At 60.3% G+C, this 57,276-nt stretch carries 52 protein-coding genes (1 of these 52 only partly in view); 26 read left to right on the top strand and 26 right to left on the bottom strand.

The features are described from left to right. Both LG661_RS13160 and LG661_RS13155 read right to left on the bottom strand, forming a co-directional pair. On the bottom strand, positions 1-645 hold the 5' end (the start) of the coding sequence (locus LG661_RS13160) for a beta strand repeat-containing protein (protein ID WP_230532360.1). The gene continues 1,860 nt to the left of window position 1, outside the view; 645 of the gene's 2,505 nt are visible here — the first part of the coding sequence; its start codon is at positions 643-645; its stop codon lies off the left edge, out of view. Between the two features lie 340 nt (positions 646-985). Then, positions 986-1,282: a hypothetical protein gene (locus LG661_RS13155; protein ID WP_230532359.1), complete on the bottom strand. Its 297-nt coding sequence runs from the start codon at positions 1,280-1,282 to the stop codon at positions 986-988. Positions 1,283-1,627: 345 nt separating this feature from the next. Here LG661_RS13155 and LG661_RS13150 point away from each other — a divergent pair, with 345 nt between their 5' ends. Further along, positions 1,628-2,368, top strand: coding sequence for a hypothetical protein (locus tag LG661_RS13150; RefSeq protein WP_230532358.1), 741 nt, complete (start codon positions 1,628-1,630; stop codon positions 2,366-2,368). Positions 2,369-2,423: 55 nt separating this feature from the next. Here LG661_RS13150 and LG661_RS13145 read toward each other — a convergent pair whose 3' ends face one another. From LG661_RS13145 to LG661_RS13125, 5 genes are all read right to left on the bottom strand, one after another. Then, on the bottom strand, positions 2,424-2,894 hold the full coding sequence (locus tag LG661_RS13145; RefSeq protein WP_230532357.1) for a DUF494 domain-containing protein: 471 nt from the start codon (positions 2,892-2,894) through the stop codon (positions 2,424-2,426). Positions 2,895-2,969: 75 nt separating this feature from the next. Next, positions 2,970-3,809 carry a response regulator transcription factor gene (locus LG661_RS13140; protein WP_230532356.1) on the bottom strand — a complete coding sequence of 280 codons (840 nt, stop codon included), beginning with the start codon at positions 3,807-3,809 and terminating at the stop codon, positions 2,970-2,972. 314 nt (positions 3,810-4,123) lie between these two features. Further along, on the bottom strand, positions 4,124-4,645 hold the full coding sequence (locus tag LG661_RS13135; protein ID WP_230532355.1) for a response regulator: 522 nt from the start codon (positions 4,643-4,645) through the stop codon (positions 4,124-4,126). A 433-nt stretch (positions 4,646-5,078) separates the two neighbouring features. Continuing rightward, positions 5,079-6,557 carry a calcium-binding protein gene (locus LG661_RS13130; RefSeq protein WP_230532354.1) on the bottom strand — a complete coding sequence of 493 codons (1,479 nt, stop codon included), beginning with the start codon at positions 6,555-6,557 and terminating at the stop codon, positions 5,079-5,081. Between the two features lie 312 nt (positions 6,558-6,869). Next, a complete protein-coding gene (locus LG661_RS13125; RefSeq protein WP_230532353.1) occupies positions 6,870-7,079 on the bottom strand; it encodes a hypothetical protein in 210 nt (69 codons plus the stop codon). Positions 7,080-7,659: 580 nt separating this feature from the next. On the opposite strand from LG661_RS13125, the gene LG661_RS13120 reads away from it, so the two are divergent. Then, positions 7,660-8,394, top strand: a complete 735-nt coding sequence (locus tag LG661_RS13120; protein ID WP_230532352.1) for a TerC family protein — start codon at positions 7,660-7,662, stop codon at positions 8,392-8,394. A gap of 57 nt (positions 8,395-8,451) precedes the next feature. Here the strand turns inward: LG661_RS13120 and LG661_RS13115 are convergent, their stop codons facing one another. Continuing rightward, the gene (locus tag LG661_RS13115) at positions 8,452-9,036 is read right to left on the bottom strand and encodes a hypothetical protein (RefSeq protein WP_230532351.1); all 585 of its coding nucleotides are present in this window, start codon (positions 9,034-9,036) and stop codon (positions 8,452-8,454) included. A gap of 927 nt (positions 9,037-9,963) precedes the next feature. Here LG661_RS13115 and LG661_RS13110 point away from each other — a divergent pair. From LG661_RS13110 to LG661_RS13050, 13 genes are all read left to right on the top strand, one after another. Continuing rightward, entirely contained in the window at positions 9,964-10,881 is a 918-nt protein-coding gene (locus LG661_RS13110; protein ID WP_230532350.1) for an MSCRAMM family adhesin SdrC, read from the top strand. A 96-nt stretch (positions 10,882-10,977) separates the two neighbouring features. Next, positions 10,978-12,981 (top strand): hypothetical protein, encoded by a 2,004-nt coding sequence (locus LG661_RS13105; RefSeq protein ID WP_230532349.1) that lies wholly within the window; start codon positions 10,978-10,980, stop codon positions 12,979-12,981. Positions 12,982-13,248: 267 nt separating this feature from the next. Further along, positions 13,249-15,054: a type I secretion system permease/ATPase gene (locus LG661_RS13100; RefSeq protein WP_407666708.1), complete on the top strand. Its 1,806-nt coding sequence runs from the start codon at positions 13,249-13,251 to the stop codon at positions 15,052-15,054. 14 nt (positions 15,055-15,068) lie between these two features. Next, the gene (locus tag LG661_RS13095) at positions 15,069-16,421 is read left to right on the top strand and encodes an HlyD family type I secretion periplasmic adaptor subunit (protein ID WP_230532347.1); all 1,353 of its coding nucleotides are present in this window, start codon (positions 15,069-15,071) and stop codon (positions 16,419-16,421) included. 246 nt (positions 16,422-16,667) lie between these two features. After that, the gene (locus tag LG661_RS13090; protein WP_230532346.1) at positions 16,668-17,657 is read left to right on the top strand and encodes an NAD-dependent epimerase/dehydratase family protein; all 990 of its coding nucleotides are present in this window, start codon (positions 16,668-16,670) and stop codon (positions 17,655-17,657) included. A 92-nt stretch (positions 17,658-17,749) separates the two neighbouring features. Continuing rightward, positions 17,750-19,210: a phosphomannomutase gene (locus LG661_RS13085; protein ID WP_230532345.1), complete on the top strand. Its 1,461-nt coding sequence runs from the start codon at positions 17,750-17,752 to the stop codon at positions 19,208-19,210. Between the two features lie 149 nt (positions 19,211-19,359). After that, complete coding sequence (locus LG661_RS13080) at positions 19,360-20,652, top strand: glycosyltransferase family protein (protein ID WP_230532344.1); 1,293 nt, start codon at positions 19,360-19,362, stop codon at positions 20,650-20,652. Between the two features lie 118 nt (positions 20,653-20,770). Next, positions 20,771-21,424, top strand: coding sequence for a D-sedoheptulose-7-phosphate isomerase (locus LG661_RS13075; protein WP_230532343.1), 654 nt, complete (start codon positions 20,771-20,773; stop codon positions 21,422-21,424). Beyond that, the gene (locus tag LG661_RS13070) at positions 21,421-22,668 is read left to right on the top strand and encodes an HAD-IIIA family hydrolase (protein ID WP_230532342.1); all 1,248 of its coding nucleotides are present in this window, start codon (positions 21,421-21,423) and stop codon (positions 22,666-22,668) included. The genes LG661_RS13075 and LG661_RS13070 overlap by 4 nt, the downstream gene beginning before the upstream one ends. Positions 22,669-22,672: 4 nt before the next feature. Then, the gene (locus tag LG661_RS13065; RefSeq protein ID WP_230532341.1) at positions 22,673-23,752 is read left to right on the top strand and encodes an NAD-dependent epimerase/dehydratase family protein; all 1,080 of its coding nucleotides are present in this window, start codon (positions 22,673-22,675) and stop codon (positions 23,750-23,752) included. 5 nt (positions 23,753-23,757) lie between these two features. Then, on the top strand, positions 23,758-24,804 hold the full coding sequence (locus LG661_RS13060; protein WP_230532340.1) for a GHMP family kinase ATP-binding protein: 1,047 nt from the start codon (positions 23,758-23,760) through the stop codon (positions 24,802-24,804). Between the two features lie 76 nt (positions 24,805-24,880). After that, positions 24,881-25,414, top strand: coding sequence for a dTDP-4-dehydrorhamnose 3,5-epimerase (gene rfbC / locus LG661_RS13055; protein WP_230532339.1), 534 nt, complete (start codon positions 24,881-24,883; stop codon positions 25,412-25,414). Between the two features lie 46 nt (positions 25,415-25,460). Continuing rightward, positions 25,461-26,804, top strand: a complete 1,344-nt coding sequence (locus tag LG661_RS13050) for an NAD(P)H-dependent oxidoreductase (protein WP_230532338.1) — start codon at positions 25,461-25,463, stop codon at positions 26,802-26,804. Positions 26,805-26,946: 142 nt separating this feature from the next. Here LG661_RS13050 and LG661_RS13045 read toward each other — a convergent pair whose 3' ends face one another. From LG661_RS13045 to LG661_RS13030, 4 genes are all read right to left on the bottom strand, one after another. Continuing rightward, the gene (locus tag LG661_RS13045; RefSeq protein WP_230532337.1) at positions 26,947-28,365 is read right to left on the bottom strand and encodes a mannose-1-phosphate guanylyltransferase/mannose-6-phosphate isomerase; all 1,419 of its coding nucleotides are present in this window, start codon (positions 28,363-28,365) and stop codon (positions 26,947-26,949) included. A gap of 199 nt (positions 28,366-28,564) precedes the next feature. Next, a complete protein-coding gene (locus LG661_RS13040) occupies positions 28,565-28,762 on the bottom strand; it encodes a hypothetical protein (protein ID WP_230532336.1) in 198 nt (65 codons plus the stop codon). A 16-nt stretch (positions 28,763-28,778) separates the two neighbouring features. Then, complete coding sequence (locus tag LG661_RS13035) at positions 28,779-29,003, bottom strand: hypothetical protein (protein ID WP_230532335.1); 225 nt, start codon at positions 29,001-29,003, stop codon at positions 28,779-28,781. Between the two features lie 48 nt (positions 29,004-29,051). Further along, on the bottom strand, positions 29,052-29,723 hold the full coding sequence (locus LG661_RS13030; RefSeq protein WP_268995458.1) for an exopolysaccharide biosynthesis polyprenyl glycosylphosphotransferase: 672 nt from the start codon (positions 29,721-29,723) through the stop codon (positions 29,052-29,054). 516 nt (positions 29,724-30,239) lie between these two features. On the opposite strand from LG661_RS13030, the gene LG661_RS13025 reads away from it, so the two are divergent. From LG661_RS13025 to LG661_RS13015, 3 genes are all read left to right on the top strand, one after another. Then, positions 30,240-31,181, top strand: a complete 942-nt coding sequence (locus LG661_RS13025) for a right-handed parallel beta-helix repeat-containing protein (protein WP_230532333.1) — start codon at positions 30,240-30,242, stop codon at positions 31,179-31,181. 193 nt (positions 31,182-31,374) lie between these two features. Further along, the gene (locus tag LG661_RS13020) at positions 31,375-32,199 is read left to right on the top strand and encodes a WecB/TagA/CpsF family glycosyltransferase (RefSeq protein WP_230532332.1); all 825 of its coding nucleotides are present in this window, start codon (positions 31,375-31,377) and stop codon (positions 32,197-32,199) included. Positions 32,200-32,450: 251 nt separating this feature from the next. Then, a complete protein-coding gene (locus LG661_RS13015) occupies positions 32,451-34,151 on the top strand; it encodes a Wzz/FepE/Etk N-terminal domain-containing protein (RefSeq protein WP_230532331.1) in 1,701 nt (566 codons plus the stop codon). 158 nt (positions 34,152-34,309) lie between these two features. On the opposite strand, the gene LG661_RS13010 is transcribed toward LG661_RS13015, so the two are convergent. Both LG661_RS13010 and LG661_RS13005 read right to left on the bottom strand, forming a co-directional pair. After that, positions 34,310-35,542, bottom strand: a complete 1,233-nt coding sequence (locus tag LG661_RS13010; RefSeq protein ID WP_230532330.1) for a polysaccharide biosynthesis/export family protein — start codon at positions 35,540-35,542, stop codon at positions 34,310-34,312. 181 nt (positions 35,543-35,723) lie between these two features. Beyond that, positions 35,724-37,058, bottom strand: coding sequence for a hypothetical protein (locus tag LG661_RS13005; protein ID WP_230532329.1), 1,335 nt, complete (start codon positions 37,056-37,058; stop codon positions 35,724-35,726). Positions 37,059-37,424: 366 nt separating this feature from the next. On the opposite strand from LG661_RS13005, the gene LG661_RS13000 reads away from it, so the two are divergent. The 3 genes from LG661_RS13000 to LG661_RS12980 all read left to right on the top strand — a co-directional run bounded on the left by LG661_RS13000 (position 37,425) and on the right by LG661_RS12980 (position 41,334). Next, positions 37,425-37,661, top strand: a complete 237-nt coding sequence (locus LG661_RS13000; RefSeq protein ID WP_230532328.1) for a hypothetical protein — start codon at positions 37,425-37,427, stop codon at positions 37,659-37,661. A gap of 684 nt (positions 37,662-38,345) precedes the next feature. Then, the gene (locus tag LG661_RS25095) at positions 38,346-40,331 is read left to right on the top strand and encodes a carbohydrate-binding domain-containing protein (protein WP_268995457.1); all 1,986 of its coding nucleotides are present in this window, start codon (positions 38,346-38,348) and stop codon (positions 40,329-40,331) included. A gap of 259 nt (positions 40,332-40,590) precedes the next feature. Further along, positions 40,591-41,334, top strand: coding sequence for a LuxR C-terminal-related transcriptional regulator (locus LG661_RS12980; RefSeq protein WP_230532327.1), 744 nt, complete (start codon positions 40,591-40,593; stop codon positions 41,332-41,334). A 44-nt stretch (positions 41,335-41,378) separates the two neighbouring features. On the opposite strand, the gene LG661_RS12975 is transcribed toward LG661_RS12980, so the two are convergent. After that, a complete protein-coding gene (locus tag LG661_RS12975) occupies positions 41,379-41,606 on the bottom strand; it encodes a DUF6894 family protein (RefSeq protein ID WP_230532326.1) in 228 nt (75 codons plus the stop codon). A gap of 411 nt (positions 41,607-42,017) precedes the next feature. Here LG661_RS12975 and LG661_RS12970 point away from each other — a divergent pair, with 411 nt between their 5' ends. Beyond that, a complete protein-coding gene (locus LG661_RS12970; protein WP_230532325.1) occupies positions 42,018-42,845 on the top strand; it encodes a LuxR C-terminal-related transcriptional regulator in 828 nt (275 codons plus the stop codon). A gap of 78 nt (positions 42,846-42,923) precedes the next feature. On the opposite strand, the gene LG661_RS12965 is transcribed toward LG661_RS12970, so the two are convergent. The 7 genes from LG661_RS12965 to LG661_RS12935 all read right to left on the bottom strand — a co-directional run bounded on the left by LG661_RS12965 (position 42,924) and on the right by LG661_RS12935 (position 50,326). After that, on the bottom strand, positions 42,924-44,564 hold the full coding sequence (locus tag LG661_RS12965) for a GMC family oxidoreductase (protein ID WP_230532324.1): 1,641 nt from the start codon (positions 44,562-44,564) through the stop codon (positions 42,924-42,926). 66 nt (positions 44,565-44,630) lie between these two features. Then, positions 44,631-45,605 (bottom strand): branched-chain amino acid ABC transporter permease, encoded by a 975-nt coding sequence (locus tag LG661_RS12960; RefSeq protein ID WP_230532323.1) that lies wholly within the window; start codon positions 45,603-45,605, stop codon positions 44,631-44,633. Positions 45,606-45,609: 4 nt separating this feature from the next. Beyond that, a complete protein-coding gene (locus LG661_RS12955; protein WP_230532322.1) occupies positions 45,610-46,497 on the bottom strand; it encodes a branched-chain amino acid ABC transporter permease in 888 nt (295 codons plus the stop codon). Between the two features lie 9 nt (positions 46,498-46,506). Beyond that, complete coding sequence (locus LG661_RS12950; RefSeq protein ID WP_230532321.1) at positions 46,507-47,214, bottom strand: ABC transporter ATP-binding protein; 708 nt, start codon at positions 47,212-47,214, stop codon at positions 46,507-46,509. Beyond that, positions 47,207-47,965, bottom strand: coding sequence for an ABC transporter ATP-binding protein (locus LG661_RS12945; protein ID WP_230532320.1), 759 nt, complete (start codon positions 47,963-47,965; stop codon positions 47,207-47,209). The genes LG661_RS12950 and LG661_RS12945 overlap by 8 nt, the downstream gene beginning before the upstream one ends. 136 nt (positions 47,966-48,101) lie before the next feature. Next, positions 48,102-49,310 carry an ABC transporter substrate-binding protein gene (locus tag LG661_RS12940; RefSeq protein WP_407666707.1) on the bottom strand — a complete coding sequence of 403 codons (1,209 nt, stop codon included), beginning with the start codon at positions 49,308-49,310 and terminating at the stop codon, positions 48,102-48,104. A gap of 218 nt (positions 49,311-49,528) precedes the next feature. Further along, complete coding sequence (locus tag LG661_RS12935) at positions 49,529-50,326, bottom strand: HAD family hydrolase (protein ID WP_230532319.1); 798 nt, start codon at positions 50,324-50,326, stop codon at positions 49,529-49,531. Positions 50,327-50,596: 270 nt separating this feature from the next. Between LG661_RS12935 and LG661_RS12930 the strand changes: the two genes are divergently transcribed. Together LG661_RS12930 and LG661_RS12925 are read left to right on the top strand one after the other, a co-directional pair. Further along, complete coding sequence (locus LG661_RS12930; RefSeq protein WP_230532318.1) at positions 50,597-51,643, top strand: aldose epimerase family protein; 1,047 nt, start codon at positions 50,597-50,599, stop codon at positions 51,641-51,643. A 36-nt stretch (positions 51,644-51,679) separates the two neighbouring features. Further along, positions 51,680-52,933 (top strand): glycerate kinase type-2 family protein, encoded by a 1,254-nt coding sequence (locus tag LG661_RS12925; RefSeq protein ID WP_230532317.1) that lies wholly within the window; start codon positions 51,680-51,682, stop codon positions 52,931-52,933. 140 nt (positions 52,934-53,073) lie between these two features. On the opposite strand, the gene LG661_RS12920 is transcribed toward LG661_RS12925, so the two are convergent. Then, positions 53,074-53,739, bottom strand: coding sequence for a sensor histidine kinase (locus LG661_RS12920; protein ID WP_230532316.1), 666 nt, complete (start codon positions 53,737-53,739; stop codon positions 53,074-53,076). 350 nt (positions 53,740-54,089) lie between these two features. Between LG661_RS12920 and LG661_RS12915 the strand changes: the two genes are divergently transcribed. Beyond that, complete coding sequence (locus LG661_RS12915; RefSeq protein WP_230532315.1) at positions 54,090-54,263, top strand: CsbD family protein; 174 nt, start codon at positions 54,090-54,092, stop codon at positions 54,261-54,263. A gap of 43 nt (positions 54,264-54,306) precedes the next feature. Here the strand turns inward: LG661_RS12915 and LG661_RS12910 are convergent, their stop codons facing one another. From LG661_RS12910 to LG661_RS12900, 3 genes are read right to left on the bottom strand one after another with little or no spacing between them, the layout of a single operon-like run. Beyond that, positions 54,307-54,534 (bottom strand): sulfurtransferase TusA family protein, encoded by a 228-nt coding sequence (locus LG661_RS12910; protein WP_230532314.1) that lies wholly within the window; start codon positions 54,532-54,534, stop codon positions 54,307-54,309. Positions 54,535-54,569: 35 nt separating this feature from the next. Further along, on the bottom strand, positions 54,570-55,202 hold the full coding sequence (mobA, locus tag LG661_RS12905) for a molybdenum cofactor guanylyltransferase MobA (RefSeq protein WP_230532313.1): 633 nt from the start codon (positions 55,200-55,202) through the stop codon (positions 54,570-54,572). Positions 55,203-55,212: 10 nt separating this feature from the next. Further along, the gene (locus LG661_RS12900) at positions 55,213-56,340 is read right to left on the bottom strand and encodes an Mrp/NBP35 family ATP-binding protein (protein ID WP_230532312.1); all 1,128 of its coding nucleotides are present in this window, start codon (positions 56,338-56,340) and stop codon (positions 55,213-55,215) included. Positions 56,341-56,690: 350 nt separating this feature from the next. On the opposite strand from LG661_RS12900, the gene LG661_RS12895 reads away from it, so the two are divergent. Continuing rightward, complete coding sequence (locus LG661_RS12895) at positions 56,691-57,194, top strand: pyridoxamine 5'-phosphate oxidase family protein (RefSeq protein ID WP_230532311.1); 504 nt, start codon at positions 56,691-56,693, stop codon at positions 57,192-57,194. Positions 57,195-57,276: the final 82 nt, after the last annotated feature.

Here is a 57,276-nt window from a genome sequence, read left to right as displayed (position 1 = left end):
TCCGTCAAGACCGCGCACGACATCGTTGCCGATGCCGCCGATCAAGAGATTGCTTAGGCTGTTGCCGGTCAGATTGTCATTGTAGCTTGAGCCGGTGATATTCTCTATGCCGCTGAGAACATCGCCGGTAGCGTGGCCACCGCTACCACGTGCAGTGAAACTTGGGTTCGAGGGAAGAGTGATGAAGACTGCAGCGTTGGAGGCAGAATAGTCTGCCGTATCGATGCCATCGCCGCCAATGAGAGAATCGGCGCCTGCACCGCCAATCAGCGTGTCGTTCCCTGCACCGCCATTGAGCGTGTCAGCTCCATTGCCTCCATCGAGTTGGTCGTCAGTTGCTGCGGCCGTCAGCCGGTCGTTGCCATCACCTCCGTCGAGAAAGTCTGACCCCGATGTATTTGCACGAACACTGAGGGTATCATTCCCGCCCAGGCCCTTTATATGAAAAGACCCATTCGTTGTGACCTCATAGGTATCGTTGCCACTTGTTTGCTCGGCAACCTGGTAATTTATTGGGGCGGCCAGCAGGGAAGGGGAGAGTGAGGGAGCCACCTGGTCCTCACTGCCCGTCGTGCTCTGGCTGCCGGAGCTGTTGCTAGGCGCCATTTTCGACGTGAAGCTGCGGATGAAGGTTCTCTTTGCCATCGCATGATCTCCTGGCTTCCTGCAGGCTTGAGCAGGTAATTTAGGCTATTCTAGAACCTGGCCGGTGCTACGATCTACGACGCTATCGGTGAGCCTTCTTTGGGTGTAGATGATCCACATCAAACCTACACCTTCCATCACCAAAAGGCGGGGCTTCTATGCTGAGAGCCGAACTGCACGTGCAATGCATCTCTTGAAACTAGTGGAATTCGCCAACCCGAGTAGATCGCTCAGGGAGTACCGGCTTGCGGCTGCGGCTTGAATACCTAGCCAATGAGAAAAGCCCCGGGGCAAGCCCCGAGGCTTCAACGAACGCCCGTTAGATGGGCGACGATGCTTATCAATCAACGGCCGAGTAGCCGGTGACCGCGATGCTCGAGTATTCGTCCGTGGTCACAACGGCAAGGTTGACTTCCGTTGCGCCATCGTCGCCCACAGCCTGGACGTCGATATTAAATGCCGCGAGATTACCGTCGATATCGACATCGACGCAGATATCGGCTTCGACATCCAGTTCACTGTCGTAGGTCACCTCGGTGTCGAAGTCCACGTCGACATAGGATTCAAAGTCATAGGTAACGTCGAGATCCCAGTTGAAGTCGTCATTACCGCCGTACGGGGGCCAAGGAAGGGTCATTGTGTCCTCCAAATGCTGTGTTGGGTCGTTCCAACACCCACAATGTAGATCTTTCGCTTCGATGGCCCAAAGGTTCACAAGATCTAATCGCCTATCGAAGTATGCCTCCTGCTCAAACAGCTCTCGGGATGAACCTGCACTCGCATCTACGTCTTATGGTTTTATTCCAGGGCACATATGCTGCTTCTGGCGAGGTGCGAAGAAGCATCTCAAGCGGCGAAGGGTGTAGGATAGGCCTACACATTGCGCTCAAACTTCAGAGCGTTGTCGCACTGCTTCTGCGCTGCAGATCGAAAAGTCTCAACTGTTACACTCCAATTATCATTTAGCTGAAGGTTAGCGGCCATGACTATCAATCGCGGATTCAACCTGAGTGCGAGCGTCATCGAGACAGAAACCGACATTATGACAGGAGAAGCGACATCCCTTGCCGATACTTATGATATCTTCGCCAATGTATCGACCGGGTCTATCGAAGGCAGCACGGATGAGCTGGCACTGGCTCTCAACGCGGATGCTACTGCTGTGGGGGACGATACGGTCGCAGCTCTGTCGGCAGAAGGCAGCCTTACAACCAGCGCAACGACGAACTCGGCACAGGGCTCGATCACGGCAAGCGCAGCGAGTACTTCGCCAGATCAGGCCTATGCGTCCGCAACGAGTTCGACTGACCTGATCGGAGGGGCCGAGTACAGCGTATCGTTGAACTATGGCTCGACGCTTGTGAATCAGGACGAAGCAGGGACCTCTGCCACCTCCACCTCTACATCGAGCATGTTTGCGTTAACGGTCGAGGAGCCGACGTTCTCCACTGTGGCAGTTGAGGACTTGCAGATTCCCATTGCGGAGAGCTCTGGTGGCCCCGAGGAAGACATGTTGGTGCTTGAGGCAAGCACCGCCTCCGTCGACGGTTCATGTGATTTCAGCGAAGACTGCGAGGACGACTGGGATGGAAATATTGCTATTTTCGAGACTGATTTGACCGTCTACGCACAGGACAGCTACGTTGCTCTCGATCTGTATGCTTTTACAGTCGAAGACCAGATCTCGAGCATCAACATGAGCGCATTACTGGCCGCCGGCTGAAACAGGCCCGGCTTAGAGGAAAACGCGAGTGCCGCTTCAGTGACATTCTCACCTCTTATGCGCTCGTGCGGGTTTCAGGCTGGCCGTGGCCAGCATTCTGAGCAGGGGGGCTGGAGTCGTTGGCCGCCAGTCTGTCGATGACCAGCGTGCGCTGGTCCAGAGCATTGAGGAAAGCTCGTATTTCCTCGCGTAGCCGATCCTGCTCCTGGCGCTGGCTTAAAGTATCTCTTGCTCTTTGCGCTTCGAGGTAGCTGCCCAGCGCCACCAGAACGGCGCCGCAATAGGCGATCATCGCTAAGCTGTAATCCTGGTTCCCGGTGCTTGCCTGAGCCATGAGCACAAGCGACAGCAGGCTCATGATTGCCGCGGCGAAGGTGTGAAGTCGTGATCGCGAGAGTGCTGCTAAAGCCGGCGGCAGGCCGAAAAGAGCTACCATCAGCGGCCATGGGGCGGTGATCAGGAATTGTGCCGTGCCGGGAACTATCCCCGCCGCGCTTGCCAGTAAATTGCTGCCTGCGTCTATCATGGCGCTCATCCGTTCTGTAGAACGGCCTTTCTTTTGCAGGGGAGGGTGCCGCCTGCAGCACTCATCGCCCTGAGTTCATCTCGAGGGGTTGGGAGACAATACGCCTGGTGCGGACGGCCCGGGTGAAACACTTCTCGGACTAAGGGGCGATCCTTGCGGAGGTGGTTCCGGCAAGGTCGCCGGGCTTCCCTCTATGGTGTCGGCGGCTTCGGACATCTCAGCTGCCCGCAGTGCAGCCTGGGTACGGTTTGCCGCGCCGAGCTTTCTCATGATCTGCCGAATGTGGACTTTGACTGTTGCCTCCTGCATGTGAAGCTCACGCGCGATCAGCTTGTTCGACTTGCCGAGACGTAGACAGGCTAAAACCTCTTTCTGTCGGACGGTGAGGTTTCCGGAAGCAATCAAGGCGCCATGAGGGCCAGGTGACGCATGTGCCTGTACCCCGGTGGGCGTATCGGAGAGCTGAGGCAGGCCTGCAAGTGCATGAGGCGGGAAGAATGTTCCTCCACAAAGAATGAAGCTCAAGGCACGAAGGGCAACATTGGGATCGGTTCCTGTGGCGATGAAACCCTGAGCTCCTGCTTTGAATGCAGAGACAACCTGCCTCGGCTCCTTGGTGTCGGAAAGAATGACCAAGCTCGCATCGGGAACCGCTGTTCGAATCTGTTCAAGCGCATGGCTGATATTGGAATCCCCAACATAAGCTGCCCCGATGCTCAGGATCGCCATCCTGCATTGCCTCGGAGGCCGAATTTCTGCGAGACTTGAGGGCGAATCAAGTGATGCTATGGAGATGCCGCTGGCTTCTGCCCATTCCTCCAGCAGGCGCGCTATGCCCGCACGGCGGAACTCAAGGGCGTCGATGAGAGCAATGACAAGGCTCTCAGCCTCATGGCTGCTGAAATGAGTTGGCATAATCCCCCCGGTCAATGCGTTGTAGCCAGCCGAACACGCGAGACGCGAATTGTAATTGAGCTGAGGAGAAGCTTTTTGCTTTTGCGCCGGGATCTACAACCGGCGCATGTAAGGATAGTAGTATAAACTGATTTCGCAACCTAGACTGAAGGCGCAAGGTTTTTTATCATAGGAGTTAGGCGACCATCCGGCGAAGGTATGTCCAGTGACATCATCTGCCCCAAAGGTGAGACATAATCCTTTTGGTAAGCCTATAGACCGGGACACAAGATGAGTGGAAGAGCCAGCAGGGTTGAGCAGCGGATAGTGCTGGGCTACGTCAGTGTATTGGAATGAGGTGGCGGCAGAGACGCTTTTCTGAAGCTCTGGTCCGACTTCTTGGCAGGGATTTCCGCGTCGCGGGCGAACGAAAGGAGCGCAGTCGGTGGAAAGAATGATCCTCCACCCAGGATAAAGGTCAAAGCTTGGAGGGCGAGCTCGGGCCTCGTGCTTGTAGGTATGAAGCCATGAGCCCCCGCATCGAACACTCGTAGCATCTCCTCCGGCTCCTCCCGGTCGGAGATGACGACGAATGGCACACCTGATTTCTGCTCGCGAACGGTGCTGAGCCATTGGATGTGATCGGGCTCACAAATAAGCTGGCCTCCAATATTCAGTATGAACATCCTGCTCGAGAGGGAAGCCTGAAAGTCCAAGACGTCCATTGGGAGGAGCGTCAGTCCCAGGGACGCTGCCCAAGGATCGAGAACTGCTATCAGTCCAGCCCGCCTGAAGCTCATGGCGTCAACGACTGCGACTGCCGATTCTCTGCTAGCCTCGGGCTCAGACGCGTACATTGCTATCACCCTTCCATCCGTAGAGCGCTGCGATGATCATCGAAAAACAGGAATTGCAAGGATTCTAAGGGAAGTCAGGGTTCTCTCCAATTGTATCGAGCGGTGCTGGAGGGCTGAAAAAAGACGTATGCTCAGCCTACAGATCTGTCCGCCTATCAACCGTTAGGTGAATGGATGCGCCAAGCGCGCATGAGGGCTTAGCTCTCTCTCTGCCGCTTGTGGTTACGATTGCGAGTTGTAGCCTGATAAATAATGCCGCCGTACAACAGGTACGGGCGCCGCTTTGACTGGGCGCAATCAGGCAGTCCGCTACCCGCCATTGTGGTGCGCAATGCCGAACCGGGAGCGCGTCTACCACGCTCCGAAAGCTAATCCGACGTCGTAAAGAGTTGAGAGCGGATTCGGCGGCAACCGTGCCGCCGAGCAAGCAAATCTAGCCTAGAAGGCTCAGGTAGTCGCTTATTGCGAAATAGTCGACGCGAGCCGAGACCGTGTGGGCCGAATCTCCCTCAAGGAAGATGTCTTGAGCGATGGCAGAGGCTTGAGCCTCGGTGAGAGGTGTACGCCATGCCGCTTTCCCATACTGGGAATTGGTTTGGAAAAAATTGTCGAAGGTCAGTACGGAGTTGCCTGCTTCACTATAGAACGTGATGGTCAGGTCCCGCGGGTCGAACTTCGCGCGCGAGAGGGAAATGATGCCCTGGTCGAGCGCCTCCAGTGCGTCCTCAATGTTCCAGGAGCCGCCATGTGCAACGAGACGGTCGCCCTGGCTCACGCTGAAGCCATTGAGGGTGTCACGCCCGAAGTTGCCGTGCAGGACGAACAGGTCATCGCCGCCTCCTGCTGTTATGATGTCGTTGCCGTCGCTATACGGAGAGCCTGTCCCCAGTTGTATGGAGTTCCGACCTCCTCCGGCATGAACCACGTCGTTCCCGAGCCCCCCGCTGATGACATCATTCCCGGCTTCACAGGTGATTACATCGTTTCCGTTGCCGCCATTGACAATGTTATTCCCCGATCCTGCGCCGATAACGTCTCTGCCATCACCTCCGAAGATCCAGTCATCGCCACTCATCCCCGTGACGGCATCATCGCTCTTCCCGGCAAAGACCGTGTTGTTGCCATATCCGGTAAAGATGATGTCGTTGCCGTCACCTCCAAAAATCCAATCGTCGCCCTTTCCGGCCATGATGAAGTCGTTGCCGCCCCCTGCATGAACGAAGGTATCGGCATTGGTGGTGAAGATCATATCGCTGCGGAAACCCCGCAGGATAGGGACTGCTCCGCTGCCGCTGCTGTCCACGGCAGCTGTGACGGTGGTGGCGCTGGTTGAGAAGTCGTCGGTCGCCAGTGACATCTGGTCGACGTTGACGTAGGAATTGTCGCCATATGCTCTGGCGTCGATGGCAAAGGTGGAGAGATTGCCTTGAATTGTAGGCGCATATTGCGGCCCGTTCAGCTCTACGGTGTCATAGGTCTCCTTGGATCCGAGCGGAACGTTCCAGCCGACGATGTTGAGTGCCAAGAACGACGTGTGCGATACTTCGGTCGCCCAGGATTGGCCGTTATACTCACCGCTCCCCGACCATTTCGTTGTCGACGACAGCGAGAGATCGGCTCCGGCAATGCCCACATGGCTGCTGGCGGATGCGTAAGCGACTTCACCAGGCTGCGACTGGGCAGCGGCGGTAAGCCATGCCGATCCGAAGGCGACCTGAACGGCGCCACGGTCGAACGTGCGGCAGTATATATTCGAGTCGGCGAGAGTATTGTCGCCGACTGCGCTAGCCTCTCCACTCAGGGTCGCGGCTAGACCGCTTGAGGAACTAGCCGTGCGTGAGTGGCCCGTATCGTTTCCAAAAGACGGGTGCCCGATTTTCTGAAAGCCGGATACGGATATACTCCGGGTCATGTTCTACTCCTCAAGTGCTCTTTGTTGATAGAGCTAGCAGATCTGAGGAGGCTCTGAACGCGCGCAATAGGATATAATGCCGATGAGGAGTATCGGCGTAAACATGCCTAAGCCTTACGTCGTCGAGCAGTATAGACCTACAGGTGTACGCGTCCTTCGACTTAGCTCAAGATGCCTACTATTGGTCGATGTTCACCTGCGCCGTCAGCCCGGACAAACCCGTTGCCGAGCGAATATGCGGCAGAGCTTGACCGCTCAGCTGGCTTTCGCGGTTCGATACTTATGCGCCGAACCCAAGCAACAGTAAGTCTCTCAGCGGCCCATCAACTCCGAAACCACTTCCGGGTCAGGCCTCACCAGGACCTGGATGCGTCGGCCGTCCGGGAGCTGGATGGTTCGCAGGGTCATGAGGCGCAGACCGGATTCGAGGCCGTCCTGGATCCGCTCGGAGCGCGTAACTCTCGTACGCCGTTCGGCTGCTCTGCGCTTTTCCTTGCGGGAGACCTTCCGCTCTCTGCTCACCTTTTCGCGTTGTGTTTTGGCTGCAACTGCGTTGCGGCGGGACGAACGCTTTTTCTGGCGCTCGACTGCAGCCTTGTCACGCTTCTCCTCGACGGCTGGCTTTCGCGATTCTGCAACGGCTGAGGCCTCCGCCCCGTCGGAACGCCCGCTGGGCGCGTCAGCCTTCTCGGCAGTTTCGGAAGAAGGTGTGCTTTCAGAACTGGCGAGAGGTTCGGGATCTGGCGCCCTCGGCGCCGATGGAGCCTCACCCGGCCGGGAAACGGAAGGCTGAGCCTGTGCCCCGGCCGCCGGTGGATCAACCCAGGGGCGCCGGGTTTGGGCGAGGCTGGCGGAGGAGCCAACAGCCAGGCTCGATAGCGAAGCCGCCGCCAGGAAAAGCCGAAGGTGTCCAATCATCGCGATTCTCTCAGGGTCATCCGAAAGAGAACGCTTCCTTTGCCTCCTCCGGTTCCATCTTGTCTCTGTCGTAGGGGGCATTGGCTTCGTGCGATACTACATTTCAATCGCCGGGTGCCGATAGCCCCTTGCCGATAGGGACTTCGGAGGGGATATAAGGAACCGATTCACACGGGAATGTTTCATGGACCAGATCTCTGTCTTGATGGCTGATCCTGCCGCGTGGGCTGCCTTGGCGACCCTGGTCGTCATGGAAGTGGTCCTCGGGATCGATAATCTTATCTTCATTTCAATCCTGACGAACAAGCTTCCTGCTGATCAGCAGGCCCGTGCGCGCCGGATCGGCATCGCCCTGGCCCTGATCCTAAGGCTAGGCCTCCTCGGCACGATTGCCATCATCGTTCAATTGACGGAGCCGCTCTTCACGGCTTTCGGACATGCCTTCTCCTGGAGGGACCTCATCCTGATTGCCGGAGGCCTGTTCCTGGTCTGGAAGGCCACGAAGGAGATCCACCATAATGTGGATCCCGATCCGGGCCCTGATCTCTTTGAAGGCCCGCGGGCTCATCTGAGTTTTTCATCGGCCATCGTCCAGATCCTCATTCTCGACCTGGTGTTCTCGATCGACAGCATTATCACGGCCGTCGGTATGACCGACCATGTGCCGATCATGGTCGTCGCCGTCGTGGCTGCAGTGACGGTCATGCTCGTGGCGGCTGACCCCCTCGCGCGCTTTATCCAAGCCAACCCGACAGTGGTCATGCTCGCCCTCGGATTCCTGTTGATGATCGGCATGACGCTGATTGCGGAGGGCTTCGGAGCTCACGTTCCGAAAGGCTATATCTATGCAGCGATGGCCTTCTCGGCTCTGATCGAAGGGTTGAACATGCTCTCGAGGCGGGCGCAGAAAAGGCACTGAGGCAAACAGCAGGCCTGCGGTCCAGCCGACGTTAAGCCGTCGGCTGGATTTTTTACGTCACGGTGACGGCGCTTGGGCCCGGTTGCGTTCCGCCGAGCCAATGGCGGTTTGCAGGCGCGGCAGGTAGTCCCAAAGCTCGCGATTGAGCTTCTTCAATTCGTTGACGGTCCTTGCCAGTTCCTTGATGCGGGCCTCATCCATGGGACGCACCTCGCCCAGCACCAGGCGCCCCGCGCTTTCTCTGATCCTCATGGCATGGGTATGCGTAATCTCACCGCGCTCGCTGACTGCATACATGCAGTGATTGAGCTCATTGCGCACACGGGTGCATTCGTTGAACCTGTCGATCAGCCGTTCGAGCGACTTCATCGTGTCACGATCTCTGACCTTCGCCTTCCCCAGACGCTGGACGAGCTCCAGCCGCGCCCGGGTCGTATTCAGCGTTGCGAAGACGATGGCGGCTGAAACCTCGTCCGTTTCCAGGAGGATCATGAGAACATAGATGAACATGCTCTCATTGTTGGACCAGCTGAAGACAAGATTGCCGATCAGGGCGAGGACCATGGTCCGGTGATCCGCCGAATCGATCGCTGCCGCTTCGATGGCCTCGAAATCGGGTTTGCTTGGCAAGCGGGCTGGCATGCAGCAGGTGCTCCTCTTCAGCCGCAGATTATAGTGCAGTCTTCCCTTGTGACGATTGCCTCGGAAGGGCGCTTTTTCCGCACCGCAATGACCGGCAGGCTGGTGCGCGGGAGATCCCGAGTGGCATCTCCGTCTTTCATCCATGCAGAGCGGCTGAGCTATCTTCGCGCCCGTCTCTGAATGCAGGAAGTCTTGTCCCGCCTCATCTGAAGCGGCTCGCCTTGTCCTGTGCTTTCAACTCCCGAACCCGGGTTACCCGATGGAGTTAGATGGCGCGGTCGACAAACTTTTCTCCGTCGCTTCGTCAGCCGTGCATCCCCTTCAGTTCATGAGCATATTTGCCTCTACTAGGCTTCGTTTCGGGCGGGCTACCACTTTTGCTCGACTGGACCGACTCGGGGGAAGTGCCTTTTACTAGTCTGGCTTTCGGCGAGAAGAAGAAAAAATCTTGGCGAAAGTGTGCCGGGCGCAACCAGTAGCGGCGCTGCCCGGTTCAAATGCTTCCTGAAGAGATCATTGCCTCCAAAGCAGTAGATCTACTCCTAGGGGCTAAGTCGAGTACGCCATCGAGAAGTGGGCCATCTGGTCCAGGAGCGACCTGCAAAATCTGAGGCCGTTCGAACGGGGAAATGGAGAGCATTTCCCTCAACGACAACACGCATCCTGTCCCGAGAAGCGGGACTGGGACTGTTCGCGGAAAGCAGCGAGCCGCAACGGCGGATGCTGCAAAGAAGGGGAGGTGCCAACAATACTTCACCCAGATCTCTGAAGATGGCCGGAAATCTGTGTCTTGCAGAACATGGCCCTACTGGAACTTCCAACCACTTGAAACCCAGATAGCATCATTAGCTTTGAGGCCGCACACGTAGAAGATGAGCGGTTCATGGCGACATCGATGCTTCTCTTACCGAGAAAGAGGACAATATCATGTCGGACAACAACAACCCCGTTCTTGCTGCCGCCCTCCTGGGTGGAGCAGCTGCCGCCGGCGACGACATCAACAACGACAGCTTCAACCATGTGGACACGGATGTTGACACCGATCTCGAGAACATCGGCAACGACAACAGCGTCGACGACAGCCACAACGACAGCAGCACGGACGTAGATGTCGATGCTGAACTCGAGAACATCGGCAACGACAACAGCGTCGAGAACAGCCACAACGACAACAGCACCAACCTCGACGCCAATCTCGAGAACATCGGCAACGACAACAGCGTCGAAGACAGCCACAACGACAACAGCACAAACATCGATGCCGACCTCGAGAACATCGGCAACGACAACAGCGATGACGATGTGGCGATCGGCAACGACAGCATCGGCAACGACACGCTCAGCAACGTCGGCAATACCGATCTGGACGTCGCTCTCGAGAACGTCGGCAACGACAACAGCGACGACGACGTGTCGATCGGCAACGACACCTTCGAGAACATCGGCAACACCAACGTCGATGTTGGGATCGATGTCGATGTATCGGACTCGTTCAACACGTTTGACTCCGATTGGATGGACCTTGAGAACGTGGAATTCGATGTTGCCTCGCTCGTCAGCTCCTGCGGCGACGCTTTCAGCCTGACGCAGGTCAGCGAGATGGTCGATAACGACGTCGCGACCGGCAATGACGTCGGCTCCGGTGCCTGGTCTCAGGGTGTCACGCAGGAAGTCGAAGTTGAGGGCGAGGATGCGCATGACGACATCGATGTCGGCGCAGACGCTCAGGCAGACGCAGCGCTGGACGCCGCCTTCAACCAGACCATCTCGATGGGCGCCAACATCCAGTACCACGTCATGAACCTGAACGTGACCGGCGGCGGCGACATCGACAGCGAGGCCTAAGTCTAGAATCTTCCGAAAGGCTCGCGCGGTCATCCGCGCGGGCCACTTTTCCTTAGCCCGACGATTTCAAGACAACTACACCAGCGGGAGCCATCGATGAACTCGGAAGCAGTCTCTGAACTAATCTGGCACTTTGCTGGACATCTGCATCTGACGGAGGATTATACAGCCTCCCGGCTGACCTACAGCGAGGTCGGATACCAGGTTCGGTCCCAGGTCTATGATGGCGAGGACGCTCCGGAGGAGATACCGCAGGTCGATCCGGTGGAGCTGAAAGGCATTGAGATCCGTGTCACATACTCGCCTCGCTATGAGAACCATGAGGTCATGGGGCATATCGATGCTGCGAAGTATCAGATCGGCAGTTCCATTGCCGCGGGCCATGCAGATATCCTGACGCTGAAACTACCGGAAGCGAACATAGACCTGCCGGACCGGGAGGCTATCATCGTTTCAAACGAGTTTCTTGGCTCGCCGCCATCCGGCGATGACCTGAAGCCGGTTCTAGATCCGGAACCGACGACGCAGCAGCCTGATCGTGAGCCGGTCTATACGATCCAGTATGCCGATGACGCCATGGGGAAGGTGGCTGCGCTCACACAGCAGAACATCGCCTCGGATCGGGATTTCTTCTCCAACGGCGGTGAGGACTTCGACGGGCTGCATCATGTCGGCACCGGGAGCAGCGTCTCCGACATGATGGATGCAGCGGCTGAGTTCATCCCGGATCTTCATCAGCAGCAGGGAATGGGCTCCCAGTTCTGGACGGATGCCGTGATTGCCCATGACGATGCTATCGGCTCGGGTGAAATCACCGGTGAGGTCCTCGCACCCGGTCGGTACGTGAATGGCGAGCTTCAGGCTGACAATTCATCCGACGACGAAACAGGACAGCAGAGGCCGAGCGTCCCGGAGCGCACAGAAGGCGATACGGATCCGGGCCAGGTCGCAGAGCTCGGAGCCAACAAGGCGCAGAACGCTGCTATCATCGGGGACCTGAATGAGGCTCCTGCGACCCTGATCGTCCTGGGGGACTACTACGAAACAAACAGCATCTATCAGGCCAACATCCTGCAGGATAAGGACAAGATCTTCGACGGGGGAGCATTTCCGATTGATCTCGCAAGCGGCGAGAACCGTACGGATAACATCGCCAATCTTGCGATAGAGGAGATCGTGGCGCAGACCTATGCCAACAGAGGGATTGGTGATCTGAACGTCAACGTCGACTTTGTCGACGGTGACTTTTTCGACGTCAAGGCCCTGAGCCAGAGAAACTACATCGATGACGGCGATGTTACGATCCAAACCCAGTACGATTCTTATTCCAAGGTTCTGACGGGCGGAAATGGGCAGTACAACGCCGCCAAGTTCGTGGACTGGGGCAAGGACTACGATGTCATCATCGTGCTCGGGGACTATCACTCCGCCAATATCATCTCGCAGGTGAACCTGCTCCTGGACAACGATGTCGTAGGGTACGGGTCCGGTGGAGGAGGTTACTATGGCGCCGCCGCCGGGGACGGTCAGGCCGCCTATACGGGCCAGAATGCCCTTCAGAACGAAGCCTCCATTACGAAACATGGTGCAACGACGTTTGCCGGCATCACGGGTGAGTTGCAGAGCCTCATCGATGCCATCGGCAATCAGGACAGCCTCAATGCCAACGCCTGGTCCAGCTTCTACGGAGCCGCCTCCGGGAATCTGGATGTTCTGTTCGTGACGGGCAACTACTACGACTTTAACGTCATCTCGCAGGTCAACATGATCGCCGACGCTGACCTGGGCGTTCAGATGAACGGCGGATCGGGCACGCAGTGGCTGTCTACGGGCGGAAACACGCTCATCAACATGGCAGAGATCATCAACGCCGGCGGCCTCCACAAGCAGTATCTCGGCGGCTCTCTTTACGAGGATTCGACGCTCGTTCAGGCGAACCTGGTGTCGGAAGAATCTGCCCTCACTCAGAGCAATCCGCTCGCGCTGGTGTCCGAACTGGTTGCCTTCCTCGATCACCCGCAAGGGGACGCCTATGAAGGAGAAAACTGGACGTCGACTGTTTTCAACAATCACGACTCATTCGGCAACGTCCTGACTTAGGCCGTTCTCCGCGCTGGGCATCGACTGGGGAAGAGCATGTACAAAGGGCACTTGAAACTACTGCCGAGCGATGAAGAGCAGGCGGGATTGAATATGAGGCAGGGCGAGGCCTCACGATCCTCGCGGGTCGCTCCGCAGAGATGGCTGGATGCGCCGCCGCAGACAAGTTCGGAGCAGCCGCCCCTCAAGGGCAGGGCGGAAGCTCCCCAGCTCAAGCCGGCTCAGGTGCGGCCTTCCGTTCCCTTTGTGGATCACAGGGCCAAAGACATGGATCCGGGCAGTCCGGCGACGGAAGAAAAGAAGGGCGGTGGCGGATCGGGAGGAGGAGGGCGGTCCGGTTCGCCCCCTTTGCAGCAGCGCCTCAGCGACAGGGACTTCCGTGACGTCCTCAAAAGCGGTCTTGCTTCCTGCCGGCGCAACCTGATCACGGTCGCAATCTTCTCGTTCTTCGTGAACGTGCTGGTGCTAGCCGTTCCGATCTACCTGTTCAACATCTCAGACCGCGTCCTGACGAGCCGCAGCACCGACACCCTGGTCATGCTGTCGCTCATCGTGGTCGGAGCGATCCTGGCCCACGTCCTGATGGATATGATGCGCCGCTTCATCCTGATGCGGATTGCTGTGGAGGCAGAGAGCAAACTCGGCGCTCCGGTCCTCAGCGCTGCTGCCAAGGCTTCCCAGAACGGGTCGAGCAAGGAGTTCCAGACGCTTGGGGATCTCCAGCATGTACGAAGCTTCCTGACCGGTCCCGTTCTGCTCATGATGCTGGATGCGCCGGTTGCGCCCGTCTATCTCCTGGCGGTGTTCCTGATTCATCCTGAGCTCGGGTACATCATCACCGCAACGGGGGCGATGCTGCTCGTGATGGCATTGGTCAATCAGAAGATGACGGCCATTCCCTACGCTCAGGCGAACGCCTATGCCACGCGGGCCAATCTTCAGGCCGACGCCATGGCACGTAATGCGCAGGTCATCAACGCTATGGGCATGATCCCGGAGGGCGTTCTGATCTGGGGCCGGGAAACCTGCGAGTCCCTGAAAGCGCAGGTGATGGCGCAGGATCGCAACATCATCCTGGCGGGGATTACGAAGTTCATTCGCCTGACGACGCAGATCGCCATATTGGGTTGGGGCGCTTGGCTCTCCATGGGGGGCGAACTGACGGGCGGCATGGTCATCGCAGCTTCCATTGTTGCGAGCCGCGCACTCTCGCCCATCGAAGGCACCATTGAAGGGTGGCGCAGCTTCATTCATGCCCGCTCGGCTTATGGCCGTATCAAGACGCTTCTGAAGAACTCGCCTCTCAACCAGGAGCGCCTCCGCCTGCCGAAGCCTGAGGGCCGGTTGAGCGTCGAGCGGGTTCTCTACGTTCCGCCGCCGAACAAAAAGGTGATCCTCAACGGCATCACCTTCCAGCTCGAGCCGGGAGAGACGCTCGCCATCGTCGGGGCGTCCGGTTCCGGGAAGTCGACCCTGGGACGCATGCTCGTTGGATCGATCGTGCCGACCGCCGGCAATGTGCGGCTCGACATGATGGACCTGCGCAACTGGGATCCGCGGCAGTTCGGCGAGAGCGTGGGTTATCTCCCGCAGGACGTTCAGCTGTTCCCTGCCAGCATCAAGGCCAACATCGCCCGCATGCGCGACGACGCGACGGATGAGGAGATCTTCGAGGCGGCCGAACTGGCCGACGTCCACGAGATGATCTCCCAGTTCGCACAGGGCTATGAAACGATCGTCAGCATGGACGGCAGCCCTCTCTCAGGTGGGCAGAAGCAGCGGATCGGCCTCGCCCGGGCCTTCTTCGGCTCTCCTCGCCTCGTCGTCCTCGATGAGCCGAACTCGAACCTCGATTTCCCCGGCGAGCAGGCGCTAGCAAGGGCCATTTCCCGTGCCAAGCAGAAGGGCATTACGGTCGTCGCGATCACCCAGCGCCCGTCGCTTCTGAAGAGCGTCGACAAGATCATGATGATCAAAGAGGGGACGGTTCAGGCCTTCGGCCCCCGTGACGAGGTGATCCCGCTCATCACCGGCCGCAAGGCGCAGAACGGTCCGGCAATCATCGAAGGTTGAGGCAAGCAATTATCATGTCCCGTACAACACCTCTCATCCTCGAAAAGCAGCAGGAATGGTATGCGAGCGTGCCCCGCAGCACGCGCCTTCCAACTCTTCTAGGAACCGGCATCTTGGCCTTCAGCGTCATGGGTTTCGGCTTCTGGGGAAGCATGGCGCCCATCGCCGGCGCCGTCGTCACTCCTGGCGCTTTCGTCGCGACAGGTCAGAACAAGCTCATTCAGCATCTCGAAGGCGGGGTCATCAAGGAGATCCTTGTCCGCGAGGGCGACCTTGTTGAGCCGGGGCAGGCGCTCCTCGAACTCGATGAGACGACACCTCGGGCCGAACTGCGCAGGCTTACCCTCCGCCAGGCTCATCTGTTGGCGATCGAGGCGCGCCTTCGCGCCGAGATGATCGATACCGACGAGATTACATTTCCGCGCGAACTGGAGCTCCATCGGGACACAGACCCGGAAATCGCAACGATCATGAAGGCCCAGCGCGCGACGCTTGCAGCTCGCCGGAAGAGTCTCGCAAGCGAAATCGTCTCGATCAAGACTGGCATCGACGCCCTGGAGGAGCGGGTCAAGGGAAGCACGACTCAGCTGGCCTCAGTCCGCCAGCAGATCGCCTATTTCGAGGAGGAGCTTCAGACGAAGGAGCAGTTGCTCAAGAGCGGGCTGATCCGCAAATCTGAGGTCCTGGCCTTGCAGCGCGCCCGTGCGAACCTCCAGGGAGAAGTCGGGCGCCTGACGGGCGATATCGGAGATGCCAAGGAGCGCATTGCCCGCTCGGAGGAGCAGATCGCCGGTGTACGGAACACGGCGGTCAAGACCTCGGTTGAGCAACTGCACGAGACGCTGGCCGAACTGGCGGACGTTCGGGAGCGGTTGCTCGCCTCCCAGAGGGTTCTGGATCGCATCAAGCTGACCTCCCCTGTCAAAGGCGTCGTCGTCAAGCTGCGCTATCACACGCCGGGCGGCGTCGTAGAGCCGGGCAAGACGGTTATGGAGATCGTCCCGCTCGGTGAGAACCTCCTCATCGAGGTCAGGGTGCGGCCCCAGGACATCGAGAACGTCAAGATGGGCCAGCAGGCCATCATCCGGATGACGGCCCTCAAGCAGCGCATCACGCCGATGATCGCGGGCCAAGTGGTCTACGTCTCTGCGGATACGTTGCCGGACGAAACCAGTCAGCTGACACGCAGCGACGTCTATGTGGCCAGAGTGGCGCCGGAGCCTGCAGAGATTGCAAAGATCGAGGGCTTTGCACCGACGCCCGGAATGCCGGCCGAGGTCTATATCAAGACAGCCGAGCGCACCTTCCTCCAGTATCTCCTGCAACCGCTCAAGGACAGCATGAGCCGCGCTTTCCGAGAGCTGTGAGTTCCTGCGGCACCTATCAGGTTCAAAGAGTACGAAAGTGCTGTTGGGGCTGCTCACATTGCGGGCGGCCCCAATAACGCCCAGAGCGCAGTAAGGTTCCGCGCCGGCCGGAATAGATTGAACTCTGCGATTACGAGGTATGCGAAGGGCTTTTAAAGCAAGTCGTATATCTTCCTAGTTATTGCTGCGCCGCGGCATGCTTAATAATTATTGGAAAGCCTAATTTGCATGATGAGGATTAATTGAATGAAGGCAGCTCTAGTGTTTGGCGCCGGCGGCTTCATCGGGTCTCACCTCGTAAAGGAGCTGAAAAGGCAGGGCTTCTGGGTTCGGGGCGTCGACTTGAAGATGCCGGCCTTCGGCGAGACCGCAGCGGATGATTTCATCATTGCGGATCTGCGGGATCCTCAGAACTGTCGCGCCGCCATCGACCGCCGCTTCGACGAAGTGTACCAGCTCGCGGCCGATATGGGTGGCGCCGGCTACATCTTCACCGGCGAGAACGATGCTGACATCATGCACAACTCGGCGACGATCAACCTGAACGTTCTGGATGCGTGTCTGCGCCGGAACGTGCGGCGGGTCTTCTATTCCTCCTCGGCCTGCATGTATCCGGCCTATAACCAGGAGGATCCCGACCGTCCGGTCACCCGGGAGGACAGCGCCTATCCGGCTGCTCCCGATTCCGAGTATGGTTGGGAGAAGCTGTTCTCCGAGCGTCTCTATCTCGCCTATAACCGCAATTACGGCATGCAGTGCCGGGTGGCGCGGTATCACAACATCTTCGGCCCCGAAGGGACCTGGGACGGCGGTAAGGAGAAGGCGCCCGCCGCCTTGTGCCGCAAGGTGGCGCAGGCCGAGAATGGAGGGGAGATCGAGATCTGGGGCGACGGCCAGCAGACCCGCTCGTTCCTCTATATCGACCAATGCATCAAGGGCACCATCATGCTCATGCGCTCGGATTTCGAGGGTCCGGTCAATATCGGCTCGGAGGAGATGGTGAGGATCAACGAACTTGCCGAGATGATCATGACCATCGCAGGCAAGAACCTGCGGATCCGCAACATTCCGGGGCCCGTGGGCGTGCGCGGACGCAACTCCCACAACGAACTGATCCGCAAGCGCTTGGGTTGGGCGCCGGACGAGCCGCTTGAGGTTGGATTGCGCAAGACCTATGCCTGGATTGCGGAGCAGGTCGAGAGGACGAGGGGCCGGAACCATCGGGCGGCTGCCTAAGCCTGCAGACCCTCGCTCATTGAGGGCGTCGCGGTCTCTTGACCGTGACGTCCTTGTATGGACCATGAACGCCCTGCGCAGGTGAGGCCGAGATGGATGGAGCCCCGAAGAGCGGCCATTCTTCCGTGAAGTTCGGAACAAGCGGTCTCCGTGGCCTGGTCACGGACCTGTGCGGCGTTCCAGCCTATGCCTATACCCGAGCCTTTGCCGAGATGCTCAAGCAGGACGGTTCGGCTGCGCTTGCGCAGAATACGGTTCTGATTGGGCGGGATCTGAGGGGCAGCAGCCCGGAGATCGCCCGCCTGTGCGCCGCAGCGCTCCTGGATTCAGGCCTGATGCCGCAGGATTGCGGCGAGCTTCCGACGCCTGCTCTGGCTTATGACGGAAAGCGACTGGGCCGGCCCGCGATCATGGTCACCGGGAGCCATATTCCGGAGGACCGAAACGGGCTGAAATTCTACCGCACTCTGGGCGAGATCGACAAGAACGACGAGCAGACGATCTCTGCCTGGCACGCACGCCTGGCGATCGGCGCAGTGCCCAGTCGTCCCGGCTCCGATGATAGGAGAGCACCAGAGTCCGACCCGCTCGCCTCCTATAAATCGCGCTACCTCGACTTCTTCCGGCATCGCGCCTTGGCGGGCCTAGCCGTCGGGATCTATCAGCATTCCTCGGTCGCCCGCGATCTGCTGGTCGAGATGATCGAAGCGCTCGGTGCAAGAGCTGTTCCCCTCGGCCGCGCGGACCGTTTCATTCCAGTCGATACGGAGGCTCTGCGCGAGGAGGATCGGGTGCTGGTGCGGCGTTGGGCCGAGGAAGCATCGCTCGACGCCATCGTCTCGACCGACGGAGATGCAGACCGCCCCCTGATCGCTGATGGAACTGGAAACTTCCTGCGTGGCGACCTCGTGGGGGCAATCACCGCAAAGTTCCTCAAGGCCGATACAGTTGTTACCCCGGTCACCTCGAATTCCGCCCTGGAGGAGGGCGGATCATTCGCTCGGGTCGTCCGCACAAGGGTGGGCTCACCCTATGTGATCGCGGGAATGACGGAAGCTGCTGTCTCCTCCCAAGGACGCACCATCGTAGGCTTCGAAGCCAATGGCGGCGTCCTCCTCGGAACGGAAGCGGTGCGGAACGAGCGTCAGCTCTCAGCTCTGCCCACGAGGGACGCAATGCTGCCGATCCTCTGCATTCTCGCCGAGGTCGTTGAGAGGGGCGAAACGCTCGCACAGATCGGCTCCGGATTCCATTTCAAGGCTGCCCTGAGCGACCGGCTTGAGAACGTCGCAACCGAGAAAAGCGCCGCTTTCGTTTCCAGGCTTTCGAAGGACAAGAATTTCCTTGAGCAGATACTGGCGCCACTCGGCGCCCTTGCGCAGAGAGATGACCGCGATGGGTTGCGCCTGATTGCAGATACAGGGGATGTGCTGCACTTCCGTCCGTCAGGCAATGCGCCGGAACTGCGGGTCTATGTGGAAGCGTCAACGCCGGAGCGTGCGGAAAAGCTGTTGAGCTGGGGGATTGCGGCGGCGGAGCAGTACACGCGCTGAGCTGATGCCGGGACCTTGAAGCGGTTGTTGCTCCAACATCCTCATTGGGTAATCCCTCCTCGCCTCCTCAGCAATCGCTTGCCCACTCCTCGGCGGATACCATCCGCTCTCAAATGCGATACCTTGGTATCTCATGATCGAACTCGTTCGTGTGTCACCGGATCGTCCTCGGCTGTTATCGACAATGGAATGGCCGAAATCTGGCGCTGTGCGGAGTTGAACCGCTTCTAAGGAGAAGGATGTTGAGCGCACGCGTTTTGATAGCATCGGATTACAACGCCAAGGAGCGTGCGCATTTCGCACTGTCTTACGACTTCTGCCGCATCATCGCCGAATGCGACGATGCCGAGCTGATTGCGCCTCCCGTACACCAGTATCTCAAGCAGTATTTCGGACGCGTTCTTCCGCCGAATGATGATCTGAACGTGCAGCGGGACTTCAACAGGCTCGTCAACGGCGTCCGCAAAGGGCTGGGTATGAAGAACGCGCCAACCATCACTCCGGTGGACCTCGGCAGTAAGGAGTATGAGCTATTCGCCTATATTGCCTGGAGCCCCAACGCCCTCGTGGAACTCTCCCGGATCCGCCATTGGCGGGAGAGAAGTGCGAAGGCCGTTTTGTTCATGCATGAGCTGTGGGTCAGTACTCTTGAGGAAAACAGGGCATACCTCAGGATGCTGGATCAGTTCGATCATGTCTTCCTTCTGCATCGGGCGGCGGTTCCAAAGCTTCAGCGCTACACGGATACCCCGTGCTCCTTCCTGCCGACCGGTACCGATTGCCTGGCCGCTACGCCTTACCCCAAGCCTCCGGAGCGGGTCATCGACGTCTATTCCATCGGCAACAGGCCGGCCGGCCTGCACAGGCAGCTGGTCGAAATGGCCGAGAAGCAGGAGATTTTCTATCTCTACGATAGTCTGGCCAGTTCGGACTCGCGCATGAAGGACTGGCGGGAGCACCGCCTCCTGGTCATGAACAATATCAAGCGAAGCCGATACTTCATCGCCTTCAGTCCTGCCTCTATCGCCACTTCGAAGGCGCGGCAGGTACAGGACGAACAAGTGGTGCCCTCTCGCCTTTTCGAGGGTGCTGCCGGCGGCGCGGTCATGATCGGGGAGCCACCGCAATGCCCCGAATTCAATGAGCTCTTCGATTGGCCGGATGCGGTGGTGAGGGTTCCTGCCAAGCCTGAAGATGCAAGGGCGGTTCTGAAGGAGCTGGACTCCCAGAGCGTTCGCATGGAGCGCATCCGGCACGTCAATGTCATCCAATCGCTCAGGAGGCATGACTGGTCATATCGCTGGGAGCAGATGATCAACACGATCGGAGTAGAAGCTTTGCCCAAGCTGCAGCAGCGTAAATCGCGACTTAACGATGCTGCCAATACGGCTGAGGCAGCCCTTGAAATGAAGGTGCGGCCGACTGCCGTCAATGCTGGCTGACGAAGGCAGTGGCAAAGCGCTCTGCGCGCATCCCGCCATACCTATTTTGATCCACTTCCAACCCTCCAGATAACCCGGGCGGAGATGATGTGAAAAGGTAATATGTAGCAATAACTACGTGCGCAGCCGCCGTTCTCCCGATCATCTGATAGGGCCCAAATATATGCTGATTATCGAGCGCAGTGCCTATTCGCCCCAAGCTCTCTTGTCTTCCCACATCTCCAGCGTCAGCAGTGTGCTGAGCGAGATCGACTTGGAGGTCGTGCAGCGTGTCGTTCAGATCCTCCGGGAAGCCCGCGACAAGCGGGCGACAGTTTACATCGCGGGCAACGGCGGCAGCGCATCGACGGCATCCCACTGGGCCAACGATCTCGGGAAGGCCACCAAGCGCTCAGGTCGCCTTCCGTTCCGGGTCATGTCGCTTTCGGATAATACGTCTTGGTTCTCGGCGCTCGGCAACGATGAAGGGTACGACCAGGTCTTCGCCGGCCAGCTGGAGAATTTCGCCAATCCGGGAGATGTCCTGATCTGCATTTCCGCGAGCGGAAACTCGCCCAATCTTGTCCGTGCCGTAGAAGTGGCCAGCAGGCGAAATATGACGACGGTCGCCCTGCTCGGGTTCGATGGCGGCGAACTCAGAAGTCTCGTCGACGAGCCCGTGCTGATTCAGACCCCGAAGGGAATGTACGAGCTGGTGGAGGATGCTCACTCGATCATTGCCCACGCCATCACACGATGCCTGGTCTCCGACTACCCGGAGGCCGGTGAATGAATGCAAACCTGCATTCCGCCGATGAAGCTTACGTGGAAGGGCGGGTCTATCGCCGTCCAACTCAAGCAGTCATCCTTGCAGGAGGGCGCGGAACCCGGATGCGGCCGCTCACGGACGACAGGCCCAAGCCTATGGTTCCCGTCCTGGGCAAGCCCTTTCTGGAATACCAGATCGAGCAGTTGCGCGAGCAAGGCTTCAAGAAGGTTCTGCTGCTCCTCGGTTACCTGCCTGATGTGGTAATGAACTACTTCGGCGACGGCAGTCGCTGGGGGATTCAGATCGAGTATGCCGTCACCGAGCCTGATGACCTGACCTCCAAACGCGTGGCTCACGCCCGCCACCTGATCGATCCCTGCTTTCTCCTCCTTTACTGCGACAATTACTGGCCCATGAGCATGGACAGCCTGTGGCAGCGGTTCCGGCAGATGGGGAAGGCAGGGCTCCTCACGGTCTACAGCAACAAGGATGCATATTCCCGCGGCTGCGTGCGTGTCGACGAGGATGGCAACGTCCAGGTTTTCGACCGGACGCGGACGGCTCCCAATCTCCAGGGGGTCGAGATCAGCTATGCGATCCTGACCGACCTTGCGCTTGAGCTGCTTCCCGACGAGCAGGTTCTTCTCGAAGAGGCTCTCTATACGCCTTTGGCGCAGCAGGGACGGCTGGCTGCCTATGTCAGCGATCACCGCTATTACAGCGTCGGCTCGCTCAACCGGCTGCCGGACACGGAAGCATTTCTGCAACGCCAGCCGACGATCATCCTGGATCGTGACGGTGTCCTGAACCGGAAGCAGCCGCGCGCCCATTATGTCCGGAGCTGGCAGGAATGGGAATGGCTGCCCGGCTCGCTGGAGGCCCTGCGTCTTCTGCATGAGGCGGGTTTCCGGGTCATCGTCGTCACCAATCAAGCCGGCGTCGGACGGGGTGCAATGAGCGGCGCCGACCTCCAGAGCATCCATGACCGGATGACGTTGGAGGTCGAGCAGAACGGCGGATCGATCGAGGCCATCTATTATTGCCCGCACGACTGGGACGCAGGCTGCGACTGCCGGAAGCCCAAGCCGGGTATGCTCTTCAGCGCCCAGAAGGACTTCCATCTCGACCTCTCCCGCACGCTCCTCGTGGGTGACGACGAGCGCGATGGAATGGCGGCGGCGAGCGCCGAATGCCCCTTCGAGCAGGTGACCGAGTCCCGCTCGCTTCTCGAGATTACCCGCGACCTCCTAGCAAAACGGATGCACTGAGCACATGACTACTTCCAAGAAAATCCTGATCACCGGCAACAAGGGTTATATCGGCTCAGTCATGGCGCCCTGGTTCCAAGCCCAGGGCTATGATGTCGTCGGCCTCGACACGGATTACTACGAGGGCTGCACGCTGGTCCCGGAATTGGCCGATATCCCGACGATCCGGAAGGACATCCGGGACGTCACTCCTGACGACATTCAGGGTGTCGACGCCATCATCCACCTTGCCGCGCTGAGCAACGATCCCATCGGCAATCTGAACGAGGAATGGACCAGCGACATCAACGGAAAGGCTACGATCCGCCTCGCCGAAATCGCCAAGGATGCAGGCATCCGGCGGTTCATCTTCTCATCGTCCTGCATCATGTACGGCATGTCGGAGGCATCGGTCGTCGATGAGACGTCTCCCCTTGCGCCGCAGACGGTCTATGCACGCTCGAAGGTCGAAGCGGAGGAGAGCCTCACGCAACTGGCAGACGACAATTTTTCCCCGACGCTCTGCCGCAATGGGACGATCTACGGCCTCTCCCCCCGCATGCGGTTCGATACGGTTCTCAACAACCTCATGGGGATCGCCTTCACGAAAGGACGCGTGACGATCCACAGCGACGGTACGCCGTGGCGTCCGGTTGTCCATGTCCAGGATGTCTCCCGGGCATTCCAGGCCATCCTCGAGGCTCCCCTCGAGGACGTACACAACCAGGCCTTCAATGTAGGCGCGAACGAGCTGAACCATCAGGTGCGCGACCTGGCGGAGATCGTGCTCAGGACGGTTCCAAATTGCGAGATCGTGATGGATCCCCATCCCGGCGCAGATCAGCGGACCTATAAGGCGGATTTCTCGAAGTTCGCTCGAACCTTTCCGGAGTTCCGCTTCCTGTGGAACGCCGAGAAAGGGGCTCAGGAGCTCTACGAGACGTTCCGGAAGGCGGGCCTTACGTATGAGGATTACGTCGACAAGCGCTTCACCCGCCTGAAATGGCTGCAGCACCTCATGGATGACGGGCTGATCAACGACGAGCTACGCTGGACGCAGAGCGCAGCGCCCGAGGGAATGAAGCCGGCAGTGGCGGCGGAGTGAAAACAATGTCTGTTCAGGAATGGACTGTCAGGCCGCATATCGCCAGCCAGCGCACGGCGCCGATGGTCATCACGCGCACGCCCGTTCGGGTCAGCTTCGCCGGGGGTGGAACCGATATTCCCGACTTCTACGGTCTAGAAGGAGGAGCTGTTCTGAGCGCAACGGTCGACAAGTACGTCTATGTGACCGTCAAGCGGCATAGCGAGATCTTCAACGAGCCGATCCGGATCAACTATTCGCAGACGGAGCAGGTCAACGGGATCGATGAGATCAAGAACGACATTGCTCGCGAGTGCCTTCGGTTTCTTGAGATCGATCCGCCGATCTACATCAGCACCGTCGCGGACATGCCGGCCTCGACCGGCATGGGGGGCTCCAGCGCTTTTGCCGTGGGCCTGCTGAATGCGCTTCACACCTTCCGGGGTGAGAGGGTCACGGCCGGCCAGCTCGCCGAGGAGGCCTGCTACATCGAGATGCAGGTCCTGAAGCAGCCCATCGGGAAACAGGACCAGTATGCGGCTGCCTATGGCGGGCTCAATCTGTTCCGGTTCGGTCCGGACGGGACCGTGACCGTCGAGCCGCAGCATACTGCCAACGGCGCAGTCGCACTGCTCTTCAGCAACATCATGATGTTCTGGACCGGACACCAGCGTCCTGCCAGCTCCATCCTGAGCGAGCAGAAGACCAACACCTCCCGCAATATGGAGAGCCTACGCAGGATCCGGGACGATGCCTACGAACTGGGCACCCTTTGCTCCGGGAGTGAGATCGACGCGCGGCAGATCGGGCAGATGCTCCACCGGGGTTGGGAGGTCAAGCGCAAGCTTGCCTCGGCCATCTCCAACGAGTTCATCAACAACATCTATGACCGGGCGATGGCGGCCGGGGCCGTGGGTGGGAAGCTCTGTGGCGCCGGTGGCGGCGGCTTCCTGATGTTCATCGTTATGCCCGAGAACCGGCAACGTGTTCGCGAGGCGCTCTCCGACCTGGCCTGCGTCTCGCTCGGTTATGAGGTTCATGGCTCCTGCGTTCTCTACCCCTCGGGCCTGTAAGGCGAACCGGCAGCGCCAGCATTGAAGGCGAGATGAATGGCCCGCCTCGGATGCGGGCTGCGATGGAGGTCGAAAGGTGTTTTTCGAGAGAACTGAAATTCCCGGTGTCTATATCGTGGAACTGGAAAAGCGCGAGGACGAACGGGGCTTCTTCGCCCGAGGCTGGTGCCAGAGGGAGTTCCAGCAGATGGGGCTGCCCGAGCACATCGCCCAGATCAATATCTCCTACAACCGGTACAAGCACACCCTTCGCGGGTTTCATTATCAGGTCGCTCCCTACCAGGAGGACAAGCTTCTCCGTTGCACCCGAGGAGCCATCTACGACGTCCTCCTCGACCTTCGTCCTGACTCGCCGACCTACAAGCAGCATATCACAATCGAGCTGACGGCCCGCAACTACCGTAGCCTCCTTGTCCCGAAGGGCTGCGCCAACGCCTTCCTGACCTTGGAGGACGAGACGGAGGTCACCTACCTCGTCTCCGAATTCTACACGCCTGAAGCAGAGCGGGGCGTCCGCTGGAACGATCCTACCTTCGGGATCACCTGGCCGGTTTCGGAGCCCGCCGTCATTTCCGACAAGGACCGGAGCTGGCCCGACTTCGCCGCGTGAGCGGCAGACCCTCTGTTCATCAGGACACTATTGGAGCTGATACAAGATGTTCATCGTCGACCGGGAGTTGGAGAAGCTCGAGCGATCGGGCAAGCGCATTCGCGTGGCCATGGTGGGTGCAGGATTCATGGCGCGGGGTATCGCGCGCCAGATGCTCCACTACATCCAGGGTATGGAGCTGGTCGCGATCGCGAACAGGAGTATTGAAAGCGCCCGCCAGGCCTACGCGGAAGCGGGCGGGGAGAACGTCAGGGTCGTACAATCCGCGGCCGAGCTGGATGATGCGATCGCCAGCGGCCAGCGCTCGATCACGAGTGATCCCATGCTGTTCTGCGATGCCGAAGGCGTCGATGCCATCCTCGAGGTGACCGGTTCCATCGAGTACGCCGCTCACGTCGTGATGCGCGGTATTGCGAAGCGCAAGCACATCATCATGATGAATGCCGAGCTCGATGGTACGCTCGGACCCATCCTCAAGGTCTATGCCGACCGCGCCGGCGTTGTCATTACCAACACGGAGGGCGACCAGCCCGGCGTGATCATGAATCTCTATCGCTGGGTGAAGGGCCTGGGCGTCAAGCCGGTCCTGTGCGGCAACATCAAGGGGCTGCACGATCCCTATCGTAACCCGACGACCCAGGAGGGATTTGCAAAGAAGTGGGGCATGAAGGCTCCGATGGTAACTTCGTTCGCGGATGGCACCAAGATCTCGTTCGAGAATGCCATCGTCGCCAATGCGACCGGTATGCGTGTGGCAAAGCGCGGGATGTATGGTCCGACGGTGGAGCCTGGAACGCCGATCCAGGAATCCGTCAATTGGTACCCCCTCGAGGATCTCATGTCCGGGCCGGGAATCGTCGATTACTGCGTCGGCGCCATGCCGAACCCCGGCATCTTCGTCCTCGGCACGACGGACGACCAGGTCGAGAAGCATTACCTATCTCTGTACAAGATGGGGCCTGGACCATTGTACTGCTTCTACTGGCCGTACCACCTGTGCCATTTCGAGGTGCCGACCACCGTTGCCCGTGCGGTCATCTTCGGAGATGCAGCCATCGCACCGCTCGCAGGCCCCTGCGTCGATGTCATCACGGCGGCAAAGCGGGATCTCAAGGCGGGGGAGGTGATCGACGGCCTGGGGCATTACACGACCTACGGGCTGTGCGAGAACGCAGATCTGGTGCAGGCCGAGCGCCTGCTGCCGATCGGCCTCGCGGAAGGGTGCCGCCTTCGCCGGGATATCGGGAAGGACGAGATCCTGACCTATGCCGATATCGAACTCCCGGCGGGGCGCCTGTGCGACAAGCTGCGGGCCGAGCAGGATGCCTATTTCTTCAGAGATGCGGCCGGCTCGCAGATCCAGACGGTGCGCGTGGCGGCCTATTCATAGCTGGGCAGCCGCGTGCGGCTGCCGACCATGGAAAAGAAAGAGCCGGTTCTCAGTGGGAGAAACCGGCTCTTTCTTTTGCCAGACGAGAGAGCTGCTTCGTAACGAGCCGCTGCGGAAGGCAACGGTCCTCGTACGGTATCGCTCAATCGCGAGCGTAGACGTCCTCAAACCGCACGATGTCATCCTCTCCGAGATAGGCCCCGGATTGAACTTCGATGAGGTCGAGAGGAACCCGCCCCGGATTCTCGAGGCGGTGCATGCAGCCGAGAGGGAGGTAAATAGACTCGTTCTCACGCAGGAGCGTTATTTCCGCGTCCTTGGTCACAAGGGCCGTGCCGCTGACGACCACCCAATGCTCTGCGCGGTGAAAATGCTTCTGGAGAGAGAGCTTTCCGCCCGGCGCCACGGTGATCCGCTTGACCTGAAAGCGGTTCCCGACCTCAAGGGATTGGAAGGAGCCCCAGGGACGATGCACGAGCGGCGTGCTCAGTGCGGCATTGTGCCCGGCGGCCTTGAGCCTCTCCACCAGCAGCTTGACGTCCTGGTCGCGATCCTTGCGGGCGACGAGAATGGCGTCTGACGTCGCGACGACCAGGAGGTTGTCGACGCCGACTGCCCCGACGAGCGGTCCATCCGAGCGGATGTAGCAGTCCTTCGTGTCAATCGTGATGACGTCGCCTTGCGTAGCCGTGCCGTCGCCGTCCTGTTTCGACTTCTCGTGAAGGGTTGACCAGCTTCCGATATCGGACCAGCTGAAGTCGACCGTCACGACCACCGCATTGGAAGTGCCCTCCATGACGGCATGGTCGATGGAGATATTCGTCGCGCGCGCGAAGGCATCCGGTGCGAGGCGCAGGAAGTCGAGGTCGGTTGCAGCGTCGTCGATCGCGTCGATGCAGGCCTGAAGGAGGTGAGGGTCGCTGCGCTCGAGTTCCTCCAGAAAACGCCCGGCCGGCAGCAGGAAGATGCCGCTGTTCCACGCGTATTCTCCAGAGGCAAGGTATTGCTCGGCAGTCTGGCGGTCCGGCTTTTCCTTGAAGCCGACCACGGGATGGATGTTGTTGCTGTAGGTGCTCTTGCCATAATGGATGTAGCCGTACCCTGTCACAGGGCTGTTGGGCGTCACGCCAAAGAGCACGAAGGATCCTTCCGCCGCAGCCGGGAGGCCTGCCTCCACGGCTGCATGAAAGGCGGAGACATCCTCGATGCTGTGATCCGCCGGCATCAAAAGAACGATGCTGTCCGGATCCTGCCGGTGAGCGAGGATGCAGGCGATCGCGGCTGCAGGAGCGGTATTGCGGCCGAAAGGTTCCAGAACGATCCTGGCGTCGCTGCAGCCGATCTTCCGCAGTTGTTCCGCGATGATGAAACGGTGCTCCGCATTCGCGATGATCATCACGGGCTCGAAGAGGGGCGAGTCCATGACTCTGCGGGCGGTCTCCTGCAGGAGGGTGTTTTCGCCGAGAAGCGGGAGAAGCTGCTTCGGGTAGGCCTCGCGCGACAGGGGCCAAAGCCGGCTGCCGTTGCCGCCGGACATCAGAACGGGAATGATCTTGCGCATGCATTCTTGCCCTGGGCTGGATGTGAATCTGGCGTAGGCGGCGACCTGTCTTCCAAGGCCTGGCGGCTCGCCGCTGACATTTCGTATGATACTGGCACCGTACCGTGGATCCGGCAAGTAACGTAAGGTAATGTTTCTCATTTGAGAGTAGCGATGAAGAGGTATTTTGAAGTATTAGAATGATACCTCTTATGAATTATTACGAATATTTGATGAAATGAAATTTCAATACTGTTGTGATGCTTCCAGCGGAATGCGGAATTTTTGCCTCCTCGGTGCGCAGCTCAAGACGAATTTTCCTTGCGTTCAGCCCCATCTGCGGGCCGCTTTCGGTCAAGAGCTGAGGTGATCGGGCGATGGCGGGCATGCCTGTTGCGGATGCATCGAGCAGGGTCATGGGAGAGGCCTCTTCTTCATACGGAAGAAGGAGAGGCTTCCATGGGCGGACTTCCCTCCAGGCTATTCAGGCCGTCGGGAACGATCAGGACTGAGGCCGCCTGTCCGCTTCGAGCGAGGCTCTCGGCGGAAACCAGGGCTACTGCTTCTGCCTCCTCGCGACTTGTGAATGCAGCAAACCGCTCGCCGGCAAAGGTGACGACCCATTCATCGAGTTGGTGGGCGATGATAAAGCGACTCATCAGGATTCTACCCTCTCAAGTCCATAAAACCTCTCCTTTACCGCTTGGTCAGAACGCGTCCGGATTGCGGACGACCTGGATCGCGGTGGTGGCGATGATCCTGAGATCGAGTCCCACCGTCCAGTTGTCGGCATACCAAAGATCGAGCTCAACCCGGCGTCGCATGTCGGCCACTTCAGGCGTCTCGCCGCGTGCTCCATTGACCTGGGCCCAGCCTGTGATGCCGGGCTTGACGGAATGCCGCGCACTGTAATTCTCGATGAGTTGTCCGTAATACTCATCATGCGCAAGGGCGTGAGGCCGTGGTCCGACCAGCGACATCTCTCCTCGAATGACGTTCACGAGCTGCGGCAGCTCGTCGATGCTCGTCCGGCGGAGCTCCTTTCCCAACCGCGTCACCCGGGCGTCCCCTCGCTTGGCCTGCTCGATGACGCCGCCGTCTTCCAGAACGGTCATGGTTCTGAATTTGAGGATTCTGAAAGGGCGGCCATTCAGACCGCGGCGCGTCTGCCAGAAGAAGATTGGTCCCCTGGAGTCGATCTTGATCGCAAAGGCGACTGCGAGAAACAGTGGGAGCAGAAAGAAGAGAGCAAGCAGCGCGACGGTCAGATCGAGCGCGCGCTTGACCATCTCGGGCCGCGATGATGCCCGAGAGGATCTACTGCTTGTGCGTCGAGGAGCAGCTCCACGAGCGGAGAGATTTTCGACGCGCGATTCCATTGGGTCGATAGCTACCTTATCCATCCTCGGGCGCTTCGTCTAAACACTAATAAGGCAGAGCACTGACGAGAAAAGATCCCTTCCGAGCTATTGAGGGAGTACCACATAGCTCGGGTCGGCTGGTGACGGGTGGGAATCCAATCTCGATTGTCGCGATGCGTCGGAAGAACGGTCTCAGCGCACGAAAGGTAGCAGCTCGGGAGGGGTTCATTGGTGATACCCCTTTGCATGATCCGATCTCTCCGGAATAGAACTCGGCCAATTCCATGCGGCTCTATACCATCGGATCAGCGCCTGTTCCGCTGAGGCTCCGGAGTCCAGCGACACGGAAGAAAGGCGTTTGAAACACCATCGCCTCTCACATCTTCGAAAGGGGTCCATATGGACCGGCGCCATCTTCTGACTGGTCTTATTTCTCTTGGAGTTTTGAATCGGGCGCAGGCCCAGCCGCAACTCCCGCAGCCTTCCTCCCGCACGCCACCATCAGGCGGTGCGAAGAGCATCTCCTCTGTAACCGTGCTCAGGAAGAGCGGCCCTCTCAAGTCGCAGGCCGATGGCGAGATCATCGAGAATCTCGATATCGACGCGTCCGGCGATCATGCGGTCGTGATCACGCATGACGGCGTCACAATCCGCAACTGCCGGATCAGGCATTCAGGCGGCAACGGCATCCACGCAGAAGGCGGCTCTGCCCTCGTGCTGCAGGATCTCGACATCGATCATGTAGGAGCTCCTGAGAAGGGCGCAGGGGACGATTTCAATCGGAACAACATCAATCTCTACGGCTGCCCCGGCGCAGTGCTTTCCAGGATCAGGGCGAGACGCGGCTCGTCGAACATCTATATCCAGGCCAGCCCGGAAACGCGCCTAAGCCAGCTGGAACTCTACGATGCGCGCGGGCCGTTCCCGCGGGGACAGAACGTCCAGTTCGACAATTCCCACGGTTCCGTGCTCGAGGACTTCTCAGCGGAGAACGGCCCGACCTCCTGGACGGAGGACAACATCTCCGTATACCGTTCGGACCGTTGCACCGTCAGGCGCGGTCTCGTCTCCTATAACAATAGCCCGACCGGCTTCGCCGTCATGCTGGAGGGCAGCTTCGACGGTCTCGTTGAAGACGTCGATGCCGTGCAGCAAGGGAATGGCGCCTTTGCTGCAGTCACGCAAGGCGAGGTGGGCTCCGGAGGGTGCCGCTTTCACCGCTGCCGGACCCGGGACACCTACAACTCGATGCGCGATGGACGGGACGCACCGAAGTCGAACAGCCTTTCAATCTACACACTCATCTCCGAAGGGGCGAGCAAGCATATCATCAAGGACTGCGTCTACTATAATCTTGCCAACCCGCGGAACCTCATCTGGAAGCGGGATGCGATCCAGCCTGGCTCATCCTTCCGATTGCAGAACTTCGAGCCGCATTCCCCCGTCCGCCTGCAACTCCCATGGGAGGTGACCTAGTCGGCACTGGAACCAGAACTGCCGGACTAACGGCCCCCGAAGCCTCTTCAGGGTTATACCGATGGAGCGCTCCCCTTCGGTATAACCCTTCCGAGTGCTGGCTCTTGGATGAGAGCTTTCCTAGACTCGGGTGGGCTGCAGTTTTTCACGCCATATCTAACCGCTGTCGCGACGGCAGAAGAGAAATTGTCATATGGAAGCAGGTCAGGTGCTGGAAAGGCGAACGGTCGAGAGTGTGCTCGGCGTGAGTGTCGATGCCATGAGCTGGGATGAGGCCGGCGACCGTATCTTCAGCTGGGCTGCCAACCGTGAGAGCAGAGTTGTCTGCGTCTGCAGCGTTCATAGTATCGTGACGGCGCGGCAGGACAAGGCGCATGGGCACAGGCTGCAGGCCGCGGACATGGTGACGCCGGATGGCGCGCCCGTCGCATGGACGCTCCGAAGGAAGGGGCATGTTGCGCAGGACCGCATCAACGGGCCGGATCTGATGATGAAGTGCTGCCAGCGAGCTGCCGAGACCGGAGAGAAGATCTTCCTTTACGGCGGAAGCTTCAGCACGCTCCAGCAGCTTGAGAAGGCCTTGCTGACGCGTTTCCCCGGATTGCAGATCGCAGGCGCCATTTCTCCTCCGTTCCGGGAACTCACGGAGGACGAGAATGCCGCGATAGTCGAACAGATCAACGATTCCGGCGCCAGCATAGTCTGGGTCGGACTCGGTTGCCCTAAGCAGGAAATCTGGATGCACGCCAACCGCGGCCGCATCAATGCCGTCATTATCGGCGTCGGAGCGGCATTCGATTTCCATTCCGGAGCGATCAAGCGCGCTCCGCTCTGGATGCAGAGGAACGGTCTGGAGTGGCTCTATCGGCTGTCCCAGGATCCCCGTCGCTTGGCGGGGCGGTATCTCGTGACGAACTCGATCTTTGTCTGGGCAACATTGCAGGAAATGATGCTGTCGAAGGGGCGGGCGCGCAAGCCGGGCCGGATCAGCAAGTCCGCCGGCCAGCTCGACCAATGATGAGATACGACGATGAATAATCCACCGGGACATGCCGAGATGAGGAAACGGCGCTCGGGTCATCCTGATTACGCCTTCTCTAGAGAGGAGGCGCAGCAGATCCTGCCTTGTGCGGATACGCCCGCACGCCGGGGACTGCACACGCATCGTCGATCTCCGATGCAGGAGCCGCTTTCAAACGCATATCGCTTCTCCAGCAGGGGGAGCGCTCCATCGGCGCTCGTCTCGCCATGAATCTTGAGGTGCCAACGATGCTTCGCAAGGGACCCATCGCGCCCAATCAATATGAGCTGACAGGGGATCAATTCGGCTCGCGCGAGCAGGACCCGATCAATCTCGAGGCGGTCTTCAATTTCCTCAAGCGGAACTGGAAGCTCATCGCTGTCTGGATGCTTATCGGCGTGTGCTTCGGAATTGGCCTGAGAGTGGCGTCAACTCCATACTATACCGCGCATGCAAGCCTGCTTCTCGAGGACCTCACTGTGCGGCCTTTCACGGACGCGGTGAGCAGTCCCGCTCAGGCGGACGCCTCCTTCGCCGACAGCCAAGTCCAGGTTCTGCAGTCGAAGGAAGTCCTCGGACGCGTGGTCGATGAAAACAACCTGACGGAGGACGAGGAATTCGGGGAGACCTCGCGAGGGCTGGGCGACATCCTGAGAGACCTTGTTCCTTTCCTGTCATCGCCCCAGGAAGAAGTACCGGCCGACATCAGGAATGTCGAACGCTATGCGACCATATTGCGTGTCGGCGAGGCCCTTTCCGTCAGCCGCGTCGGCGTGTCCAATGCGCTCGATATCGCCTTTACATCCCGCGATCCTCAGCGAGCCGCGCTGATCGCGAATGCGGTGGCGCAGGCCTATATCAGCAGCCGGCTAGAACTGAAGCAGCGTTCTCTGGGGGAGGCAGTCGCGCAACTCAGGACGCGCCTCGACGAGTCTCGTGAGAGGGCGTTCAATGCCGATCAGCCGATCCAGGGCGGGGCCGGCGCCCTGAATGCGGGCGGTCAGGCGCGCGACAGGTTCCGGGAGTGGCAGAACACATCCGAGGCCTACCGTGCGCTCTACGGCAATCTTCTGCAGCGCTATACCGAGGCCGTGCAGCATGTGCCCAGTCCGGGCGCTCGCATCATCTCGCCGGCCGAAGCTCCGCTCGACCGGAGCTGGCCGCCCACACTCTTACTGGTTGCCGCAGGCGGAATCGGAGGGGCGGCGCTCGGCTTTGCGCATGCGCTCGTCAGATACCTGACGGATCGCACCTTGCGGGATTGCTCGGAACTGCACAAGGCGACCGGCTATGACTGCCTGGCCGGAATACCTTTCGTCAAAAGTCGGTCCTGGCAGCTGCTCGGCTCCACTCCCGACGAGTTTCAGGAGGCATACTCCAAATCGTCGCCGGCAATCATCGATGCCGTCTCGCGCATTGCCGTCTATCTCCAGTCTTCGCGCATCGACTCGAGCGGCTCGACCGTCGGCATTGCTGCTCTGCAGGACGGAAATGGCGCATCGTCCTTTGCCGCGCATCTGGCGCGGGTCGTTGCGCAGAGCGGGCAGAAGACGCTGCTCGTCGACGCGAACTGGCGCCAGCGTGATGCGGGTGGATCCGGCGCCAAAATGAAGTCCGGTCCGAGTTTCTCCACCCATTTCTTCCCTCGTAGCCTGAAGTCGGACAACCTCGACGTGCTCGTCTTCCGTGGAAAGGCTCCCGAGGATGACCTGATTGCCTCCCAGTCGATCATGGCGACCCTTCTCCGGATGAGATCGGAGTATGTCTGGATCATCGTGGACTTCCATGCCGCCCAGGAAACAGCGGATGCTGCAGCCAGCGGCTCGCTCCTCGACGACCTAATCCTGGTCACGGAATCCCAGCGCACGACGCCGGATATTCTGCAGACCGCGATGCGCTTTCTCCCCCGCGAGAAGATCTCCATCGTCATGAACAAGGTGGGCGGCTAAAGGGGCAGGGCGCGACAGCTCCGTCGCAGCCTGAGTCCTGCCAGCGCGGCGGACTTTGCGTGTCTTACCCCAATGGCGTGCGTGACATGAGAGACGGCTCGACCGAATTGTGAGCCGTCTCTCAGCAGACCTAGGCCCTCAGATCGGGTTTCGAGCGATTATCTCGTCTGCGCCTCTTTTAGCCCTTCCGTCCGAAGGGTGATGCTCACGACGTCGCCGGGCATCAGCTCCATATCCTCATTGGCCGGAAGCTGCTCGGTGCCCTTCTCGCCTGCGCGATAAAGCCAGATCTCCGGCTCACCGCTGCGGATGCGCAGCTTCTCGCTTGCGCCTTGCAGCTTGGCGCTGACCTGCTCGAGACGAAGGTTTGCTTCCTGCAGCTCCTTGAGCGCCTCTATGCGGCTCTGGCTTTCGGCGCGCTCCAGGAGCCTTCCAAATTCTTCTCTCTGACGCTCGATATTCGTGATTTCCACCACGGTCTGCAGAAGGTGCGTCGACGACATGACCACGGAGCGCCTTGCCTCGGAAAGGCGTGTCGTCGCCGTAATGCCCTTCTGGAACAGCTCCCGCACCTTGTCGAACTCCGCCACGTCCGCTTGAACGGCTTCCTCGTCCTGCTTCTTCTTCTCGGCGAGAACCTTGAGCTGGCTGTTGGCGCTTTCGATGCTGTTGCGGTAATGCTCCTGCTCCTTCCGGAGCTCTTCGGTGCGCGCCTTGAGGTGATCCTCCTCCGTCCTGATCAGGTGCTCGATGACCTCCTGGGAAAGAGGGATCTTCCTCCGGTCGGGCTTGACTGCATCGCCGTAGCCAAGCTCCGTGCGGATCCGCCAGATCCTGGCCTGCTCCCGCGCAAGCTCCGTCCAGAGCGAGTCGTATTCGGCGCGCAGATCGAGACGCTCGTAGAGAAGATTGTCGCCGCGGAACTGCAGGGCGTCATATCCTCCGGCAACTGCAATGGCATGGCGGATGGTCATGCCGGGACGAAAGATCTGCTCGCCGGGCTTGGCGACATCGCCGTTCAGGTAGACTGGGCGGAACTCGACCACGTTCACCAGGACCGCATCGGGCATGATCAACTGGGCGATCTCCCGGCCGTCGGCCGCTCGTTGCTGGTAGACCTTGTTCGACAGATCCTCGACGATCTTCGCGCGAGCCTCCGCAATCGTCAGACCCCGGACCTTGACCTGTCCAGCCAGGGCGACGGACACATCTCCTTCAATCCCGACAGGGCTGCGCTGCTTGAGCTCCGGCACGCCCGTGACGGTAATCTCGAGAATGTCGCCAGGCTGTATCCTGTACTCGGCGCGAGCTGCAGTGGAGGCCAGGAGCAGAGCGAGAGGGAGGTGCAGTCCGAGTGTCAGGGAGCGCCGACGCCTCATCAGAAATGCCATTCGCGATGTCCTCTTTGCCTGCTGAAAAATGTGCCGCGCCGGGCTGTGGGATCGATCAACTCACGACCCGACATGATGTTAGCAACAACTCTCTGGGTGCAAAGGATTGTCGGGTTCGAGACAGGACCTCTTTCGAGGTAGCCCTCCCGGTCGGGCTGAATGGAGAGCGCCGGATACCTTGTCATGTGGTCTGGGCTCGCAGAGACGCCGGTTCTGGAGACTTCATGGCCCGGGAGTTTGCGAAAGATCGCAGGGCGACCAGGTATCCGTACAGAAAGCCTGCCCCCATTCCCTGGATCGGGCTTTCCAAGGCCGGGTTCACGAAGCTCGAGACGAACATGATGCCGAAGAGAGCGGCCGCGTGATTGCGCAGCTTGCGGGGCACGTTCCGCGGAGGAAACACGGCGCAGAATGCCGCCGCCAGCAGAAGGAACCCCACGAGGCCTGTTCTCAGCAGCGCCTGGAAGAAGGAGTTGTGGACGCCGGTCGAAAGGGCTTCGAGCATCTGGCCCGGCGTCATGCTCGCCGGGTTGGGGAGAAACGTGAAGACTGGCCTGTCGGGGAAGTAATAGACCCACCTGACGGACTCGGTTCCATAGCCGATTCCAAGGCCCATCGTGTCGATGAAGGATTTGTAGGTGTCGACAATGAAGACCAGCCTGATCCCGGAATTCGGCGCGGCGAGCAGCAACTGTGGCAGAAAGAACAGGCCGATGATGTAAAGGACGATCAGGCCCAGGGTCAGTCCCAAAGCCGTAAGCCTGGCCGGCATCCCCAACATCAGTGCAATAAGGCCCAGCGTGATGACCCAGAACTGGACCAAGGATGTTGCAGCGGCCATTATCAGCACGATGAGGATTCCGAACTTCTGGCGCGAACCTGATCCTGCGAAGATGTACGCAGTGATGAAGAACATGGCCAGGATGATGTTGTTAGTGAACGATCCGTACATGGTGAAGACGGATTTCACCATGCTCTCTTCTTCGTACCGAAAGCCCTGCTGGAACATGATGATCGGAGCGACGACGAGACTTAAAAAGATAATGGGGCCGCCGCCGGCGAATGCGTCTCCGAAGGGCAGTCGCCTTTCGAAATATGCCTTTGATGCCCAGGCGACGACGTAAAAGCAAATGACCGGCGCCAGCTGGCGGGCAATGGCTGCGTCCCTGAAGTGCACCTGCCATGACGATGGGAACAGACGGTAATGTGAGAGCACTGCGGCTATGACGCTGGCGATCACGAAGGCAGTCAGCAGTTTCGGCGGAGAGGAGCGGCGCAGGACCGCATAGGCAATGAAAAGAAAGAGGATCGCGAAGACGAGGGCTGCACCGCCGATCCTCAAGGATATTCCAAGGCCGCCGATCAGCCAGATCCAGGGCAGAAACAGCGTGTAATCCAGGAGATCCTTCTGCAGCGCACGCGCACGTGCCGCCTGGCGGGGAAGTGCGAGAGAGTATCCTGCCGGGAATCTGCGGAGCGGATATTGTGAGAGAAACTCTGCTCTGCCCGAAGCCATGCTGCTCCATCTCTCACAAACGAACACGGGCGAGGGGCAGGCCACTGACAGCTGATCCCGAAGCCAGCCGACAGACCTGCACCAGCGCTCGCCTTCTCACGCCTCGACCGGAATAACACTAGGGCCGAGCCTGCCTTCGTGGCAGTGCTCTCAAGGGATAGATCGAGTTCTTTCGTGGTAGGGCGGCAAGGTATCGGGATCGATGTATGGTGCTGCGCCTGATGTTCCAGGATTATTGTCCTCGACCCAAAACCTGCCTGCTCTGGCAGAAGAAGGGAGGCGACGAGATTGCCGGGTAGTGTCCAGAGGCAAAGAGTGGTACCTCTTAAGGCTCATAGTCATGCTGATCTTGCGATTGAGACTACAATGTTTTTCATCCTCATCGTCTCGGCGGTCCTGTCAGGATTGGTCTCGTTCGCCGTTCTCTGGCCCTACGGCTCCGTCTTGGGCGTCATCGGAGCTCCTGTCATCGCAAGCCTCGTGTCAACGGGAATCGTGCTCTGTCTCAGATCAGCGAAGTCCTCGCGCCCTGCCATCGGCAACGCACCGGAGGAAGCGGAAGGGACTGCTCTTCTGAAACTCGACCGCTATCGTCGGAACTGAGCCGGTGTCAGGCCCGCGAGGGGAGGATGTGGTCTCTAGTAAAGCTTAGACGGCATGCTCGGATTTGCCGCGAGAGCATTGTATTTTCAAGTTCGACCTGCAGCCAGCCAGAATGCCTGAGCCGCCGGTACCCGGTGATCGGACGCGATTCTTAGATACCATGTAACGAATCTTCGCGTGCGGGAGGCTAGATTATTTCCGTTGCTCCTATATCGGCAGAGTAGAGCGTGATTACTTCACCGGGACGGCTTCTGATTACTTTCATATAAAAGAATTAGAAGGCTATATGAATATAGTCTTCAGTATAGAAAGTCAGATAAGCATTGAATGACGTCTTCATTTCGCCTTATTCGGCCTCCAATTGACAGAGGGTAAGCCGCCAAGCTTAGAAGGCGGCACGAGAGAATAGGGGCATGCAAATGGCACTTTCTGCCAATCATTTTCCGTCGCCAATATATGCGCCGCGTTTTTTATATTTGCGCGACCATTCTGCGTTGACAGCTCTACCTAGACGCTGACGCCAGTTGCAGGGTGCTGCTCGGCTTTCCGAAAGCATCTCTGCTCTCTCAAGCGGCAATACTGTCGTTCTTCCCTCCCTGATCCGGTGACTCCATCGGACATTCCGCACCTGCCCTCCCTTAGGGCAGATCCGCTCGTTCAACCAAATAATAGGAAAAAAGACTTATGGCCAGACTTCAAGGCACATCGGCGAACAACACGCTTCGGGGCACAACCTCTTCCGACATTCTCACGGGTCTAGGCGGCGACGACATTCTACAAGGTCTCGGCGGCAATGACGTGCTTCGTGGCGGAAACGGTAGCGACAGCTTGAGCGGCGGCGAGGGCGACGACGTTCTCAGCGGCGGCGTGGGCGCGGACTGGATCAACGGCCAGGAGGGCAACGATGTCCTGATCGGCGGCGCGGGCGCTGACCGCTTCATCCTGGATACGGCACTCGACCAGGACCGCAACGTCGATACCATTGTCGACTTTGAGGCTGGCGTCGACGGCGTCTGGTTGAATGGCGGCACGACGTTCAAGGCTCTGAAGGCGAATGGCGCCCTGAAGGAAGCCAACTTCAGGATTGGTGACAAGGCGGCCGACGCCGACGACTTCATCATCTACAACCAGGGGACGGGCGAAGTCTTCTACGACGTGGACGGCAATGGCGCCGGCGCGATGGTGAAGTTCGCCGAACTCGACTCCGATCTTGCCCTGAAGGCGACGGACTTCAACGTATTCGACGCAACGGTTTCGGCTCCCACTCCCACCCCGACGGCGCCTTCCACGGGCCAGGTGACCAAGGTCGGCAGCGGATCCGATACCCTGACGCTCAAGGTCACGCAGGACGCTTATCAGGGCGATGCCCAGTATGCGGTTTATGTAGACGGCAAGCAGGTCGGCGGCACCTTCACCGCAAAGGCGCTGCACGGAAGCGGCCAGATGGACACTCTCGAAGTCAAGGGTGACTGGCCTGCCGGCAATCACAACGTTTCGGTAAAGCTGCTGAACGATCTCTATGGCGGCACGGCTGATACCGACCGCAACGTTTACGTGGAGAGCGCGACCTACAACGGTAAGGCCGTATCGGGCAGCAGCCTCTATGTGAACTCGACCCAGGCAAAGAGCTTCAGCGTTTCGGATGCAACCGCCGTATCCGGCTCGGCGAGCCCGGCTCCGACGCCGGCCCCCACGCCTGCGCCGACACCTGCTCCCAGCCCGACGCCGTCTCCCGACAACGGCAATGGGATCAAGCTGACGAAGGTTACGTCCCCGATCAAGTCGACCCATGCCGGCCAGGTGTTCGAGAATCTCGACATCTGGGTGGAAAACGGCGATGCGGTCTCAATCACCCATGATAACGTTGTTCTTAAGAACTGCCGCATTCACCACAAGACAGGCGATGGCATCAGCGTCTCCGGTGCGAAGGGCGTGCAGATCCTGAACAGCGAGATCATCAATTCCGATCCGCCGAAGGGACTTGCTCCGGAAACGAGCACGGATATCCGCAATATCTATGTGCTCAACTCCTCAGGACTGAAGGTCGATCACGTCACCGTCCGCGAGGGCTCCTCCGGCATCTATCTGGTGAGCTCCCCGAACGCGACCATCACCAATGTCGACGGCTACAACTTCCATGGTCCGATGCCTCGTGGGCAGTTCGTGCAGTTCGACAAATCCGGCAATTCGGTGCTGAAGAACTTCTACGTCTACAACGACCCCAAGAACTCCTGGGTCGAGGACAACGTGTCGGTCTTCTCCTCGACGAACGTGACGATTCAGGACGGCGTCATCGACGGTAACAACTCGGTCACCGGTGTCGGCGTCATGTTCGAGCATGGCTCCACGGGTGGCAAGGTCCTCAATGTCGACGCCATCCATCAGGGGAATGGGGCCTTTTCGGCCTACACGAACAATGTCACCTTCGATGACGTCCGCTCCTTCGACAGCTTCAACATCGATCAGGGGCGCGGCAAGCCGTCGTCGAACGGGCTGCAGTTCAACATCAGCGGTTCGGACGTCAAGTATCTGAACACGACCTACACCAATCCGGGTAACCCGAAGAATATCGGGTGGGACGTGTCCAAGGCTGCTGTCTATAATGTCCGTGAGGACAAGACAGCGAAGCCGATGGATCACTTCACCAACGATTGGGACTGGGTGCTCTAATCACGAAATCAAGAATGGCGGCGGAACCCTGGCGGTTCCGCCGCCATCACTCTTTCGGACATTTGCGAATCACCGCATTCTTCCAATTGTCGCGCGGATGAAATCATGTTCGCGTTCGACGCATGCTTCTTGGGCAGTTCAGACGCCCGCGCACTTCCGATAACCCCTAAGCATTAATCGATACTCCCTTTTCCACGGTGGTTGACAAAAGGTTGAACCATATAATTCGGGGTAGTCTCTGCGAAGAAAGGCTCCTCAAATGTCCGATACGACGCCGGTCTCGACGATCCTGGGCTGCAAGAACGCTATGCTGCGTGAGGGGTTGAAACACATTCTGTCAAAGACCCGTTTTAAGGTTCAGCCTTTCGATCTGTCGCATAGCGAGCTGGAACTCCAGGCGCCCGAATCGGAGCACGTTCTCTTCATCATCGATTCCAAGCTATACCCCGCAGGGATCGCGGACGCGGTGAAAATTCTGAAGGAGCAGTGTCTCGACGCCCGCGTCGTGGTTCTCGCAGACGGCTTTGACCTGGGCGACATGATGGCAAGCTTCCAATCCGGCGCGGACGGCTATTGCCTGGCGACCATCGGGTGCGATGCCCTGATCAAATATCTTGATCTCGTGATGCTGGGGGAAGTCGTTTTCCCCTCCGCTCTGTTCCTTTCCGCGCTTTCACCGTCGGAAGAAGCAATCGACGTCGCGAAGGGCCTCTACAGCAACAGGATCAGGACTCTCCAGGTTTCCCAGACGGCCGAGGCAAAGGATTCACCCATCCGGACCCTGTCCAGCCGCGAGGCGGAGATCCTGCAGTGCCTGATGCAGGGAGCTCCCAACAAGGTCATTGCCAGGAAACTCGACGTAGCCGAGGCCACCGTCAAGGTTCATATCAAGGCCATTCTGCGCAAGATCAGGGTCGCCAACCGGACGCAGGCGGCCATGTGGGCCGTGAATCATCTCCCTGCTCCTGCAGGCTCCAGCGAAGTCCTTGCCGCTGCCAAATAGGGAAGGGGTGCGACGCGGCCGGCAAGCCGGTCGCTCGAGCGCTGCTAATGAAAGGTCTCGCCGAGGCTGATCGAGAACAGCAGCGCTCCCGTGGAATCGGTGACTTCGAGTCTCCAGTTCTTCCATTCCCTGGAGGCAGCGCCGTTCTCTTCGCGCAGTTCTTCGATTGCCTTCAAGCCTTGAAGGCGGGCTTGGTCCAGGTCCTTGACCTCGACTCCACTCTTATCGGCAATCCGTTCCGGGCCGTTTACGAGATTGAAGTAACACTTCATAGCAATCGAACAGGTGGCTCGCGCACAACGCGCTACATTGTTATATAGGGCGCATCCGCCAGCTTTTCATTGGGCGCCGTGAAAAATGCGAGGTGCGCCTTCTTCCCTTCTGTCGGGCGCGCCCCTGAAAACTTTCGCAGTTCAATAAAACATCATTCCCTGTGTTAAATTGAAGCGGCGGAAAACGCAGGGACGCCTGACCTGTCCTGGTAAGATGCTGACGGGATTCGGATTTTGCAGAATTGATTCGGCTCTTGGAAACAAGATTACTTGTGCGGGAGCTGATGATTAATGAAAATTAAAGCGATTTGATCGGTCTGATCATTGTCTCGCAAAAGATAATAAGTTAATTTTCCGTTACGGAATGAGTCCTCACCTCCCAACGCGAATCAAGACCAGAAAGGCTGTGCAATGCGCAAAACCTACGATCTTGATGGGTTGCCCCATATGAATGGGTCCTCCTCAAAGGATATTGCGTATTCGAGCTATGTGGAGGTAGCTCGCTCAGTCGAGAACCCACGTGCCCGATATGTCGATACGGGCTATGTACCGACTCTCCTGGTCGAGCCCAACACGCTGCTGCGCGAAGGGCTGCGGCGGATTCTGACGGAGACGTCCTATTCTCTGGTCGCATCGGCCTCCAGCCTTGATGAGGCCCGGCAGATGTGGGTCCCGAACGACCAGACGTTCCTCGTCATCGTCGGTGCATCTGGCAATCACGACGAGCTTTTCCGGCAGGTGAAGGCTCTGAAGGAGGAACTGCCGAATGCCCGGGTTGCCGTGCTGGTCGACCAATACGATCTGAAGCCGATTCTGAGCGCCTTCCAGGCGAAGGTGGATGCCTACCTCGTCAAGGCCGTCTCCTGCGAGGTGCTCGTCAAGTCGCTCGATCTCGTCATGCTGGGCGAGGCGGTTTACCCGTCCGCCATTCTCCGGCTCGTGCACGAGCATTCGCCCAATGTCGGCGACGGGGAGGGCAGCCACGACCTGAGAGGGGATAGCGACGAGGAGAAGCTTCCGGCAAAGGGCCTTTCGGTTCGCGAGACCGTCATCCTCCGCTGCCTGATGGAAGGCGATTCCAACAAGATCATCGCCAGGAAGTTCGACATCACGGAAGCGACCGTGAAGGTCCACGTGAAGGCGATCCTGCGCAAGATCCGCGCCAAGAACCGGACGCAGGCCGCCATCTGGGCCGCGAGCCATCTTCCCGTGGTCAACCGCGTGCCTGCGAGCCAGTAACGTCATCGTCCAGAACGGAAAGAGGGCCGGTGGAACTCCACCGGCCCTTTTCGTTTCGGCTGTTCGATCAGCGCGTGCTCAGGCGGATTTCAGAACCGGCACAGCGTTCGACGCCCGGTCCTCCAGGATCATCGCCGCGCCTTTCTCCGCAATCATGAGCGTTGGCGAGTTGGTGTTGCCGCTGGTGATGGCAGGCATGACCGAGGCGTCGATGACGCGGAAGCCCGCAATGCCGCGCACGCGCAGGCGCGCATCGGTCACGGCCATCGGGTCGTTCTCGACACCCATTTTCGCCGTGCCGACGGGATGGAAGATGGTGGTCCCGGTCTCGCGCGCGCCGTTCAGGATATCCTCGTCCGACGTGAGATGCGCGCCCGGCTTGTACTCCTGCGGATGGTACTTCTGGAGCGCCGGCATGGAGACGACGCGGCGGACGATGCGGAGCGCATCGACGGCGACCTGCTGGTCCTCGACCGTTGAGAGATAGTTGGAGCGGATCGATGGAGCATCCTGCGGGCTCCCGCTGCGGATCCTGATCGTGCCGCGGCTCGTCGGGCGCAGGTTGCAGACGCTGGCCGTGAAGGCGGGGAAGGGGTGCGGCTCGTCGCCGAACTTATCGAGGGAGAGCGGCTGGATGTGGAACTGCAGGTTCGGCGTCGCGTATTCGGGCGAGGAGCGGGTGAAGGCCCCGAGCTGCGAGGGGGCCATGGTCAGGGGCCCGCGGCGGAAGAGGGCGTATTCCAGGGCCATGTGGCCCTTCTTGATGAGCGAGCGGTAATCCTCGTTTAGCGTCCGCACGCCCTCGACCCGGTAGATGGGGCGAAGCTGCAGGTGGTCCTGCAGGTTCTCGCCGACGCCCGGCAGATGGTGGACGACCTCGATGCCGTGCTCCTGAAGGTGTGCGCCGTTGCCAATCCCGGACAACTGCAGGATCTGCGGCGAAGCGACGGCTCCGGCCGACAGAACGATCTCCTGCCGGACATGGATGCGCCGCAGCGTGCCGTTCTGCATGAACTCGACGCCCACGGCGCGCCTGCCCTCGAAGAGGATGCGCGTGACATGGGCATGGGTCTCGACCTTAAGATTCGGGCGCGAGAGGGCAGGCTTCAGGAAGCCGCGGGCCGAGGACCAGCGCCGCCCGTTCTTCTGGTTGACGTGGAAATACGAGATGCCCTCATTGCTGCCCGTGTTGAAATCGTCGACGCGAGGAATGCCCGCTTCCACGGCCGCCTCGATGAAGGAATCCAGGATCGCCCAGCGCACGCGGGGCTCCTCCACGCGCCACTCGCCGCCCGCGCCGTGGTGCTCGCCCGCGCCGAGATAGTGATCGAGATGGCAGCGGAAGATCGGCTTGACGTCGTCCCAGCCCCATCCTTCGAGGCCCATCTGACGCCAGTTGTCGTAATCCTCCTTCTGGCCGCGCATGTAGATCATGGCGTTGATGGCCGAGCAGCCGCCCAGGACCTTGCCGCGCGGGTAATTGAGCACGCGCCCGTTCAGGCCGGGCTCGCTCTCGGTCTTGAACATCCAGTCGGAGCGTGGATTGCCGATGGCGAAGAGGTAACCGACCGGGATGTGGAACCAAATCCAGTTGTCCTTGCCGCCGGCTTCCAGCAGGCAGACGGAGTTGCGCGGGTCCTTGGACAGGCGGTTCGCCAGCACGCAGCCGGCCGACCCTGCGCCGATGATCACGTAATCGAAGGTGGTGTCGCCTGGCATGGCAGCCTCGAATCCCTGACACGGGCGCGGATTCCCCCGGCACCCGCAAGATGCGCCGATATTAACTTATTTGGCGTCCTTTGACCTGCGCCTGGCGAGCTCCAGGATCTCGCCCACGATGCCGCGGCGGAACACCAGCACGCAGACGACGAAGATGATGCCGATCAGCACCGTCACCGGGAAGTTCGAGGCGGCGAGGTAGTTCTGCAGGGCCACCACCAGGGCCGCGCCGACGGCCGGGCCCACCATCGTGCCGATGCCCCCGAGCAGGGTCATCAGGATCACCTCGCCCGACATCTGCCACTGCACGTCGGTCAGCGTCGCGAACTGGAACACGATGGCCTTCGTGCCGCCGGCAAGCCCGGCAAGCGCCGCCGACATGACGAAGGCCCCCAGCTTGTAGCGGTCGACCCGATAGCCCAGGGAGATGGCGCGCCTCTCGTTCTCGCGGATCGCCTTGAGGATATTGCCGAAGGGCGAGTGGACGATGCGCCAGATAGCGAAGAAGCCGAACAGGAAGATCGCCAGGGTGAAGTAGTACATGGCGAGCGGTTCGTTGAGATCCACGAGCCCGAGGAGCTCCCCGCGGGGCACCCCCTGGATGCCGTCCTCGCCATGGGTGAAAGGCACCTGGAGGCAGATGAAGGCGAACATCTGGGACAGCGCGAGAGTGATCATGGCGAAGTAGATGCCCTGGCGACGGATGGCGAGAAAGCCGATCGCGAGGCCCATTCCCGCTGCTCCCGCCGCGCCGAGCAGGACGGCGCCGAGCGGATCCCAGCCCCAGACCTTGGCGGCATGCGCGGCGAAATAGGCCGCGCCCCCGAAGAAGGCTGCATGGCCGAAGGAGAGGAGACCGACATAGCCGATGAGAAGGTTGAACGCGCAGGCAAAGAGCGCGAAGCACAGCATGCTCATCAGCAGCACGGGATAGAAGAAGAATGGCGCTGCCAGCAGGGCTGCAATCGCGATCACGCCGAACACGACGGCTGACGTGCGAAACCTGGGCTGGGCCGCGTAGTACTGCGTATCGACAGCCATGATGTTACTCCTCCCGCCCGAAGAGACCTGCCGGCCTGACGAGCAGAACGATGGCCATGATGACGAAGATAACGATGTTCGACGCTTCCGGATAGAAGACCTTGGTCAGGCCCTCGAGCACGCCGAGCATGTAGCCCGTGATGATGGCGCCGAGGATCGAGCCCATGCCGCCGACCACGACCACGGCGAAGACCACGATGATGATGTTCGTGCCCATGAGAGGGCTGACCTGGTAGATCGGCGCGGCCAGCACGCCTGCGATCGCGGCAAGTGCGGCCCCCAGGCCGTAGGTGAGGGTCAGGAGCCGCGGCACGTTCACGCCGAAGGCCTGGACCAGAGTCGCGTTTTCCGTGGCGGCGCGAAGATACGCGCCGAGCCGCGTCTTCTCGATCAAGAGCCATGTGCCGATACAGACGACGAGGGACGCGATGACGACCCAGCCCCGGTAGATGGGCATGAACATGAAGCCGAGATTATATGCGCCCACCAGCTGCTGCGGCGCTGCATAGGGCTGGCCCGCCGCCCCGAACCAGTAGCGGAACAGGCCTTCCAGAATGAGCGCGAGTCCGAAGGTCAGGAGCAGACCGTAGAGCGGATCGACGCCGTAGAGGCGGCTCAGCATGGTCTTCTCGATCACGACCGCCAGCAGGCCCACGAGCAGGGGAGCGAGGATGAGCGACGGCCAGTAGCCAATCCCGGCATAGGTCAGCAGCAGATAGGCCGCGAAGGCTCCGAGCATGTACTGTGCGCCATGGGCGAAATTGATGATCCGCAGCAGGCCGAAGATCACCGCCAGCCCAAGGCTGAGCAGGGCATAGAAGGAGCCGTTGATGAGGCCGATCAGGATCTGGCCGAAGAGAGCGGGAGCGGGAATTCCGAAAATAGTGCTCATGACGCCCTGTTACACTCCCAGCACTTCGTGGAGTTCGTCCATGCGCGCATCGAGCTCGTGCCCGGGGAACGCGTTCACCATGCGCCCATCCTCCATCAGGTAGAAACGGTCGGCCACCTTCCGGGCGAAGCGAAAGTTCTGCTCCACGAGCAGGATCGTCATGCCGCGCTTCTTCAGGGCCGTCAGAACGTCTCCGATGCGCTGCACGATCACGGGCGCAAGCCCCTCGGTCGGTTCGTCGAGGAGGATAACCTTCGCGCCCGTCCTCAGCACACGGGCGATCGCCAGCATCTGCTGCTCGCCGCCGGAGAGCTTCGTGCCCTGACTGCTGCGCCGCTCATAGAGATTGGGGAAAAGCTCGTAGATCTCCTCCACGCTCATGCCGTCCTTCGACACGGTCGGCGGCAGCGTCAGGTTCTCGGAGACGTTGAGGCTCGCGAAGATGCCGCGCTCCTCTGGGACATAGCCGATCCCGGCCTGCGCCACCTTGTGCAGCGGCAGGCCGAGGATGTCCTCGCCACGCAGGCGGATCGCGCCTTCACGCAGGCGGAGGATCCCCATGATGGACCGCAGGGTGGTGGTCTTGCCCGCGCCGTTGCGCCCGAGCAGGGTCACGGTCTCACCCTCGCGAATGTCGAGATCGACGCCATGGAGGACGTGGCTCTCGCCGTACCAGGCATTGAGCCCGCGGACTTCGAGAAGGGGCGCGTTACTCATGCTCGGTTCCCATATACGCTTCGCGCACCCGCGGATCGGCGCTGACGGCGTCGTAGGAGCCGTCGGCCAGGATCTCGCCGCGGGCCAGAACGGTGACGCGGTCGCACAGATCCGCCACCACATTCAGGTTGTGCTCCACCATCAGCACCGTGCGGTCACGGGCGATGCGGCGGATCAGGTCGGAAATGCGGCCGATATCCTCATGCCCCATGCCGGCCATGGGCTCATCGAGGAGGAGCATGGCCGGATCGAGGGCGAGCGTCGTTGCGATCTCGAGCGCGCGCTTGCGGCCGTAAGACAGCTCGGTCGCGGTCAGATCCGCATAGGGCGTGAGGTTCACCGCGTCGATCAGCTCCATCGCCCGGCCGTCGAGGGAGGAGAGGACGCCCGCCGAGCGCCAGAACTGGGTGGCGAGGCCGGCCGGACGCTGTAGGGCCACGCGCACGTTGTCGAGTACGGTCAGGTGCGGAAACACCGCCGAGATCTGGAACGAGCGCACGAGGCCGTGCCGCGCCACTTCGGCGGGCTTCAGCCGCGTGATGTCCTCGCCGCGGAAGACGATCTGACCGCGCGTCGGCGTGAGAAACTTGGTGAGCAGGTTGAAGACGGTAGTCTTGCCCGCCCCGTTCGGGCCGATCAGGGCATGGATCGTTCCCTCGTTGACGGACAGCGTCACGTCGTTCACGGCGACGAACCCGCGGAACTCCATGGTGAGGCCTGTGGCGCTCAGGATAGGCTGACTGGTGACCATTTGACGGCCGATACTCTCGTGCAATGGATCGGCGGATTCGGGGAGAGGCAGAACATTTGCCAAAACCCTTAGCGCCGCATCATCAAAACAAGCGGTGGGGACAGCCGCGCCGTCCCCACCCTGCATTCACACGACCTTACTGCGTGAGAGCGCAGCCGCTCTCGGCAGCCTTGATGAAGGCTTCGTCGCCGGGCACCTTGGCAAGCTGCGTGTACAGGTCCCACTCGCCCTTGCTCTCTTCGGGCTTCTTCACCTGGAAGAGATACATGTCGTAGACCATGCGGCCGTTGGGCAGCACCTTGCCGTTCTTGGCGAACACGTCTTCCACCGGCATCTCGTGCAGGGCCTCCGCCACTGGCTCGGTGGCATCCGTGCCGGCCTTCTGGATTGCCTTGAGGTACTGCAGCACGGCGGAGTAGGTGCCGACATGGATCATGTTCGGCATGCGGCCGGTCTTCTCCTGGAAGCGCTTGGCGAAGGCGCGGTTCTCGTCGCTCTGGTCCCAGTACCAGCCTTCCGTCAGGGTCAGGCCCTGCGCGGCCTGCGCGCCGAGGCCCTTCACTTCAGCCAGCGTGAAGAGGAGAGCGGCCAGACGCTGGCCCCCTTGCGTGATGCCGAACTCGGAGGCCTGCTTGATGGCGTTCTGGGTGTCGAGGCCCGCATTGGCCAGACCAATGACGTCTGCGCCCGAGCTCTGGGCCTGGAGCAGGAAGGACGAGAAGTCGCTCGCCGCCAAAGGATGGCGCACGGAGCCGACGACCTCGCCGCCCTTGGCCTTCACGAACTGCGAGGTCTGATCCTCGAGAGAATAGCCGAAGGCGTAGTCAGCGGTCAGAAAGTACCATTTCTTGCCGCCCTGATCGACGAGAGCGCCACCGGTGCCGACAGCCAGCGAATGGGTATCGTAGGCCCAGTGGAAGCCGTAAGGCGAGCACTGCTTGCCGGTGAGCTCCGTCGTCGCGGCGCCGGTGACGATGTTGATCTTCTTCTTGTCCTTGGAGAGGCCCTGCACGGCCAGAGCGACGGACGATGTCGTCAGCTCCATGATGGCGTCAACGTTTTCCGTGTCATACCACTGGCGGGCGATGCTCGCCGCGACATCAGGCTTGTTCTGGTGGTCGGCGTTGACGATCTCGATGGGAGCGCCGAGAACTTTCCCGCCGAAATCCTGGACAGCCATGCGGGCCGCCTCGACGGAAAACTTTCCACCGAAATCGGCGTACACGCCGGACTGATCGTTCAGGATGCCGATCTTGACCACATTGTTCGAGACCTGCTGGGCATAGGCTGCCTGGGCCATGACGGTGCAGCTCAGGGCGAGCGCAAGCTTGCTGAGGATTCGCATCGATTTCCTTCCCTTCCTATGAAGCCGGGTGGTCCGGTCTTATTGACTGCATCGTGGGGCCACGAATGCTCACGGTCAAGGGAACTAAGGGCGCTTTGGCCCACAGCAATGCGAGAGGCGTTATCCTTAAGTCGCAGAGATCCTTGGGGTTGTGCCGCCGGGCTGCAAGCACAACCCGGCTCCGGTCCTGGTCCTCAAGTCACCCGCTCGAGCAGCTGTCACTGCCTCGCGCCGAGCAGCAGGGTCGCCAGTTCGGCGAAGCCGTCGCCCGAATGGCCCTCAGTGATATAGGCAGGCTTGTGGGTCAGCCTGTGAGCGAAGGCGTTGATATTCGCTACGCCCACGCTGAGCGGAAAGGCCGCGAACATCGGCTCGTCATTGGGCGAGTCGCCCGCATAGACCACGGCCTCCTGCGCCTCGGCCCAGGCCATGTCGAACGCGTCCGCCAGCAGGGTCCTCGCCATGCTCAACTTATTGTAATCGCCGAACCAGCCGTTCACATGAATGGAGCTGACCTTGGCCTGCGCGCCCGCCTTCTCGAAGACGGAGACGATCCGGTCCACGTCCGCTTCCGGGAGGGCGGGCACGTCCTCGCAGAAGTCGATGGCGAGATCCGCAAGCCGGTAAGGCTGATCGCTGGCGAGCGCCGAGCCCGGCACGGAGGCGAGGACCTCCCTCTCGATGGCGTCGAGCTTTTCCCGGTTCCGCTTCAACTCCTCAGGCGCTGCCCAGAAATGCTGGTGCATCTTCCGGGCCGCCCGATCATAGCGGAAAGAGAAGGCGCCGTTTTCTCCCACCACGGCATCTACCGGCCACATGCGGGCGATGTGATCGCACCAGCCGGCCGGGCGGCCCGTCACGGGGATCACGAGAAATCCGGCGCGCTGCAGCCGTTCGAGCGCGGCATAGGCCTTCGCCGTGAGCATCCCCTCCGTGGTGACCGTATCGTCGATGTCGGTGAGGACGACACGGACCTTGCGCGCCCGGTCGAGGGACAGCTGGGACAGGGGCTTCATGCCTGGGCTTCCACAGAAGAGCGGATGTGGTGCTGGCGGATCTTGGACATGGGCAGGGACTTCCTTCGGCTCCGTTCAAGCCGTTCTCGTGATCCTAAGGCGGCTAAGATCGTGGCTTTAAGCACAACGACTGCCAGGGTCAAAGACCCTTGGAAGAGGACGCAGGCCCGTCGCGCATGTTCGAGGGGATACGCCCGTCCGGGCCTGTTCACGGGCGGGCATTCATGGTTGGAATGCCCATCCAGGCAAGCTCTCAGGCAGGAAGACGGGATGGGTGTTACGAGGAAGGCCTTCGGCGAATTCGATGGACAGCCGGTCGAGGCCTATGAGATCGAGGCCGGCTCTCTGAGGGCCAGCGTCATCACCTATGCAGCGGCCTTGAGCCAGCTCCACGCCCCCGACCGGCAGGGCAGGGTGGAGGACATCGTCCTCGGCTACGACGACATCGAATCCTATACCCGCTACCGCGGCTCCGCAGGGGCGATCTGCGGGCGCTACGCCAACCGCATCGCCGATGCGCAGTTCTCCCTCGACGGCCACACGTACGTCCTGTCGCCCAACGAGCCGCCGAGCCACCTCCATGGCGGGTTCAGGGGTTTCAACAAGCGGGTCTGGACGGCGGAGGCGGATTCGTCCGGCCATGCCGTCCGCATGACCCTCGTCCGGCCTGACGGGGACGAGGGCTATCCCGGGGAGGTCCGCGCATCCGCGACCTACCGCCTGCTCGTGGATGAGCCGGCCCTGGAGATCGTCATGGAGGCCGCGACGGACCGGCCGACCATCGTCAACATGGCCTACCACGGATATTGGAATCTGGCGGGCCACGGCTCCGGCTCGATTCGCGATCAGCACCTGATGATCGAGGCGGATTGCTACACTCCGGTCGGCCCCGGCAAGATCCCCACGGGTGAGATCGCGCCCGTCGCCGGAACGGCCTTCGACTTCAGAACGGCGAAGCCCATCGGCGCGATGATCGACGACACCTCGCAGCTGCCGGAGGCCGGCTACGACCACAATTTTTGCCTGAACAGCGAAGGAGGAGCGTTCCGCCGCGCGGCGCGGGCCGTCGATCCGCAATCGGGCCGCGGGCTGGAGATCTGGACCGACCAGCCGGGCGTGCAGTTCTATACGGCCAATCATTTCGAGAAGCAGCCCGCCATCGGCAAGGGCGGCGCAGCCTACGGCAAGCATGCAGGCTTCGCCCTCGAGACGCAGATTTATCCCAACGCGCCGAACGTGCCGCATTTTCCCTCCGCAGTGCTCAGGCCCGGCGAGACCTATCGCCATCGCATGCGGATTCCGTTCTTAACGACCTGATCTTCACGAATGCGGTTTCTATCGTAGAGTGACACCATGCCGAACGATGCCGAAATCCTGCGGACACTCTTCGAGGCCGCCCTGAACGCAGCTCTCCCCGAGGGAAAGTTCGATGCGGTCCTGCCCGAAAAGCCGAAGGGCCGGACCATTGTTCTTGGCGCCGGCAAGGCCTCGGCGCGCATGGCGGCGGCCTTCGAGGAGGCCTGGGCGCGGGTCGGCGGCACCTGCGAAGGGCTGGTCGTCACCCGATACGGCCATGCGGCCCCGACCCGCTCCGTCGAGATCGTCGAAGCGTCTCATCCGGTGCCCGATGAGGCAGGGCTGCAGGCGGCCAGGCGCATCCTGGCGCTGGCGAGGGAGGCCGGCCCCGACGACCTCGTCGTCTGCCTCATCTCGGGCGGAGCGTCGGCGCTCCTGTCCCTGCCCGTCGAAGGGGTGAGCCTCGCCGACAAGCAGGCGCTCAACCGGGCGCTCCTGAAATCCGGCGCTCCCATCGGGGAGATGAACCTCGTGCGCAAGTCCCTGTCCGCCATAAAGGGCGGCAGGCTCGCGGCCGCCGTGGGGCAGGCGCAGCTCGTCACCTATCTGATCTCGGACGTGCCCGGAGATGACCCGTCCAGCATCGGCTCCGGTCCGACCATTCCGGAACGCATCGATCCGGAGACGGCCCTGTCCATCCTGCGCCGCTATGACATCGACGTGCCGCTTCATGTGGAAGAAGCTGTCAGGCGAAACGCCATTGACCTGCCGGCCTCCGGCGGCGCGGTCCACATGCTCGCCACCCCGAAGATGGCGCTCGATTCTGCTGCAGCAAAAGCGCGGGAGTTCGGTCTCACACCCCTCATCCTCGGCGATGCGGTCGAGGGTGAGGCGCGGGAGGTCGGCCGCACAATGGCGGGCATTGCGAGGTCCGTCCTTATGCATGGCGAGCCTGTCGGTCCGCCCTGCGTCCTTCTCTCCGGCGGCGAAACGACGGTGACGGTGCGTGGTCAGGGACAGGGCGGGCGCAATGCGGAATTTCTGCTGGCGCTGGCCCTGGCGCTGAAAGGCGGGCCTTCCGCCTCCGCGATCGCCTGCGATACCGATGGCATCGACGGGTCGGAGGATAACGCGGGAGCCTGGTTCGATCCAAGCCTGTACGATCAGGCGCGGGCGAGGGGCATCGATCTTGCCCTGCATCTCGACCGCAATGATGCCTATACGGCGTTCGCCGAGCTCGACAGGCTCGTCGTGACGGGGCCGACCCTTACCAACGTGAACGACTTCCGCGGCATCCTCATCCGCAAGTGAGGAGCGCGTCGCTCCCGCTCAGATGCTGTTCGCGTATCCGGAGGGGCTCTCCTTCGGCAGCATCATGGTCACGGTCGTTCCGTGGCCTTCGCGGCTTTGCACCTCCAGGCTGCCGTCGTGAAGACGGAGAACATGCCAGGCTAGGCTAGGCTCAGGCCAAGGCCAGTGCCCGGGATATTCTTGGCGTTCTGCCCCCGGAAAAAGGGCTGCATGAGAAAAGGAAGGTCCCGCTCGGAAATCCCGATCCCTTTGCCCTTGACGGAGACGGTGACGATGCCTTCATCGCTGACACGGCCGGTAACGCTGATGGGGCCCTCCGGCGGCGAGTACTTCATCGCGTTCGACAGAAGAATTGCGAGGGCCTGCTCCAGAAGAACGGGGTCGCCCAGAAACCGCGTAGGGAGGCCCTGCAGGTCGATGCTGAACGGGCGGTGCGGCTCGTGGCTGCTTTCCTCACGGCAGACGCGGCGTATCAAAGCGTCCAGATTGAACGAGCTGAGGTTGAGCGTCATCGCGCCAGCATTCAGGCGCGTGTAGGACATGATCGTCTCGACGAGTTCGTCAACCCGCCGGCTGGCGCGCCAGATCTTTTCGGCACGCCCCCGGATCTCGTCGATGCTCAGGTGATCGGCCCGTCGCATGAGGCCCTGTGCCAAGCTGGTGACGGTCGCCAGAGGTGTCCTGATCTGGTGCGCCAGAAGGGCCATGCGATCGACCGGTGGCGAAGCGCGGCCCTGGCCCGCCCGGCTCCTCGAGGAGCCTGCAGGCTTGTGCGGCTGCTTGGAAGACTTTCTGGAAGTAGGCACGGGCACTCGTTGGAATCATTATAACCTTATATTTGATAGAAGGTTCCTGACCTAGCGTAGCGGTCCGGCATGTCCACCCCTCACTGTTTTGAAAGAGGAGAAATTTCGTTTTTGGTGAACAGGGCTGGCAGGTAAGACTTGGCCAACATGATCCAGTGCTCAGGTCTGATGTGCAAGTCACAGCCTATCTTTTAGTGCCAATTTTACCGGCTGAGGTAAGATGATTTGCCCAATAGACAAGCATACAAGCTGTAGGTGCATCCGATTTTCAAGGTCGAAATGGAATTTAGGGCAACCCTTAACTTTCTTGATCGTTCTTTCCTCAAGTTGTTTGCTTGAGGAGAATAGGCATGAACGATGATCGTACTGAAGGCAGCATGAAGCACATGAAGGGCCGCATCAAGGAAGGTGTCGGCAAAATGACCGGCGACTCGAAAATGCAGAGCGAAGGCAAGATGGATAAGGCCGAGGGCAAAATTCAAAACACCATCGGCGGAATGAAGGATTCCCTTCGCAATAAGTAACCGAGTTTGCGCCGACTATGGCCCGGTTCTGACCGGGCCATAGTCATGCGGGGGCTGTCTTACGGACCAGGAAGATCAACCGGGAATCCTCCTGCTTCTGGCTTTCCAGAACATCGCCCGTCTCCCGGATGAGGTTGGGAATGTCGATTCCTGCCAGGGGGTCGGTGGAGATCACCTGCAGGCGCTCTCCGGGAGAAAGGGTGAGAAGAACCTTTCGGGTACGCAGAACGGGCAGCGGACATTTCAGTCCCGACAGATCCAATTCGATCATCGCGTGATTCCCGTTCAATGCTCCAAAGCCGCTTCTTAGATTGCGATGCCATGCCGCTCAACAAGAGCTTCCGCTTCGATCAGGTCTTCCGGCGTGTTGATGTTGAAGAACGGATCGAAGGGTTCGCAGGGCCAGAGCGCCTTGGCTACGCCATGAAGACCGCTCCAGTCTCGGACGCTTCGCAGGCCTTTGACAGTTATGGCATCGCGAAGGTCGTGTCGCAGGGCGACGGGCCAGAGACCGATGACCGGATGATCCCGCGGACCGGATGAGGCGCAGGCGAGCATCCGCCCGCCTGCTTGACGTGCCTCATGCAGCCGCGGCACCAGATCTCCCGGCAGAAAGGGCGTATCTCCCGGAGCGCTCGCCACCCATTCGATGGACGGCCGGTGCAGGGCGGTCCATTCGAGGGCGGCGAGAATGCCTGCAAGCGGTCCTAGGTGACCGGGAAGAGAATCCGTTACGACAGGCAGGCCAGCCTTCTCAAACCGGGACGGGTCGCCATTGGCGCTAAGGATCACGCCCTGGCACTGCGGCGTGAGGCGCGAGACGGCATGGGCCAGAAGAGAGCTGCCCTTTAGCTTCAGCAGAGGCTTGTCACCTCCGCCCATGCGCCGGGCCAAACCGCCTGCCAGGATGACGCCCAGAGTGGGAGGGCAGGAGGGCATAGGGCGGAAATCACTCGATCACGATGCGGGGGGCGGGCCGCGCGGCACTGCCGCCTGAGAGGGTTGTCCAGACCTGCTGCGCCATGTCCTTATAGATCCTGGCGTGGGGTCCCTCCGGATCGACAGCGACGACGGGCCGCCCCGCATCCGACAACTCGCGGATCGACATGTTGAGCGGGACCTCCCCTAAGAAGGGAACGCCGAGGCGCTCCGCTTCCGTGCGTGCGCCGCCATGGCCGAAGATGTGTGAGCTCTGCCCGCAATGGGGGCACACAAAGGTGGCCATGTTCTCGACGATGCCGAGGATCGGGACCTCCACTCGCTTGAACATGGAAACGCCGCGCCGGGCGTCGATGAGCGCCAGGTCCTGCGGCGTCGAGACAATGACGGCGCCGGCCAGCGGTGTCGCCTGCGCCATGGTGAGTTGTGCATCGCCGGTGCCCGGTGGCATATCGACCACCAGCACATCGAGATCGCCCCAGGCGACCTCCCGCAGCATCTGGGTGATCGCCGACATGACCATCGGCCCGCGCCAGATCATGGCCGCCTCTTCCTCCACCAGGAAGCCGATGGACATGACCTTGATGCCATAGGCCTCCATGGGCTCAAGAATGCGGTTGTCGAGTAGGCGTGGCTTGCCCTGGATGCCCAAGAGTTTCGGCATGGAAGGGCCATAGATGTCCGCATCGAGCAGGCCGACCCTGACCCCGACGGCCTTGAGCCCGAGGGCGAGGTTGCATGCCGTCGTCGACTTGCCCACGCCGCCCTTGCCGGAGGCGACTGCGATGACATGCTGCACTCCGGGAATTCGCTGGTTCTTCGGTTGGGCTGCCGAGCGCGGGCGTTGGGCTGCTGCCGGGGACGGAGCTGGGCCGCCGGAGCCAGCCGGCTTGTCGGCGGTGAGGCTGGCGAAGACGCCTTTCACGCCGGGCAGCCCCTGAATGACTGTTTCGGCAGCCTGGCGCACATGCTCCATTTGAGGGGCTTCGGCGGGGCTGATCGTGATCGAGAACATGACGCGTCCCACATCGTCCACCACCACGTCTGACAGTCTCCCCGAGGCGACGAGGTTCGTTCCGCCCGCGTCCACAGGCACGGTCGATAGGGCTTGCAGCACATGATCGCGAGAAATCACCACGTTCATACCTCCGGGACCGCTCGAGGCACGGTCTGCTGTGTCATCTAAAGGTTGAGAGGGGGTTCGTTAAGGGCCCGAACTAAAAGAGGCATTGGGAAAGTTGCTCTCGCGCCTCATCCACCACAGCGACAGTCTTCATCCGCCATCAGGATCCCAATGGCTCTCAGGCCTTTGATCGGGAGCCTCCTGCGCCCCGAAACCAAACCATAGCTCGTCCGTTGTCCACCGTGTCCCTTGAGAGCCGGTCCTAGCCGGCCGGTTGCCCGCGTCGTGTCGCAGCGGGGCAAAGGCTGGTGGCAACTCCTCTTGCCGCTTGCCCGAGGGCTTGTGACGAGATCGAGGAGACGAGAATGCACCAGCACGGCCACAACGATCCGAATGCTGCCAAGCTTTACGAACTGATCAAGGACGTAAAGATCGCCATGATGACCACCGTCGATACCGATGGCACCCTCCATAGCCGTCCCATGTACAGCCAGCAGGCGGACGAGCATGGGGATCTCTGGTTCTTCACCCAGATCCAGTCGCCCAAGATGACGGAGATCTCCCGTGATAGCGAGGTCAACCTCGCCTATGCCGATCCCGATGACCAGAACTATGTCTCAGTGTCGGGCAAGGCCGAGATCGTGAGAGACAAGGCCAAGATCGAGGAGAAGTGGTCCGAGCCCCTGCGGGCGTGGTTCCCGAAAGGCACCGATGATCCGCAGATCGCGCTCATTCGTGTCCACCCGGTGAAAGGGGAATACTGGGACAGCCCGTCCTCGACCCTGGTGCATCTCTATGGCTATGCGAAAGCCGTCACGACGGGCCAGCAGCCCGATCCGGGTGATCAAGCGAAGGTCAACCTGGGCTGACGCCTTTCAAAGGAACGAGAGAATCGGGGTCGCTTTGCGGCGCCTTTTGCTTGTGTGCCGAGCATGTTCGACAGCTCGGAGG

It is taken from the genome of Microvirga roseola, from assembly GCF_020866965.1.
In the GTDB taxonomy this organism is placed as follows: domain Bacteria; phylum Pseudomonadota; class Alphaproteobacteria; order Rhizobiales; family Beijerinckiaceae; genus Microvirga; species Microvirga roseola.
The sequence above is the reverse complement of the archived record's forward strand: the minus strand, read 5'-3'. Positions and strand labels throughout refer to the sequence as shown.

Excerpts from the sequence above, each read along its gene's own strand:
- LG661_RS13155 (WP_230532359.1), bottom strand. The coding sequence starts at position 1,282 with ATGACCCTTCCTTGGCCCCCGTACGGCGGTAATGACGACTTCAACTGG.
- LG661_RS13150 (WP_230532358.1), top strand. The coding sequence starts at position 1,628 with ATGACTATCAATCGCGGATTCAACCTGAGTGCGAGCGTCATCGAGACA.
- LG661_RS13145 (WP_230532357.1), bottom strand. The coding sequence starts at position 2,894 with ATGATAGACGCAGGCAGCAATTTACTGGCAAGCGCGGCGGGGATAGTT.
- LG661_RS13140 (WP_230532356.1), bottom strand. The coding sequence starts at position 3,809 with ATGCCAACTCATTTCAGCAGCCATGAGGCTGAGAGCCTTGTCATTGCT.
- LG661_RS13135 (WP_230532355.1), bottom strand. The coding sequence starts at position 4,645 with ATGTACGCGTCTGAGCCCGAGGCTAGCAGAGAATCGGCAGTCGCAGTC.
- LG661_RS13130 (WP_230532354.1), bottom strand. The coding sequence starts at position 6,557 with ATGACCCGGAGTATATCCGTATCCGGCTTTCAGAAAATCGGGCACCCG.
- LG661_RS13120 (WP_230532352.1), top strand. The coding sequence starts at position 7,660 with ATGGACCAGATCTCTGTCTTGATGGCTGATCCTGCCGCGTGGGCTGCC.
- LG661_RS13115 (WP_230532351.1), bottom strand. The coding sequence starts at position 9,036 with ATGCCAGCCCGCTTGCCAAGCAAACCCGATTTCGAGGCCATCGAAGCG.
- LG661_RS13110 (WP_230532350.1), top strand. The coding sequence starts at position 9,964 with ATGTCGGACAACAACAACCCCGTTCTTGCTGCCGCCCTCCTGGGTGGA.
- LG661_RS13105 (WP_230532349.1), top strand. The coding sequence starts at position 10,978 with ATGAACTCGGAAGCAGTCTCTGAACTAATCTGGCACTTTGCTGGACAT.
- LG661_RS13100 (WP_407666708.1), top strand. The coding sequence starts at position 13,249 with ATGGATCCGGGCAGTCCGGCGACGGAAGAAAAGAAGGGCGGTGGCGGA.
- LG661_RS13095 (WP_230532347.1), top strand. The coding sequence starts at position 15,069 with ATGTCCCGTACAACACCTCTCATCCTCGAAAAGCAGCAGGAATGGTAT.
- LG661_RS13090 (WP_230532346.1), top strand. The coding sequence starts at position 16,668 with ATGAAGGCAGCTCTAGTGTTTGGCGCCGGCGGCTTCATCGGGTCTCAC.
- LG661_RS13085 (WP_230532345.1), top strand. The coding sequence starts at position 17,750 with ATGGATGGAGCCCCGAAGAGCGGCCATTCTTCCGTGAAGTTCGGAACA.
- LG661_RS13070 (WP_230532342.1), top strand. The coding sequence starts at position 21,421 with ATGAATGCAAACCTGCATTCCGCCGATGAAGCTTACGTGGAAGGGCGG.
- LG661_RS13065 (WP_230532341.1), top strand. The coding sequence starts at position 22,673 with ATGACTACTTCCAAGAAAATCCTGATCACCGGCAACAAGGGTTATATC.
- LG661_RS13060 (WP_230532340.1), top strand. The coding sequence starts at position 23,758 with ATGTCTGTTCAGGAATGGACTGTCAGGCCGCATATCGCCAGCCAGCGC.
- LG661_RS13050 (WP_230532338.1), top strand. The coding sequence starts at position 25,461 with ATGTTCATCGTCGACCGGGAGTTGGAGAAGCTCGAGCGATCGGGCAAG.
- LG661_RS13045 (WP_230532337.1), bottom strand. The coding sequence starts at position 28,365 with ATGCGCAAGATCATTCCCGTTCTGATGTCCGGCGGCAACGGCAGCCGG.
- LG661_RS13040 (WP_230532336.1), bottom strand. The coding sequence starts at position 28,762 with ATGACCCTGCTCGATGCATCCGCAACAGGCATGCCCGCCATCGCCCGA.
- LG661_RS13035 (WP_230532335.1), bottom strand. The coding sequence starts at position 29,003 with ATGAGTCGCTTTATCATCGCCCACCAACTCGATGAATGGGTCGTCACC.
- LG661_RS13030 (WP_268995458.1), bottom strand. The coding sequence starts at position 29,723 with ATGGAATCGCGCGTCGAAAATCTCTCCGCTCGTGGAGCTGCTCCTCGA.
- LG661_RS13020 (WP_230532332.1), top strand. The coding sequence starts at position 31,375 with ATGGAAGCAGGTCAGGTGCTGGAAAGGCGAACGGTCGAGAGTGTGCTC.
- LG661_RS13015 (WP_230532331.1), top strand. The coding sequence starts at position 32,451 with ATGCTTCGCAAGGGACCCATCGCGCCCAATCAATATGAGCTGACAGGG.
- LG661_RS13010 (WP_230532330.1), bottom strand. The coding sequence starts at position 35,542 with ATGGCATTTCTGATGAGGCGTCGGCGCTCCCTGACACTCGGACTGCAC.
- LG661_RS13005 (WP_230532329.1), bottom strand. The coding sequence starts at position 37,058 with ATGGCTTCGGGCAGAGCAGAGTTTCTCTCACAATATCCGCTCCGCAGA.
- LG661_RS13000 (WP_230532328.1), top strand. The coding sequence starts at position 37,425 with ATGTTTTTCATCCTCATCGTCTCGGCGGTCCTGTCAGGATTGGTCTCG.
- LG661_RS25095 (WP_268995457.1), top strand. The coding sequence starts at position 38,346 with ATGGCCAGACTTCAAGGCACATCGGCGAACAACACGCTTCGGGGCACA.
- LG661_RS12980 (WP_230532327.1), top strand. The coding sequence starts at position 40,591 with ATGTCCGATACGACGCCGGTCTCGACGATCCTGGGCTGCAAGAACGCT.
- LG661_RS12975 (WP_230532326.1), bottom strand. The coding sequence starts at position 41,606 with ATGAAGTGTTACTTCAATCTCGTAAACGGCCCGGAACGGATTGCCGAT.
- LG661_RS12970 (WP_230532325.1), top strand. The coding sequence starts at position 42,018 with ATGCGCAAAACCTACGATCTTGATGGGTTGCCCCATATGAATGGGTCC.
- LG661_RS12965 (WP_230532324.1), bottom strand. The coding sequence starts at position 44,564 with ATGCCAGGCGACACCACCTTCGATTACGTGATCATCGGCGCAGGGTCG.
- LG661_RS12960 (WP_230532323.1), bottom strand. The coding sequence starts at position 45,605 with ATGGCTGTCGATACGCAGTACTACGCGGCCCAGCCCAGGTTTCGCACG.
- LG661_RS12955 (WP_230532322.1), bottom strand. The coding sequence starts at position 46,497 with ATGAGCACTATTTTCGGAATTCCCGCTCCCGCTCTCTTCGGCCAGATC.
- LG661_RS12950 (WP_230532321.1), bottom strand. The coding sequence starts at position 47,214 with ATGAGTAACGCGCCCCTTCTCGAAGTCCGCGGGCTCAATGCCTGGTAC.
- LG661_RS12945 (WP_230532320.1), bottom strand. The coding sequence starts at position 47,965 with ATGGTCACCAGTCAGCCTATCCTGAGCGCCACAGGCCTCACCATGGAG.
- LG661_RS12940 (WP_407666707.1), bottom strand. The coding sequence starts at position 49,310 with ATGCGAATCCTCAGCAAGCTTGCGCTCGCCCTGAGCTGCACCGTCATG.
- LG661_RS12935 (WP_230532319.1), bottom strand. The coding sequence starts at position 50,326 with ATGAAGCCCCTGTCCCAGCTGTCCCTCGACCGGGCGCGCAAGGTCCGT.
- LG661_RS12930 (WP_230532318.1), top strand. The coding sequence starts at position 50,597 with ATGGGTGTTACGAGGAAGGCCTTCGGCGAATTCGATGGACAGCCGGTC.
- LG661_RS12925 (WP_230532317.1), top strand. The coding sequence starts at position 51,680 with ATGCCGAACGATGCCGAAATCCTGCGGACACTCTTCGAGGCCGCCCTG.
- LG661_RS12915 (WP_230532315.1), top strand. The coding sequence starts at position 54,090 with ATGAACGATGATCGTACTGAAGGCAGCATGAAGCACATGAAGGGCCGC.
- LG661_RS12910 (WP_230532314.1), bottom strand. The coding sequence starts at position 54,534 with ATGATCGAATTGGATCTGTCGGGACTGAAATGTCCGCTGCCCGTTCTG.
- mobA (WP_230532313.1), bottom strand. The coding sequence starts at position 55,202 with ATGCCCTCCTGCCCTCCCACTCTGGGCGTCATCCTGGCAGGCGGTTTG.
- LG661_RS12895 (WP_230532311.1), top strand. The coding sequence starts at position 56,691 with ATGCACCAGCACGGCCACAACGATCCGAATGCTGCCAAGCTTTACGAA.